The organism is Mycobacterium interjectum (assembly GCF_900078675.2).
In the GTDB taxonomy this organism is placed as follows: domain Bacteria; phylum Actinomycetota; class Actinomycetes; order Mycobacteriales; family Mycobacteriaceae; genus Mycobacterium; species Mycobacterium interjectum.
On sequence record NZ_LT546237.1, the window covers coordinates 688346 to 746016 of the forward strand.

Annotated in this window: 21 protein-coding genes (2 of these 21 running past the window's edge); 11 read left to right on the forward strand and 10 right to left on the reverse strand. The window is 67.4% G+C overall.

Features of this window, described 5'->3' with window-relative positions; all coding sequences use genetic code 11:
* Positions 1-166, forward strand: partial view of a Gfo/Idh/MocA family protein gene (locus BN4348_RS37810; RefSeq protein ID WP_066910966.1) — the final stretch only. The gene continues 833 nt to the left of window position 1, outside the view; the window shows 166 of its 999 coding nt (coding positions 834-999); the start codon falls outside the window, past its left edge; its stop codon occupies positions 164-166.
* A 44-nt stretch (positions 167-210) separates the two neighbouring features.
* On the opposite strand, the gene BN4348_RS37815 is transcribed toward BN4348_RS37810, so the two are convergent.
* Both BN4348_RS37815 and BN4348_RS37820 read right to left on the reverse strand, forming a co-directional pair.
* Positions 211-1851 carry a GMC oxidoreductase gene (locus BN4348_RS37815; protein ID WP_066910969.1) on the reverse strand — a complete coding sequence of 547 codons (1641 nt, stop codon included), beginning with the start codon at positions 1849-1851 and terminating at the stop codon, positions 211-213.
* Between the two features lie 204 nt (positions 1852-2055).
* Positions 2056-4233, reverse strand: a complete 2178-nt coding sequence (locus tag BN4348_RS37820) for an acyltransferase family protein (protein ID WP_066910972.1) — start codon at positions 4231-4233, stop codon at positions 2056-2058.
* A 569-nt stretch (positions 4234-4802) separates the two neighbouring features.
* On the opposite strand from BN4348_RS37820, the gene BN4348_RS37825 reads away from it, so the two are divergent.
* The gene (locus tag BN4348_RS37825; protein ID WP_066910975.1) at positions 4803-6983 is read left to right on the forward strand and encodes an acyltransferase family protein; all 2181 of its coding nucleotides are present in this window, start codon (positions 4803-4805) and stop codon (positions 6981-6983) included.
* A 166-nt stretch (positions 6984-7149) separates the two neighbouring features.
* Here the strand turns inward: BN4348_RS37825 and BN4348_RS37830 are convergent, their stop codons facing one another.
* Complete coding sequence (locus BN4348_RS37830; RefSeq protein WP_084454045.1) at positions 7150-7944, reverse strand: alpha/beta fold hydrolase; 795 nt, start codon at positions 7942-7944, stop codon at positions 7150-7152.
* Between the two features lie 274 nt (positions 7945-8218).
* Here BN4348_RS37830 and BN4348_RS37835 point away from each other — a divergent pair, with 274 nt between their 5' ends.
* From BN4348_RS37835 to BN4348_RS37845, 3 genes are all read left to right on the forward strand, one after another.
* A complete protein-coding gene (locus BN4348_RS37835; RefSeq protein ID WP_066910981.1) occupies positions 8219-9601 on the forward strand; it encodes a nucleotide sugar dehydrogenase in 1383 nt (460 codons plus the stop codon).
* A 37-nt stretch (positions 9602-9638) separates the two neighbouring features.
* Complete coding sequence (locus BN4348_RS37840) at positions 9639-10640, forward strand: NAD-dependent epimerase/dehydratase family protein (protein WP_066910984.1); 1002 nt, start codon at positions 9639-9641, stop codon at positions 10638-10640.
* Positions 10641-10784: 144 nt separating this feature from the next.
* A complete protein-coding gene (locus tag BN4348_RS37845; protein WP_066911061.1) occupies positions 10785-12065 on the forward strand; it encodes a glycosyltransferase in 1281 nt (426 codons plus the stop codon).
* Positions 12066-12071: 6 nt separating this feature from the next.
* Here the strand turns inward: BN4348_RS37845 and BN4348_RS37850 are convergent, their stop codons facing one another.
* The 6 genes from BN4348_RS37850 to BN4348_RS37875 all read right to left on the reverse strand — a co-directional run bounded on the left by BN4348_RS37850 (position 12072) and on the right by BN4348_RS37875 (position 31595).
* The gene (locus BN4348_RS37850; RefSeq protein ID WP_066910987.1) at positions 12072-13169 is read right to left on the reverse strand and encodes an NAD-dependent epimerase/dehydratase family protein; all 1098 of its coding nucleotides are present in this window, start codon (positions 13167-13169) and stop codon (positions 12072-12074) included.
* 124 nt (positions 13170-13293) lie between these two features.
* Positions 13294-15480 (reverse strand): acyltransferase family protein, encoded by a 2187-nt coding sequence (locus tag BN4348_RS37855; protein WP_066910990.1) that lies wholly within the window; start codon positions 15478-15480, stop codon positions 13294-13296.
* A 514-nt stretch (positions 15481-15994) separates the two neighbouring features.
* A complete protein-coding gene (locus BN4348_RS37860; protein WP_276003581.1) occupies positions 15995-18160 on the reverse strand; it encodes an acyltransferase family protein in 2166 nt (721 codons plus the stop codon).
* Between the two features lie 86 nt (positions 18161-18246).
* Positions 18247-20439: an acyltransferase family protein gene (locus tag BN4348_RS37865; RefSeq protein ID WP_066910996.1), complete on the reverse strand. Its 2193-nt coding sequence runs from the start codon at positions 20437-20439 to the stop codon at positions 18247-18249.
* A gap of 133 nt (positions 20440-20572) precedes the next feature.
* Entirely contained in the window at positions 20573-21775 is a 1203-nt protein-coding gene (locus tag BN4348_RS37870; protein WP_066910999.1) for a hypothetical protein, read from the reverse strand.
* Between the two features lie 160 nt (positions 21776-21935).
* A complete protein-coding gene (locus tag BN4348_RS37875) occupies positions 21936-31595 on the reverse strand; it encodes a type I polyketide synthase (RefSeq protein ID WP_066911004.1) in 9660 nt (3219 codons plus the stop codon).
* Between the two features lie 328 nt (positions 31596-31923).
* On the opposite strand from BN4348_RS37875, the gene BN4348_RS37880 reads away from it, so the two are divergent.
* The 3 genes from BN4348_RS37880 to BN4348_RS37890 all read left to right on the forward strand — a co-directional run bounded on the left by BN4348_RS37880 (position 31924) and on the right by BN4348_RS37890 (position 45654).
* Complete coding sequence (locus tag BN4348_RS37880; protein ID WP_066911007.1) at positions 31924-33051, forward strand: class I SAM-dependent methyltransferase; 1128 nt, start codon at positions 31924-31926, stop codon at positions 33049-33051.
* 7 nt (positions 33052-33058) lie between these two features.
* Entirely contained in the window at positions 33059-34327 is a 1269-nt protein-coding gene (locus BN4348_RS37885) for a glycosyltransferase (protein ID WP_066911009.1), read from the forward strand.
* Positions 34328-34620: 293 nt separating this feature from the next.
* On the forward strand, positions 34621-45654 hold the full coding sequence (locus tag BN4348_RS37890) for a type I polyketide synthase (RefSeq protein ID WP_066911012.1): 11034 nt from the start codon (positions 34621-34623) through the stop codon (positions 45652-45654).
* A gap of 152 nt (positions 45655-45806) precedes the next feature.
* Here the strand turns inward: BN4348_RS37890 and BN4348_RS37895 are convergent, their stop codons facing one another.
* Complete coding sequence (locus BN4348_RS37895; protein WP_084454046.1) at positions 45807-46673, reverse strand: class I SAM-dependent methyltransferase; 867 nt, start codon at positions 46671-46673, stop codon at positions 45807-45809.
* 961 nt (positions 46674-47634) lie between these two features.
* Here BN4348_RS37895 and BN4348_RS37900 point away from each other — a divergent pair.
* The 3 genes in view from BN4348_RS37900 to BN4348_RS37905 are tightly spaced (at most 5 nt apart) and all read left to right on the forward strand, a layout consistent with a single transcriptional unit that may run on beyond the window.
* On the forward strand, positions 47635-47865 hold the full coding sequence (locus BN4348_RS37900) for an MbtH family protein (RefSeq protein ID WP_066911018.1): 231 nt from the start codon (positions 47635-47637) through the stop codon (positions 47863-47865).
* A gap of 5 nt (positions 47866-47870) precedes the next feature.
* The gene (locus BN4348_RS59410) at positions 47871-52430 is read left to right on the forward strand and encodes a non-ribosomal peptide synthetase (protein WP_084454047.1); all 4560 of its coding nucleotides are present in this window, start codon (positions 47871-47873) and stop codon (positions 52428-52430) included.
* A protein-coding gene (locus BN4348_RS37905) for a non-ribosomal peptide synthetase (protein WP_142308657.1) crosses the window boundary here: on the forward strand, positions 52417-57671 show its 5' portion. The gene runs 7357 nt beyond the window's last position; only the first 5255 of its 12612 coding nucleotides appear in the window; its start codon is at positions 52417-52419; its stop codon lies beyond the right edge, outside the window. The genes BN4348_RS59410 and BN4348_RS37905 overlap by 14 nt, the downstream gene beginning before the upstream one ends.

Here is a 57671-nt window from a genome sequence, read left to right on the forward strand (position 1 = left end):
AAACTTCGGGACGCGGCCCACCTACGCGTATCAGCTTGATGCTTTCGCCGCGGCCGTGCTGCGCGGAGAACCGGTGAAGACCGGTCCGGAAGACGCGCTCGAGACGATGACCGTCATCGATGCGATCTATCGCGCTGCCGGCCTGCCGCTCCGCAAGCCGGCCTGAACGCTCATCCGCTCGCCCGGTCCCACTTCGGGCCAACACGCGGGTCAGTTGGCGAAATGGGCCTGGTCCAGATGTGCGGCGACGCGCAGGGCGTTGGCCGCGACCGTCAGACTGGGGTTCAAACCGGCGCTGGACGGGAAGAACGAGGTGTCCACGACGTAGAGGTTGTCGACTTCATGGGCCCGGTTGTGGGCGTCCAGCACGCTGGTTTGCGGATCGGTACCGAAGCGGCACGTCCCGCAGACGTGGCCCAGGTTCGCGTTGCCTTCGCCGTTACCCAGGCTGATTTGGCGAAACGGCCGCAACAGCTCCTTGACCTGCGAGAGAAACGCGGCGTGGCGCGCGATCTCGCTGGGGTGTAAGCGGTACTGCATGCGCAGGCGTTGCCGGCCGTCGACGCTGGGCCGGTCGGGCGGCAAGATGCGGTTGTCCAAGTAGGGCAGGTCTTCCATGATCGCGGCCAACACCAGTCCGCCGGTGAAGAACCGCTCGTAGATCTGGCGCACCGCGGGGTTCATCAGACGCAACGCCCTCCCCTGCCAGCCGGGTCGGTTGGTCATCATCTCCATGGGCGGCATCGCGCCGAATGACTGTACTGTGCCGTATTTCTGGCCTTCCCAGAAATAGAAGTCGTTGAGCCCGATCTCCTTATTTGCGGCCGTGATGTTGCAGCCGGGCTGCGGCCAGATCTGGAACGGGTCCATCAGGTGGCGCATCAGGTTGCGGCCCACGTGGTCCGAGCCGTTGGCCAGGCCGCGCGGCCAGTCACCCGAGCGGGAGTTGAGGAGCAGTACCGGGGTGGCCAGCGCGCCGGCGGCCAGCACCACCACCTTGGCTTTGAGGGCCAGCATGTCGGAGTGCTGCTGGGCGATTACTTGGGTGACGTGGGTGCGGTCGGCCTCCAGGCGCAGCACCCGGCATTCGGTCAGTAGGTGGGCGCCGTGCTCGGCCACCGCGGGTTGTACGCCGTTGCGGGCGGCGTCGTTCTTGCACGACTGGGGACAGAGGTAGGTCTGGCAGGTGGCACAGTCGTCGGTGTAGTCGCAGGCCATCGGCAGGTGGTAGGGATGCAGGCCGCGGTCGACGAAATAGTTGACCAGTGGTTGGTTATCGGTCGAGAACGGTGGCGCCGGGGGCAGTTGGACGTGGGCGGCTTCGGGGCGCAGGGGGTCGGGCGCGCCGCGCACCCCGAGCAGTTTTTCGGCCTGGGCGTACCAGGGGCTGAGCTGGTCGTAGGTGATTGGCCAGGACTCGGGCACGGTGGATTCGCCGGGGTCGCGGAAGTTTTGCCGGGGGGTGAAGTCTTGGGCGAAGAACCGTTCGCACACCATGCCGTACAAAGCTGAGGACCCGCCCGTGCCGGCACCGATGAACGGCACAAACCGCTTGGAGAAGCGCCCGCTGATGTCTTTGATCTCGTCGGTAGTGCGCCCGGCGCGGGCCAACACGTCGTAGTAGGTCTTTGCGGAGCGGGCAGCCAGTGGTTCGGCCAGTTCGGGCATGGCCGCGCGGATGGTTCCCGGTGTTCCGGGCAGAGTCGAGCGGCCTTTTTCGACGAACAGCACCCGCCGGCCCGAGCGGGCCAGCGAGTAGCCCAGCATGCCACCGCCCATGCCGGTGCCCACAACGATCACATCCCACACCACGCGTTCGGCCTCGCGCGCAGTCAGTTCGCCGTCAGCCAATCGAGCTCCTCAGCAGATGATGGATTTGGGACAGGACAACTTTCACGTCGCCTTCCGTGAGCGGTTTGAGAGCCGAACGTGTCCGAGGCTCTGGCGCTCGCGGCGACGACGTCATGGTTCGCCAACATACTCAATGTGTTGAACAGGTGTGTGATAACTCCTCGGCATAAACGGAATTTTCGCCGCGCGCCGAGAAAAGTCGTGTCAGCCGTGTGCGAGCGCGCGGTCGGCCAGCGCGCCGATTACCGGTGCCAACTGTCGGGAGTATTCGAGCGTCAGGTGATTCGAATCGAGGTAGACGAGGGTGTTGCCGACGATGACCGGGCAGCGGTCGGTGGTGCAGAACAGTTCGGTGAGGTCGGCGTATTGTGCGTCGGCGGCTTTGGTGGCGGCGGTTTCGGCTGCGATGCCGGTTTGGTTGACCGCGGTCGATCTTGGTGGTGCGCAGGCCTTCGCGTCATCGAGGTGGTCGGACAGGCAGATTGGCACCACCGAGTGCGGGTTCGGGGTCGGCCCGAGCACCAGCACCTGCGCACCGGTGCCGCGCAGTCGCTGTACAAGGCGGGTCAGGCTGTCGTTCCAAGCCGCGCCGTATGACATCAAACCGGTGCCGGCGCCGTAGTCGCGCGCAATGCTGAGCACGACCAGCCGCGGGCGTTCGGCCTGTAGTCGTGCGACGATCTGACCGCGCCACTGCTCGCATTCGGTGTACTCCCGATGCAAGAGTGGGCTGATGATGGGCAGGTCCAGCAATGGGCAGAACCCTTTGTTCAGCATTTCCAGCCGCCAGTGTCGCTGTGGGGCGATCTGCTGGAACGCAGGGTTCCACATCGCGGCGTGTGAGTCTCCGACCACCGCCACCGTCGTGGTCGAGGCGGTGTCGCCCGACGCACACTCAGGTTGCGCGACTTCGAAAAGATTGCGCGCGCAGCTGTCGCGACCCATGGTTTTGCTTTCGGCTGCCGCTTCGGCAAGGGGCGGGTCGAGGTTCGACGGTACCGCCTTCAGCTCGGCGGATACGGCCACCGCGTTCTGCACCTGGGCGAATGCGTGCTGCACCGCCGCGTCGTAAGCATCCATGTTGGAGCCTGCGGGGGGACGTATCGCGGTCACGGTTAGCGCGGCGGCCGGCGCTCCATGGCCGGTTGGGGTGGGCACCCATGCCAGCAGCGCAACTCCCACACAGACCGCAACCGCTGTGGCGGCACCGCCGAGTGCGAGGCTAAGGGTGGCCGACCGACGTACGGACGGGGCGAATCGCAGCGGGTTCTCGATGAAGCGCAGTGTCAGCACGGCCAGCCCTCCCGAGATGACCACTGTCGCCAGCCTGCCGGCCAGCCCCAGCGGGTGCCCCAACAACGGCGTTGCGAGCACCAGTACCGGCCAGTGCCAGAGATACCACGAGTACGACACCCGCCCGACCGCGCGAATCGGCGGTAACGCCAGAACACGCCCGACGCCCTGAGCAGGCGCGGCACAGCCCGCGCCGAGCACCAAGGCCGTCCCGAGCACGGGCAGCAGCGCTGCGGTACCCGGGTAGGGCGTGGTAGTGCCCAACAGGGTGCAGGTCAGCAGGATCACCCCCAGACCTGCCCATCCCGCGACCGCGGCGAGCGGTGCTGGTAGTTGACGCCACCGGCTGGCTGTCAGAGCCACCACACCTCCGGCAGCTAACTGCCAGGCTCTAGTGGGCATGAGGAAGAAGGCAGCGGGGGGCCACACATTGGTGAGTGCCAGGGAGATCGCAAATGACACCGCCGCGACCAGAAACAGGATCACCAGGTACGGCCTCACCGACGACCTCGCGTCGGCGCCGCTGCGCCGACGCACACGCCGGATGAGCCACGCCGTTCCGATGATCATGGGTGGCCAGACCAGGTAGAACTGTTCCTCGACTCCCAATGACCAATAGTGCTGGAACGGCGACGGGGTCTCCGAATGTGAAAAGTAGTCGGCGTTCTGCACAACGAACCACATGTTGCCGACGTACATCGCGCTGGCGATACCGTCATAAATTACGTTCCGGACCTGCAACGGGGATAACAGCACCGCCGAGGCGATGAGCGTGATCACCCCTACCGCGGCCGATGCCGGCAGTAGGCGGCGGGCGCGCGCCCCGTAGAAGCGGCGCAGCCCGACTGTTCCGGAGCTGCTCACCTCGCGCCAGAGCAGCCCCGTGATCAGAAAGCCCGAGATGACGAAGAACACGTCGACCCCAACGAACCCTCCGCCCACCCCGGGCGCCTCTGCGTGAAACAGGACAACGGCCAGCACGGCAACAGCGCGTAAGCCCTCGATGTCCGGGCGAAATTGCGTCTGCACCGAGTGCGCACCCTGCACTCCTGCGGTAGGGCTAACCCGGTCGGCCCGGCGCACGGTCACCTACCTAGTGAGAGGACGCGTTCTTCGATCGAGGCATTATCACACACCTGTTTAATTCCGATGACTGAATGGGCGGTGGTGCGCCGGGTGCTGCACGGGGCCGCTTCTGCGCCGCCTCCCCACAAATTAAAGTCGTTGAGCCCTATTTCGATTGTTGGCGGCGGTGATCTTGGAGTGCTGTTGCGGCCAAGTTTCGCTTCCAGCCGAGCAGCGGTCGCGCTGGGCGCTCCCAACAACGCGGTCAGCCAATTGAGGCCCTGAGCGGAGACCATTCAAGCTGTTGGGCCGGGTTCAGGCGAAAGCGCGTTGTAACAGCTGTTGTGGAGGACAGAATGAGCGAACATGCCCGGGATTCCGCGCATCCGTGGCAGGAAGTCATGAGCGATGTCCAGGTTCCCACATCAAGCAGGACCGTTCGCGCCGCCATTTGTCCGCGATTCGGCAACTCAAGGCGCCTGCAGCTCCCTAGCCGGCGACGATATCGTCATCATTCGTCAACATAGCAAGTGGGTTGAACAGGTGTGTGATAATGCCACGACCCAAAGAAACGCGTTCTCTTTCCAGGTTAGGTGAGCTTGCCTCAGGCCGAGAGTGTTAACTCTACCGAAGAGGCGCAGGGTGAGCGCTTGGCACACACGCGGTTTCGCCCGGACATCGAGGGCTTACGCGCCGTCGCCGTGGTGGCCGTCGTGCTATTTCACGCTGAGATCCCCGGCGTGGGTGGCGGGTTCGTCGGGGTGGACGTGTTCTTCGTTATCTCCGGCTTCCTGATCACGGGGTTGCTCTGGCGCGAGGCGAACACCACTGGCACTGTCCGGCTGGGCTGGTTCTACGGGGCGCGGGCCCGCCGGCTGCTGCCGGCATCGGCCACGGTCAGCGTGTTTACTTTGCTTGGCGCGGCTGTCCTGTTGCCCGTGCTGCAGGCCGAACCGATCATTCGCGACGGAATCGCCAGCGCGTTGTACATCAGCAACTACTGGTTCGCGCTCCAAGGGGTTGACTACCTGGCCGCCACAGCGACGCCGTCGCCGTTTCAGCACTACTGGTCTTTGGGGGTGGAGGAGCAGTTCTATCTGGTGTGGCCGGCAATGATCATCGGTACGGCTTGGCTCGTCCAGCGCATGCATCGGCGCACGGGGGCCGATGCCGCTCCCTCGCAGCGTCCCTATCTGCTGGTCCTTGCACTGGTCGCGGCCGTCTCGTTCACGATGTCGCTGGCACTTACGCGTCTGGTGTCTTCCGTGGCGTTCTTTTCGCTGCCCACGCGGGCCTGGGAGTTGGCGGTGGGCGGCTTGGTGGCCCTCACGGCCGAGAAGTGGCGCCGACTTCCGCCCCTGCCCGCCGCAATCGCGGGGTGGTCAGGGCTCGGCATGGTTCTGCTGGCCTGCATCTGGTTGGGCCCGACCACGCCTTATCCGGGTACCGCGGCGCTGTTGCCCGTGCTGGGTGCGGTGCTGGTGATTGGCGCCGGTTGTGCCACGCCCGCTCAAGGATGCGGCCGCATCCTGCGAATGCGGCCTATGCGAGCCGTCGGCCGGTTGTCGTATTCGTGGTATCTGTGGCACTGGCCGGTACTGATGGTGGCGCTCTGGTCTGTGGCGCCCCTAGTAGGCCATGCCCTGTTGCTCTCGCTGGCGGCGATCTTGGTTTCCTTTGGGCTGGCAGTGCTCACACTGCGCCTCATCGAGAACCCGCTGCGATTCGGCTCGTCCGTACGTCGGTCGGCATTCCGCAGTCTCGCGCTCGGCGGTGGCGCCACCGCGGTGGTCATCTGTGTGGGCGTGGCGTTGCTGCTGTTGCTGCCAACCCCGGTCGGTCGCGGCCCGAACGCTCCAACGCTTTCGGTCACTGTGACGTCTCCGCCTGCTGGCTCTGACCCTGACGTATACGACGCGACGGTGCGGGACGCGTTTTCACAGGTACAGGCCGCGGTCGCGACGTCAGTTGGGCTGAGAGCCGTACCGTCAAATCTGGAGCCACCGCTTGCCAAGGTGCCGAAATTGTCGTTCTTAACCCCCGAACGCTGCCTTCTCAGTTTCTTCGAAGTCAGACAACCCGAGTGTGCGACGGGTGATACCACCTCGACGACCACGCTGGCTCTCGTTGGCGACTCGAACGCTCAGATGTGGCGCCCGGCGCTCCAGCGGGTCGCTGAGTTGCGGCATTGGAGGCTGGAGACCTTGACCAAGGTTGCTTGTCCATTGCTGGACCTGCCTATCCGCAACCCCGTTGTTGGCCGCGAGTACACCGAGTGTGAGCAGTGGGGCGGACAAATCACCTCCCGGTTACGCAACGAGCGTCCGCGGCTGGTCGTGCTCAGCGCGATGCGGCTATACGGTGCCCAATACGGTTTGACACCATACGGCGGTGCCTGGATGGACAGCTTGACCCGCGAAGTGCTGGCGCTGCGCAACACGGGTGCGCAGGTGCTGGTGCTCGGGCCAATCCCGGATCAGCGATTCCAGGCGCCGTTCTGCCTGTCCGACCACCTTGACGATGTAATGGCCTGCTCATCACCAAGATCGACCGCGGTCAACCACACCGGCATTGCAGCCGAGTCGGCCGCCACCAAAGCCGCCGGCGGACACTACGCTGATCTCACGGAACTGTTTTGCACCACTGACCGCTGCCCGGTCATCGTCGGCAACACCCTGGTATATCAAGATCAGAACCACACAACGGCCGAATACGCCCGGCTGCTGGCACCGGTAATCGGGGCCCTGGCCGCCCGCACGCTTGCCCGTGGTTGACGTGCTCCGGATCATTGGCGATGCGCAACGCCGGAAGATTGCGTGTTGGCGTTGCTCAATTTATCTGGGTGAACCGGTCGACTGTTGGCATCGGCCACGTCCACTCCGACCACGACAACCGAACTGAGCCTTGCCAACTGGCAGCGTCTTGATGTAGGAGCAGCCCTCAGCGACGAACCGATTCGGGCGGTGCGATCTCGGGCGGCAGGGCACTGTCGGTGAGCCAGCCGTGGACGGTGCGCGCGAAGAGGTCCGGATAGTGCGTGGGCCAGTCATGGGGCATACCGGTTGCGATCCTGTCGACTCCGTTGGGCATTTGCTGCGCGAGCGCTGCCGCCCAGCGGCGTGCGACCGACAGTTCCTTGCCGCCCGTGACGAACAACGTCCGCGAATCCGATCTGCCGAGTTCCTCGGGGAGCGTGAACCCCGCGGCCGCCATGGTGACGTCGGCGAGCTGCCCGCTGGTGATGAGGCGTACGTCTTCGCGATACTCGGCGATATGGGCCGAGGGAACCTTCACCTGCCAGGCAATGCGGTAGCGGCGCACCATCCAGCGATACATTGAGTTCCGGGCCGGCAGTGCGAGCAGGCGCCGCGTCAACCTCACGCACGGCAGCGTGTTGATGAACGTCCCGCAGAGCACCGCCCGATCAACGGATCTCGGCTCGGTCGCCAGCAACTGCACCCCGACTTGGGCCCCGAGCGACCAGCCCACCACGTGCGCCCGGCCGGTCCCCACCCGGGACCGGATGAGTTCTGCCACCGCAGCGGCGGCGCGGCCCATCTCGAACGGTCCAAGCCCGAAGCTCCTGCCGAACTGGGGCAAATCGGGGACAAGGCAGCGGTATTGCTGCATGCGGTCAACCACCGGTTCCCAGGACCAGCCGCTGGTGTACGCGCCGTGCAAGAAGACAATAGGAGGCGCCCCCACCGCACCAGATTCGCGCACGAAAAGATCCATGCGCTTCTCCTATGTCGAGCCGCTGCCGGTTCGCACCCGGCTTCCTGCGTGAATCATCGACCATTGTGGCGCCGCGACGATCAACTCGCCATCGTCAGCCAGGTCGCTGGTGGAAGAAGTCTTATGTCAATCCGGGCGCATGCCGGAACTTCCGGATTCCAGGGGCTATTGCACGGGTGTTGGATTAGACTGCCGGACGGGTTAGTGGGGGTGGGAGGTCGCCGCTGCCAGTCCATAGAACGACGCACGGGGGACCGAAGGGCTAGGTTCCGCGATGGCTGAAGGCGTGTTCGGACGCAGCGACGCTGAGATCGACCTCCTGGTGCGTGGTATGCGGTCGGGCATCGCGGTGGTGGGCTTCGGTTACATCGGTACCGTGATCGGCGCCGTGCTGGCCGATCGCGGCTGGCCGGTGACGGGGATCGACGTGCGACAGAGCGTCGTCGACGAGATCAACCTGGGCAGGACCACGGTGCCCGAGCCGGGGCTTGGCGAGCTGGTGGCCAACAACGTGGGAGTCGGTCGGCTTCGCGCCACGACCGACTTCGGTGCGCTGGCCGACAACGACTTCGTCATTGTGACCGTGGGAACGCCGCTGGGCCCGGACTTCGAGCCCATCGTCGACGACATCAAGGCAGCGGCGACGGCCGTGGGGGAGCACCTGCGCGCCGGCCACCTCGTCATCCTCAAGAGCACAGTGCCGCCCGACACCACTGAGAATCTGGTCCTGCCGATCCTCGAAGAGACCTCGGGGCTGCGGGCCGGGGTCGACTTCGGGTTGGCGTTCTGTCCCGAGCGCCTCGCCGAAGGGCAAGCCATCCACGAGCTGACATCGATCCCCGTCGTGGTCGGAGCCGTCGATGAGCGCAGCGCGCGCGCCTGTTCCACCCTGTGGCGACACGCCCTGGGAGTGGAATCCATCGTCGTCGACGATCCGCGGACCGCCGAGATGGTCAAGCTCGCCGACAACCTGTGGGTCGACCTCAACGTCGCACTGGCGAACGAGCTGGCCAAGGTGTGCGACCGGCTCGGGATGGACGCCCTTCAGGTCATTGAGGCGGCCAACACGATGCCCAAGGGCGGTCGTGACGCGAACATCTTGCGTCCGAGCATGGGCGTCGGCGGCTACTGCCTGACCAAGGATCCGTGGTTCGTCAACCATCTGGGCGAGTCCGTCGGGCTGGAGCTGGCAATCCCGCGGACGTCGAGGACTGTCAACGACACGATGCCGGCCTACACCTACGGGTTGCTCACCCAGCTGCTTGCCGATCAGGGCAAGGTGGTCGAGACCAGCAAGATCGCGGTGCTGGGTATCGCGTTCAAGAACAACACCGGCGACTGCCGGCTCACGCCCACCAAGTACGTCGTCGCCCTGCTCGAGGAGTCCGGCTGCCAGCTGTCGGTCCACGACCCGTGGGTACCGGAGGAGGAGGCCCACACGGTGACGAAGGTCCCGTTGACCGCGGACATCGAGTCGGCGGTCAAGGATGCCGATGCCCTGGTGGTGCTTGCGGGGCACCGGGAGTTCCACCAGGTTCCGCTGGTCCGGCTTGCCGAGCTGACGGCGGCCGGGTGTGTGTTCCTGGATGGCCGGAATAGCTTTGACCCGGCGGCGGTGCGCGCGGCAGGCTTCGTCTACAAGGGGATCGGCCGATAGGGATCGAAAACCGCTACACGGAAGCGAAAGAGCAAATATGTCGAATGTCGTCGTGACGGGCGGCTACGGTTTTATCGGGTCGCATTTGGTCTCGGCATTGCTGGACCGCGGAGACTCGGTCACGGTGTTCGACTTCGCCAAGAACACCCGTGACACCAGCATCGACTTCGACCGCCATGCCAATTATCGATTCGTCCAAGGCGATGTCAGAGACCTGAGTGCGCTGGAACAAGCCCTGACTCCCGGCGTCGACACGGTCTTTCACCTGGCCGCGGTCGTCGGTGTCAAAAACTATCTCGACGATCCGCTCGGTGTCCTCGACGTCAACGTGATCGGCACGCGCAACGTCCTGGAGCTGAGCCGGCGGCATCGAACGCGGGTGGTGTTCGCTAGCACGTCGGAGGTGTTCGGGAAAAACCCGAACCCGCCCTTCGCCGAGGACGATGATCGTGTCCTGGGTTCGACACGTACCGCGCGGTGGAGCTACAGCACCAGCAAGGCCATGGCCGAGCATCTGGTTTTCGCGATGCACACCGCCTACCAACTTCCGGTTACGGTGGTGCGCTACTTCAATGTGTATGGCCCGCGGCAAAATCCGATCTTCGTGATTTCCCAGAGCATTCACCGGATCCTCAACGGCCGCCAGCCGTTGCTGTACGACTCGGGTGAGCAGACGCGCTGCTTCACCTACGTCGACGACGCGATCGCCGGCACGTTGCTCGCGGCCGACAACGACGCGGCGATCGGCGAGGCCTTCAACATCGGGAGCATGACCGAGACCACCATGCGTGACGCCGTCGCACTAGCGATCAAGGTCGCGAATGTCGACTCGGTATCTGACGTCGAAGCCGTCGACACCGGCGCGCGCTACGGGGGGCGCTACGAGGACATTCCCCGTCGTATCCCCGACTCGACCAAGGCGCAGCGGGAGCTGGGATGGCGCCTCCAGGTCGACGTCGAGGAGGGGATCCGCCGCACCATCGAGTGGGCGCGCGCCAACCCGTGGTATCTCAAAGAGCCCGCGGGCGATAAGGCGTAAGACTGCCGCGTGTCCAAGGCCCCTGGATTCCAGTTCAATCGTGCGGTTAGCGCGATATGCGCGCTGGGCGCTGAGCCGAGGACGCGGCATGCCGCTTCCATTACCCAACACGCGCACGGCAAGTGAAAGGCTATGATCTCGCCGATGAAATTTGTGCTGGCAAACTGGGGAACTCGCGGCGAAGTCGAGCCCTACGTCACGGTCGGCCGCGAGCTGGTGCGCCGCGGGCACGAGGTGCACATGGCCGTAGCGCCCGAAATGGTCAGCTTCGCCGAGGCGGCCGGGCCTACGGCGGTGGCCTACGGACCGGCTTTGAAGGACATTCTGGACCCCCACCGCGATTTCTGGGCTGGCTTGTTCACCACCCCCTGGCGGGTTCGGGAGCTGGGCAGGTTGTCGGCAGAATACGCGGCGCCCCTTGCGCAATGCCGGGCGGAGGTCAGCAAGACGCTCACGTCGCTGGCGGACGGGGCCGACCTGTTGCTCACCGGCATGAATTACGAGAACGACGCGCTCAACGCCGCGGAGCATTGCGGCATTCCGTTCGCCACGCTGCATATCTTCCCGCTGCGAGCCAACGGCCGGCTCCTGCCGTACCTGCCGGCGCCCGCGGCCCGCTCGGCCACGCGGATGCTCGACTGGACGGCCTGGCGCGGAGGAAAGAAGATCGAGGATGCGCAGCGCCGTGAACTCGGTTTGTCCGAGGCGACGCGCCCCTGGCCGCGTCGGATCACCGAACGCGGATCGCTGGAAATTCAGGCCTACGACGAGGTGTGCTACCCCGGGCTGGCGGCCGAATGGGCGAAATGGAATGAGCAGCGGCCCCCCAGAAGGCCGTTTGTCGGCGCGCTGACGATGGAGTTGCCGACGGACAACGATGACGAGGTCGCGTCCTGGATCGCCGCGGGAACACCGCCGATTTGCTTCGGGTTTGGCAGCGTGGGCGTCGAGTCCGCTGCCGAAACGCTCGCCATGATCAGCTCGGCCTGCGCGCAGCTGGGTGAGCGGGCGTTGGTGTGTGCGGCCGGCTCCGACTACAGCGACGTCCCGCACTCCGAGCACGTCAAGGTGGTGGGCGTGATGAACTACGCGGCCGCCCTGCCCGCCTGCCGCGCGTTCGTGCACCACGGCGGCTGTGGCACGACGAACGCGGGTCTGCGCGCGGGACTGCCGACGTTGATCCTTTGGACGTTGCCGGATCAGGGGCTTTGGGGAGCGCGGGTCAAACGACTGAAAGTCGGTACTGGGCGGCGCTTTTCGGCCACAACCGAGAAATCGTTGGTCGCGGACCTGCGCACGGTCCTCACCCCGCAATGCCGCAGCCGGGCCCGCGAGCTCGCCACTCGGATGACCAAAGCCGCTGACAGCGTGACGATCACCGCCGATCTGGTGGAAAATTTCGCCCGCCTCAAGCGGGTCGGCTGAGCGGTCCTACTTCAGCACACCTGTCGTAGGGGTGTGATCGCTCGCTTTGACTGATTCGGGTTGCTCGCCGATCCAGTCGAGCAGTGCACGCAGACCGTCCTCGAGCGCCCACTTCGGGTGCCAGTCGAGCGCCTTCGTTGCGGGCTCGATGTCGCACCTCGCGGCGCGGACGTCCCCGTCGCGGAATTTCGCCACGACCTTCGGTTCGGGGGCGTCGCAGATTGCGGCAATCTGTTGAGCCAGCTCGTGGATGGTGGACGGGACGCCCGACCCGATGTCGAGGCAGCGTGGCTGCGCCGCGGGTTTCTCTATGGCGGCGAACAGCGCCTCGACGACGTCGTCGATGTAGACGAAATCGCGCACGATTTGTCCGTCTTCGTAGACCTCCAGCGTGCGCTGCTCGCGAGCCAATCGCGCGAAAAGGGCGACTATTCCGGTGTAGGAGTTCGTCAGCGACTGACCCGGACCGTAGACGTTCTGCAGCCGCAGCACGCTGAGATGGGTGTCATGGGCGGCCGTCCAGGCGGACAAGATGTGTTCTTGGGCGAGTTTGGTGGCGGCGTAAATGTTGGTGGGCCGCGGCTCGGTTCGACCGGCGCGGCTCGGCAGCGGCACCGCCGGATCGTCGGTGGGTCCCGGGGGATCCCAGATTCCGGCCAGCAGTTGAGCGTGGCTGCGCGGCTGCGGGTAGAAGATCTGTGCGCCGCATTGCCAAGCGCCCTCGCCGTAGACGGCCCGCGACGATGCCACGACGAGCTGGTCGGGCACGTGTGCGGAGCGGCTCAGGGCGTCGAGGAGTTGCGTGGTGCCCACCACGTTCACCGAGCCGTGGCGGGTCGCTTCCGACAGCGACTGCGCGGTTCCCGTCTCGGCCGCCAAATGCACGACTTGGGACGGTCGGCACAACCGCAGCACGGCGTCCCAGTCGGGGGCGTGGGTGACGTCGCCGGTGCACAGCCGCACCGATGGCGGCAGGTCGATCGCCACATGTTCGCCGTGCACCTGCGGGTGCAAGACGTCCATGACGGCGACGTCGTGGCCGGCTTGGACGAGTCGGCGCGCAAGCGCGGACCCGATAAACCCTGCCCCGCCAGTGATCAACACCGATGTCGACAAAATCCGTTGCCTCTCGTTACTTTGCTAAGGAAGCGCGTGACCGGCACGTACTGCTGGACGTGCGGTCCGCGCCGATCATATTGGAGACCACGTCACAACACCGTGCACCATGTCAACCGTTGGCGAGTGCGCGGTCAGCCAGCGCCCCGATCACCGGCGCCAGCAGGCGAGAGTAAACGAGCGTCACGTGACGTTCGTCGGCGTACGCCAAGGTGTTTCCGACGATGACCGGGCAGCGATCGGCGGTGCAGAACAGCTCGGTGAGGTCGGCGTATTGTCCGCCGCCGGCTTTGCTGGCGGCGGTTTCGGCCGCGATACCGGGTTGGTTCACTGCCTTTGACTGGGGCGGCGAGCAGGCGCTCGCGTCACTGAGGTGAACGGACACGCAGTCCGGCACCACTGACTGGGGATCCGGTATCGGACCAAGCACCAGTACCTGGGCGCCCATACCGCGCAGCTGTTGCACCTGGCGGGTCAGGCTGGCGATCCATTCCGGATCGTAGGCCGTGAAACCTGACGCCAGACCGTAGCGGGCGCCGTACGCCCGCATCATGTCGAGCACGACTAGCCGCGGGTGCTCGGCCTGTAACCGGGTAAGGACCTGCTTGCGCCACTGCTCGCACTCGGTGTACTCCCGGCGAAGGACAGGATTAAAGACGGGCAAATCCATAAATGGGCATAAGCCCTTGGCCAGGGTCTCGAGCCGCCAGTGCCGCTGCGCGGCGACCTCCTCAAATGCCTGTTCCCACATCGCGGCATTCGAATCGCCGATCAGGGCCACTGTCATCGACGATGCGGTATCGCCCGTCGCACACTCTGGCTGCCCGCGCTCGACGAAATTGCGCAGGCACCCGCCGAGAGAAAGGGCCTTCAGCTGGGCCGCCGCGTCGGTAAGCGGCGGGTTCAGGTTCGAGGGTACGAGTTTGAGGTCGGTCGAGGCCGCGACCGCGGCCTGCACCTGCGCGACCGCTTGTCGCACCGCTGCGTCATACGCGTCCTTGTCGGAGCCCGCGGGGGGACGCGTTGCCTTAACGGTCAGTGCCGTAGCCGCGGGGCCACGGCCGACCGGAGTAGGCATCAGGACCAGCAGGACCAAGCCGACACAGACCGCTACCGCGGTGGCTGTACCGCCGAGCGCAAGACTGCGGGTGGCCGACCGGCGCACGGGATCGGCGAATCGTAGCGGGTTCTCGATGAAGCGCAGGGTGAGCGCAGCCAGTCCTAGGGAAAATAGGACCGCTGTCAGCGCGCGCCCTAGGGAAGGGCCGGTCGCTGAGGCAGGCGCCACGAGCAGCACCGGCCAGTGCCATAGGTACCACGAGTAGGACACCCGCCCGATCGCCCGCATCGGCCGCACTGCCAGCGCGCGGCCGCATCCCTGCGCAGGGGCGGCGCAGCCCGCACCGATCACCAGCCCCGCACCCAGTACGGGCAACAGCGCGGCGGTACCCGGATAGGGCGTGGCCGGACCCAAATGCGTGCAGGCGAACAGGATGACAACTAGCCCTGCCCATCCGGCAATCGCAGCGATCAGTGGCGGGAGTCGACGCCATTGGCCTGCGGTCAGGGCGACCAGGCCGCCGACGGCCAGCTCCCAGGCCCGGGTGGGCAGCGAGAAGAACGCCACCGGAGGGGCCAGGCGAGTAGCCACCAGCGACAGCGCAAACGACACCGCTGCGACGAGCGCCAGGACCATCAAATACGGCGTCGCCGACTCGCTGGCATGGGTCCGGGTGCGCCGCCCTGCCCGTCGGATCAGCCAGGCCGTCGCGATGATCATGGCCGGCCACACCAGGTAGAACTGCTCCTCGACGCCCAACGACCAATAGTGCTGGAATGGCGACGGCCGCTGGTTGTTGGCGAGATAGTCGATGCCTTGGAGCATGAACCGGTAGTTGCTGACGTACAACGAGCTGGCGATGCCGTCACCGATGACGTGCCGGGACTGCAACGGCGATGACATGACAGCTGCGCCAAGCATGATCATCACCCCGACCGTGGCGGACGCCGGCAGCAGGCGGCGGGCCCGCGCCCCGTAGAAGCGGGCCAGTCGAACGGTGCCGGAGACGCTCGCCTCGCGCCAGAGCAGCCCGGTGATCAGGAAGCCCGAGATGACGAAGAAAACGTCCACGCCGACGAATCCGCCACCTACCCCGGGTATGTCGGCATGAAAGAGGACAACGGCCACCACCGCAACAGCGCGCAGGCCCTCGATATCTGCGCGAAATCCCGTTTCTGCCGAGGATCGACCAGGCACTGCTTCGGTAGGACTAACGCTGTCGGCTGAGTGCAAGGTCACCTACCTTGGAAGAGGACGAGTCCTTAGAGTCGAGGCATTATCACACACCTGACAAATAGGGTGGGCCGATTCCACGATCGGCGGCGCTCAAGGAAAATCCCGGTGTACGAATTGGGCAGCGAGTGGCCCGGCACAGAGGCATTGTTCAGACCGGCTGCATAGATTGATGTCGCGTGCGGCCGCTTAGGCGTGCGGGGTGAGCGGTTCCACTGAGGCACAGCTGTCATTAGGGGATGTGATCGATCGGCTTGACGGGTGGATCAGGTTGCTAGCTGCTCCACTCAGGCAGCGTATGCAGACCGTCCTCGAGCGCCCATTGAGGCGTCAGTCGAGTGCCTTCATCGCCGGCTCGATGTCGCAATTGGCGGCTCATACGTCGCCGTCGCGGAATTTCGCCGCGACGATAGGTCCGGGGGTTACCCGACAGGATGTCGAGTCGGCGTGGTCGGGGATACAGGTTTCCCAATCGCCGCGGACGGTGAAAGAACGTGCCCAGCAGACGCCGCGGACCATGTCAACTACTGGCGAGCGCGCGGTCAACCAGCGCGCCGATGACCGGCGCCAACAGCCGGCTGTATTCGAACGTTATGTGCATCTGATCGCGGTATACCAGGGTGTTGCCGACGATGACAGGGCAGCGGTCGGCGGTGCAGAACAGTTCGGTGAGGTCGGCGTATTGTCCACCGCCGGCTTGGGTCGCGGCGGACTCGGCCGCGATGCCGAGTTTGTTCACCGCCTTCGACGTGGATGGCGAGCAGGCGGTCGCGTCATCGAGGTGGAGCGACAGGCAAATGGGCACCACCGAGTGCGGGTCCGGGATTGCCCCGAGCACCAGGACCTCCGCACCAATGCCGCGCAGCTGCTGCACTTGGCGGGTAACGCTGGCGATCCACGCCGGGTCGTACGACGTGATGCCCGACTCCCGATACCGCCGCATCATGTCAAGCACGACCAGCCGTGGGTGCTCGGCCTGTAACCGGGTAAGGATCTGCTTGCGCCACTGCTCGCACTCGGTGTACTCCCGGTGAAAGAGGGCGCTGACGAAGGGCAGATCTAGCCATGGGCAGTAGCCCTTGGTCAGGGTTTCGAGCCGGAAGTGTCGCTGCGCGGCGACCCTCCCAAATGCCGGTTCCCACATCGCGGCATTCGAATCGCCGATGAGCGCCACCGTCGTCGACGAGGCGGTATCGCCCGTCGCGCACTGGGGATGATCGATTTGGAGAATATCTCGTAAGCAGTCTTTGGAGCCCAGGGGTATGTTCATCGCGTCGGCCAGCGGGGGGGTTAGGTTCGAAGGGACGGCTTTGATGTCGTCCGATGCCGCGACCGCGGCCTGCACCTGCGCGAACGCCTGCCTGCTCGCATTGTCGTATGCGGCGACGTCGGAGCCTGCGGGGGGAGGCGCCGCAGCGATGGTCAGCGTCGGCGCCGCCGGGCCCCGGCCGACCGGGGTGGGCACCACGACCAGCAGCGCCACACCGACACAGACCGCTATCGCGGTGGCGGCACCGCCAACCACGAGACTGCGGGTGGCCGATCGGCGTACGGGATCGGCGAATCGCAGCGGATTCTCGATAAAACGCAGGGTGAGCGCGGCCAGCCCGAGGGAAAACAAGATCATTACAATTGCCAGCCACAGTGGGTGTTTCGACCATGCCGCCGTAGACATCGCCACCAGCAGCACCGGCCAGTGCCACAGGTACCACGAGTAGGACACCCGGCCGACCCCGCGCATCGGCCGCACCGCCAACATACGGCCAACCCCGTGAGCCGGCGCGGCGCAGCCCGCACCGATCACCAGCGCCGCGCCCAGCACGGGCAACAGTGCGGCGGTCCCCGGATAGGGCGTGCTGCGGTCCAACCGGGTGCACGCCAGCAGGATTAATGCCAGACCCGCCCATCCGGCGATCGCGGCAGACAGCGGCGGGAGACGACGCCATTGGCCTGCGGTGAGGGCCACCAGGCCGCCGACCGCCAGCTCCCAGGCCCGAGTGGGCAGCGAAAAGAACGCCACCGGAGGCGCCAGGCGGGTGACCACCAGCGACAGCGCAAACGACACCGTCGCGACCAAGGCCAGGACCAGTAGATACGGGCGTTTCGAGGAGGTCGCCTCGGCCCTGGTCCGCCGTCGCGTAAGCCGGATCAGCCAGGCAGTACCAATGATCAGGGCCGGCCACACCAGGTAGAACTGCTCCTCGACGCCCAATGACCAGTAGTGCTCGAATGGCGATGGCGGCAGGTTGGTGGCGAGGTATTCGACACCTTGGAGCACGAACCGGTAGTTGCTGACGTACAACGCGCTGGCGATGCCGTCGCCGATGATGGGCCGGGACTGCAACGCGGGTAATAAGGCAGCCGACCCAAGCATGATCACGACGCCGACCGTGGCGGACGCCGGCAGCAGTCGGCGGGCCCGCGCCCCGTAAAAGCGGGCCAGCCGGACGGTGCCGGACGTGCTTGCCTCCCGCCAGAGCAGCCCGGTGATCAAGAAGCCCGAGATGACGAAGAAGACGTCCACACCGACGAATCCGCCCCGCACAATGGGTATGTCCGCGTGAAACAGGACAACGGCCACCACCGCGATGGCGCGCAGGCCCTCGATATCGGGGCGAAATCCCGTTTTTTCCGAGCCTCGACTCGGTATCGCTTGGGTAGGGCTAACACTGTCAACCGGCTGCAAAGTCACCTACCTGGGAAGAGGACGAGTCCGTCGAGTCGAGGCATTATCACACACCTGCCAAACAAGGCTGGACTGATTGGACGATGTCAACTGTGGGCGAGGGCGCGATCGGCCAGCGCCCCGATCACCGGGGCCAACGCTTGCGCGTATTCGACTGTCATGTGATTGGCGTCGAAGTACACGAGGGTGTTGCCGACGATGGCCGGGCAGCGGTCGGCGGTGCAGAACAGCTCGGTGAGGTCGGCGTATTGCCCGCCGGCGGCTTGGGTGGCGGCGGACTCGGCGGCGACGCCGGATTGGTTGACCGCCGTCGATCGTGGCGACGAGCAGGCGGTCGCGTCATCGAGGTGCGAGGACAAGCAGATTGGCGCCGCCGCGCGCGGGATTGGGATCGGCCCCAATACCAGCACCTGCGCCCCGGCGCGACGAAGCTGCTGCACCAGGCGGCCGAGGCCGTCGTTCCACATCGGGTCGTAGGAGGTGAAGCCCGGCGTGTAGCTGTGCCCGAAACCATACCCTCGGTACATGCTCACCACGACCAGCCGCGGGTGCTCGGCCTGCAAGCGGGCGAGGATCTGAGCGCGCCACTGCTGGCACACGACGTTGGACACCGCGCGGCGGATGGTGTCGACGATCGGCAAGTCCATCGGTGTGCAGGCGCCCTTTCCCAGGGTCTCCAGCCGCCAGTGCCGCTGTGCGGCGATCTGCTGGAACGCCGGGCTCCACATCGTGGCGTGCGAATCGCCGAGCAGGGCCACCGTCGTCGCTGAGGCGGTGTCGCCGGTTGCGCACTCCGGCTGGCCGGCTTCGAATAGATTGCGCAGGCACCCATTCTGGAACACCGCTTTATATTCGGCCGCCGCGTCGGCGAGCGGTGGATTGAGGTTCGACGGGACGGCTTTGAGGTCAGCCGATGCTGTGACGGTGGCCCGCACCTGCGCGAACGCCTGTCGCACGGCCGCGTCGTAGGCGTTCATGGTGGACCCGGCGGGCGGCGGCGTTGAAGTGATGGACAGCGCCGCGGCCGCCGGGCCGCGTCCGACCGGCACGGGAATCGACGCCAGCAGCGCCACACCCACGGCGACCGCGATCACGGTGGCGGCGCCGCCGAGCGCGAGGCTGGCCAGGGCGGAGCGGCGTATCGGGGCGGCGAACCGCAGCGGGTTCTCGATGAAGCGCAGGGTGAGCACCGCCAGCCCCCCGGAGACGAGGACCGCTGCCAACCTTTCCACCAGCCCGAGGGGGTGGCCCAACAACGGCGCCGCGAGTACCACCACCGGCCAGTGCCACAGATACCACGAGTACGACACCCGGCCGATCGCCCGCATCGGCCGCACTGCCAGCGCGCGGCCGCACCCCTGCGACGGCGCGGCGCAGCCGGCGCCGATCACCAGCGCCGCACCCAGCACGGGCAACAGCGCGGCGAGACCCGGGTACGGCGTGGCCGGGCCCAGCCGAGTGCAGGCCAGCAGGATCAGGACGAGCCCGGCCCATCCGCTCAGCGCGGCAGTCCTCGGGGCCATTCGGCGCCACCGGCCGGCGGTCAGGGCCACCAGGCCCCCGGCGGCCAACTGCCAAGCCCGGGTGGGCAGCGAAAAGAACGCCACGAAAGGCGCCACATAGGTGACCGCCAGCGATAGCGCGAACGACACGGCCGCGACCAGCGCCAGGACCACCAGATACGGGCGTTTCGAGGAAGTCGCCTCGGCCCTGGTCCGCCGCCGCACAAGCCGGATGAGCCAGGCCGTTCCGATGATCATGGCCGGCCAGACCAGATAGAACTGCTCCTCGACGCCCAACGACCAGTAGTGCTGGAACGGGGACCCCGCCCTGGACGCGGCGAAGTAGTCGACCTGTTGCTGGATGAACCAATAGTTGCCGACATAAAGCGCGCAAGCGATGCCGTCCATGATGACCAGCGGGGCCTGCAGCGGGGGCAGCAGCAATACCGAGGCGATCATGGTGATCACGCCAACGGTGGCCGAGGCCGGCAGCAGGCGGCGGGCCCGGGCCCCGTAGAAGCGGCGCAGCCGGACGGTGCCGGTGGTGCTCGCCTCGCGCCAGAGCAGCCCGGTGATCAGAAAGCCCGAGATGACGAAGAACACGTCCACGCCGACGAACCCGCCACTGAGCCCCGGCACGTCCGCGTGGAAGAGGACGACGGCCACGACCGCGACGGCGCGTAACCCCTCGATATCGGGGCGAAATTTCGTCTGTGCCGAGCGTGAACCCGCTACTGCTTCGGTAGGGCTAACACTGTCGGCCGGGTGCAACGTCACCTACCTGAGATGCAGACAAGCTCGTGGAGTCGAGGCATTATCACACACGTGTCGAGCAGGCCGGGTCGATTCCGGCATCGGGAATCGGTCGGGCCCGATAAAGAAACTTCGGTCCGGTCGACATCGATGGCGATCAGGGGCAGATCCCCACCCACATCGGGTCGTCCTCCAGCTGTGAGCATCGGGTTAAAAGTCCCCTCACTGACTGCTCCGTGTTGATCGCAGCGAGGACCTGGGACAGGGCGAAAAAGACGATCGCGACTGCGAAGAAGACCCGGGTGCGTCTCGTGGCCGAGCGGGCGGATTCAGGTTGACGGCTCGCGTAGAGCAGATAAACCACGCCCACGTCGAAGGAGATTGCGATCCACCATCGGGTCCAATCGGCCGAGGTTGCGAAAACCGGAAGCAGTAACAGTGCCGCCAGAGTTAGCCAAGAAAGCCATCCCTGTACAGCTAGGCGAAATCGTCCGAAGGACGCGCCGGAAATACCCCTGATGACAAGCATCGTCAGCGCGAGGATCACAATTCCCGCCACCGTCGACATGATCAAGGGGGCCCAACCAATCTGGTTGGGTCCGATGAAAGGAGTCTTTCTTGTCGTGACGGTGATAAAGCGACAAGTCCAGTCGTGATAGTCCACGTAGGCGTGTTCGCCGGTCGGCGCCGGGCCGGGCGCCCAGCGAACGGCCCCGTGTGGCAACCGGGCACATTGCGACGACACGTCCCGCTGTCGCAGCAGCGCTATCGCCAGCGCGACGACCAAGCCGGGAGCCACGGCGAGTAGCGCGCTGCGCCGCCGGATTTTGGTGGAACTGCGCGCCAGCACCGCAATTGCCAGGATCGCGCCGAGCGCCAGCAGAAAGGGAACCGCCTCGTGGATCAGCGTCAGCACCGCGATCGCGACGCCGTAAATGCCGCTCGCGACTGGCAGCGATCGATCCCTTTTCGCCGAGGCGAGCACCACCGCGAACACGGCCAGCGCCGCCGCGCCAAGAAGGTCGGGCGTTGGCAATACCAGGGCGTGCACAACGCCCAACGGCAGCACCGGGGTGAGCAGCGCCAGCATCAACCGCCGTTCCGAGCGGCCGAATCTGACCGCCACCGTCCACGCCACCGCCGCGATGCCGACTCCGAACACCGTTGGCACCAACCAGCGCAGAACCAACAGGCCGGCGAAGTAGAGGTCGGCCGGGAACAGGTTCAGAATCTCGCCGCCGAGCCCCCGCCTGGCGAAGCCTTGGCTGTAATCGACGGCGTAGTACGGGAAGAACTGCAGATTGGGTTCGTAAACGCTCGCGAAAACAACCCACGACGCCACATAGAGCAGCACGAGCAACCCGACGATCGCGTACCGGAGTCGGCGCCGGGTACTCGGCTGATCCGACGGCGGAGCCGCTGGTGGTTCTTCGGTTACGACCGGACGACCGGCACCGAATTCTGCTTCAGGGCTCATGCCGCAGCCCTTGACAGGGGACCGGCCGCACGAAAGGTCAAGGTCAGCAATCGATTTCTGCAATCAGATCGAATTCGGCGAACGTGCGCGACACCATCTCCCGCAGCTCATCCTGGGTATTTTGCCGGCCGAGAACATACGCGGAGATTCGGAAGAAGATCTTCCCGCGGCTCCGCCCGGAACCCACGAACAGTTGCCCGCCTATGTGCTCGAGCGTGCTTTTCTTGATGTCTGGCTCGAGGTTTCTCAGGTACGCATAGTCGGCGTCGGTGCCGTCGGGCCGATTCACCGCCGGGGGCAGATCACCGACGTTGGAGACGGTAACCGGATGGGTGGCGCCGCCCGCCGCCATCGCCGCCAACCTCCGGTTCAACCGCCTCGGTACCAGCGGCGCGAGTGGGAACGTCGACAAATACTCCTCGTCGGGGTTCTTCATCGCCTCGAGGATTGCCCGCGTGATGTCGGCGTGCATGTCGGCGAGGTCCGTCGCCGCGCGCGTTGGGTCGACTGCGACGTCGACCACTGTGAGTGCGTTGCCACGGGTATCGTTTTCGGTCCGTAGCGTCACCGGAAATCGTAGTGTGACCGTTCCGTCGTCATGGACACGCCCCGCCCGCACCGCGAGTCTGCACGCGACTGCTGCCACCAGCGAGTTGCTGCTTGCGCCAAGGCTTTTCGCGCGGGCATCCCACTCCGCCAGTTCGACGAATGCGGTCAGGGCGGGCACCGCCACCACCTCATCGCTGTCGGCGGTCCTGGGGGGAGGTGGTGCCGCTTTGATCGATGAGGTGAATTGCTTGCGGTCGGGCCAGATCTTTCCGGCCGCGGAGGCGAAGGCCTTCCCTATCTCGGGCAGTTCCTTGACGGTTTGCCGCAAGTCCTCACGCACCGCGCGCCTGCGGGTGCGCGATCCCGCGGGCGGGTAGCCGAAGTCGCGCATCCTGCCCTCGGCGGCGTCGGCTATCGCCTCGCCAAGCCCGATCCCGTCGACCAGCGTGTGCGAAACCACGAGGCTTACCGCTGCCCCGCCATCGTCGAGTCGAAGCACCCCCAGGTGCCAGCCGGGTCCCCACTCGGGGTCAATGGGGAGGCGCGCCCGCTCGTCGAGCCAGGCGTTCACCTCGGCGCGCGGCCGCGGCGTCGCGGCGATATCGATGTCGTCCGCCGCCGGAGCGAGGACCCAGCGATCACGCGCGAACGGCAGGGGAGACCGTTCGATTTTGCGTCCCAGCAACCCCAATCCGAGATTGCGGTGAAAACGCCGCAACGCATCGACATCGACGGCATGGTCGTATAACCAAGTGAACTGAGTCAGCGTGTCGTGCACGGCTCGCATCGCGAGAAATATCGCTTGATCCACGTACGCGAGCCTGTTGTCCACCGGCTCAACGCCATTCGTGCTGACCTGAGTCGCCGGGACGGCGGGCGCGGCGGTGTCGGTGAGTAGGTCTGCCAGGTGGGCGGCGAGCGCGGCGGGCGTGGGGTGGTCGAGGGCTGCGGTCGCCGGCAGGGCCAGGCCGGTGTGTTGGTTGAGGGTGTTGCGTAGTTCCAGGGCGGTCAGCGAGTCGATGCCGAGGTCTTTGAACGGGCGGTCGGGATCGAGGGCGGCCGGGTCGGGGTGGGCCAACACGGTGGCGGTGGTGGTGGTGACCATCGCGGTGAGAGCGTGGAGTTGCTGTTCGGGGGTTTGGGTGGCCAGCTGAGCCCGCAGGCTGCGGGCGCTGGCCGCGCTGGCGCGGGGGCGGCTGGTGGTAAGGGTCGACAAGATCGAGGGCAGGGCGCCGTTGCGTGCTTGGCGGGTCAACGCGGCGACGTTGAAGGGGCTGGCCAGCAGGTTGGGCCGCTGACTGCTGAGCGCGGCGTCGAACAGAGCCAGCCCGTGCTCGTTCGTGATGGGGGTCAGGCCGGTGCGGGCCAGGCGGGTCAGGTCGGCAGTGGTGAGGTGGGCGGTCATCCCTGACGGGGTTTGCCAGTAGCCCCAGGCGACGCTGGTGGCCGCGCGTTGGGTGTGATGGCGGCGGCGGGCCAGCGCGTCCAGGAAGGCGTTGGCCGCAGCGTAATTCGCCTGCCCGGGGCTACCCAAGATGCCCGCGGCCGAGGAGAACAACACGAACGCGGCCAGGTCGCGGTCGGCGGTCAGTCGATCCAGCTGCCAGGCGGCATCGGCCTTCGCGGCCAAGACCGCATCGAGTTGGTCGGCGGTCATGTCGCTCACCGCGGCGTCCTCCAGCAGCCCGGCGGCGTGGACGACGGCGGTCACTGGATGCTGAGGAGGAACACCGTCCAGCGCTGCGCTCAGGTCGGTGGAGTTGGCGGTGTCGCAGGCGGTGATGGTGACGTGAGCGCCCAGCTGGGTCAGGCGCTCCTGAAGTTCCGCCGCACCAGAGGCGGCCGGGCCGCTGCGCGACAGCAGCAGCAGGTGCTTGATGCCGTGGTGGGTGATCAGATGCTCGGCGAACAGCGCGCCCAGCATCCCGGTGCCCCCGGTGATCAGCGCGGTGCCCTCGGGGTCCAGCACCGCCGGCGGGATCAGGACGATCTTCCCGGTATGCATCCCTTGGCTCATGTCGCGGAAGGCTTGGGGCGCGTTGATTAGGCCGTAGCTGGTGGTGGGCAACGGCTGCAGCGCACCGGCGCCGAACAGCGTCAGCAGGGCCGCCCACGCCGGCCGCAGCGATTCCGGTGGGGCACTGGACAAGTCGTAGACCCGGTAGTCGACCCCGGGATGGGCCGCGGCGATGTCGCCGGGCACCCGGATGTCGGTCTTGCCGATTTCGACGAAACCGCCGCCGCGGGGCAGCAATTGCAGCGAGGCGTCGACGAAATCCCCGGCCAGGCTGTTGAGCACGACGTCCATGCCCTGCCCGTCGGTGGCGGCCTTGAAGGTGTCGACGAAATCCAGCGTGCGCGATGACGCGATGTGGGTCGGGTCGACCCCCAGCCCGCGCAGCACATGCTGTTTGTCGGGGTGCGCGGTGGCGAACACCTCGGCACCGAGGTGGCGGGCGATCTGGATGGCGGCCTGCCCCACCCCGCCGGCGCCGGCGTGGATGAGCACCCGCTGCCCGGCCGACAGCCCGGCGATCTCGACCAGGGAGATGTAGGCGGTCAGATACACGATCGGCGCGGAGGCGGCCTGGGTGAACGACCAGCCGGCCGGAACGGGTACCACCATGGCCTCGTCGGTGATCGCGGTGGGCGCGAACGCGTTGTGCGGAAACAGCCCCATCACCGCATCCCCGGGACGCACCGACGTCTCGGGCCCGGCTTCGAGGACCACCCCGGCGGCTTCGCTGCCCATGCCGTCGTCAGCGATGGCGCCCAGCGCCACCACCACGTCACGGAAGTTCAGCCCCGCGGCGCGCACCTGAACCCGAATCTGCCCAGGCGCCAGCGTGTCTGGCGCATCGGTCGCCAGCAACGTCAGGCTGGCCAGATCACCCTTGCGGGTGGTACCCAACTGCCAGTTTGGGACATCCGGCGGCGCCAGGATCGGGGTGCGGGCCAGCCGGGGAATGTGGACGGCACCGTTGCGCAGCGCCAGCTGCGGCTCGCCGGCCGGCCGCGCCGCCGCGACGGCCGACAGCTTGCCCGCGCTGGCGGCGGACTCATCGGTGTCGAGCAACGTGATCCGGTCGGGATGCTCGTTTTGGGCGGTGTGGATCAGCGCCCACGCCGCGGCATGGGCCAGATCGGGCACACCGTCAAAAGCGTTCACGCTGACCGCATGGCGGGTCACGACCACCAGCTGGCTGTGGGCGGCGTCGGACCGAGCCAACCAACCCTGCAACTGAGCCAACACGTCGCGGGTCAGGCCGTGCACCTGCCGCAGCGGATCGGCCGCGGCTTCGGCTTCGGGGGCGTCGGGCAGGAGCCAGATCACCAACTCCGGGCACGGTGCCACGGCCGCCAGGTCGGGGTGGATCGGGCCCTTGTGCAGGCCGGCGGGAAGTCGGTCGGGTGAGTCGGTGACAACCGCCCACTCGGGGGCGGCGGCCGCCGCCGAGGTGTCGTCGAGCAAGGCGGGCCAGCTCAGTTGGAACACGCTGTCACGCAGTCCGACCGCGGCGGTCAGTTGCCCACCGATGTCGGGCAGTTCCCGCAGGGTGATCGTTCGGATGGTGATCACCGGGGCGCCGGTGGGGTCGGTGGCGCGGAGCTCATACGTGTCGTCGGCGGTGCGGCTCAGCCGGACGTGCAGCTGGGTGGCCGCGGTGGCATACAGGGCGATCCCGCTGAACGCGTAGGGAAGCCGCAGCGCCGCCGAGTCGTCCGATACGGAGGCCATCGCGTGCAGGGCGGCGTCCAGCAGGGCCGGGTGGATGCCGTAGCCGGCGACTTCGGTACCGGCGGGCAACGCCACCTCGGCGCAAACCACCTCCGGTTGGGTCGGGTCGCTGCCGACGCCCCGCAGCGACCGGAACGGACCGCTGTAGCCGTAACCCCGCTGGGCCAACGCTTCGTAGAAGTCGTCCTGGTCCACCGCCTCGACACTCGGTGCCGGCAGGAACGGCGGTGTGGTGGGCTGGTGGGAGCTCAGCTCGCCGCTGGCGTGCAGCGTCCACACGCCGGAGTGGCCACCGATGCGCGAGTGCACGGTGAACGCGCGCCGCCCGCCGTCCTCGGCCGACTGCACCGCGAGCTGCAGATCGGTGGGCGCATCGTCCGCCAGCCTCATGGGGCTATGGAGAACCAGTTCGTCGATGACCGGGCAGCCGGTGTATTCACCGGCTTGCAACACCAAATCGATGAACCCGGTCGCGGGGAACAGCACGGTGTCGTTGACCCGGTGGCCGCGCAACCAGCCCTGCGTGGCCGTCGACAACCGGCCGGTCAACACGACCTGGTCCTGGTCGGCAAGGTCGACCACCGCACCCAGCAGCGGATGCTCCGCCCGGTCCTGGCCGAGCCCGGAAGCGTCGCCGACCGACGTGGGGTTCAGCCAGTAGCGGCGGTGTTCGAAGGGGTAGGTGGGCAGCTCGACGGTGCGCGCGCGGGGATACAGCGCCGACCATGACGGGCCGTGGCCGTGGTTGTGCAGGTGGGCCAAGGCGGTGGCCAGGTTGTCTTGGTCGGAATGGTCGCGGTGCAGCGTGGTGATGACCGCGGACTGGGTCCGTCCCGTGGCCTGGGCCAGGGTGTCGGTGATCGCCGGGGCCAACACCGGGTGCGGGGACAGCTCGACGAACGTGTGCTCGCCGGCGGCCAGGCGCTCGAGCACCCGGTCGTGGAACCCGACCGGCTCGCGCAGGTTGCGATACCAGTAGTCGGCGTCCATGGTGGTGGTGTCGAGCGGATCGGCCGAAAGCGCTTCTCCCACCGTGGAATACAGCGGGATGCTGGAGGGCATTGGGGTCAGGTCGGCCAGCTCGTCGAGCAGGCGCTCCCGGAGTGGTTCGACTTGGGCCGAGTGCGAGGCGTAATCGACGGCAATCGACCGCACGTGGACGCCGTCACGCTCGCAGGCCGCGCTGAACTCCTCGATCGCAGCGGGCGCGCCGCTGATGATGGTGTGCGAGGGGCCGTTGACCGTGGCGATGCTCAACGCCGCACCCCAGGGTTGCAGGCGTGGCCGCAGTTGTTCGGCGGCCAGCAGCACCGAGGCCATGCCGCCGGTGCCACCCAAAGCGCTGAGCGCTTGGCTGCGCCGCGCGACCACCTTGGCCGCCTCGGGCAGGGACAGCGCCCCGGCGATGTAGGCCGCGGCGATCTCGCCCTGGGAGTGCCCAATGACGGCGTCGGGAACGATGCCGTAGCGCCTTAACACTTCGGCCAGCGAGACCATCATGGTGAACAGCACCGGCTGCACCACGTCGACGCGGTCCAGCGCCGGCGCCGACGGGTCCTGGCGCAAGACGTCGCGCACCGACCAGTCGGTGAAGGGGCGCAACGCCTCGTCGCAGGCGTCGACGGTGTCGGCGAAGACGGGGTGGTGTTCGTAGAGCTCGCGCCCCATGCCCGGGTACTGGCCGCCTTGGCCGGGCAGCACGAACACGATCTTGCCGCCCAGCTGGGTCAGGTAGTGGTGGCTGACCAGCTGCGGGTGGGGTTGGCCGGCCCGCAGCGCATCCAGGGCATCCAACAGTTCTTTGCGTGGATCAGCGCTGTCCGCCGGCGCGGTGATCACCGCCCGATGCGAGTGATGGGTCCGCGTGGTGGCCAGGCTGTAGGCCACGTCGATCAGATCGAGGTCGGGGTGGGAGACCAGGTGTTGGTGCAGCCGGTCGGCCTGCGCGCTCAGCGCCGCCGGGGTGCGCGCCGACACCGGCCACATCAACAGCCCGAACTCGGCACTGTCGTCGGTCCGCTCGTCCGGTGCGGCGGCCGGGGCCTGTTGCAGGATCACGTGCGCGTTGGTGCCGCTGATCCCGAACGAGGACACCGCCGCGGTGCGGGGATGGTCGGTGTGCGGCCACGCCACCGGCTCGGTGAGCAGGCGCACGGTGCCGGCCGACCAGTCGACGTGCGGGCTGGGCCGATCGACGTTCAGCGTCGGGGGCAAGGTGTCGTGGTTGAGCGCCTCGATCATCTTGATCAGTCCGGCCACCCCGGCGGCGGCCTGGGTGTGGCCGATGTTGGATTTGATCGAGCCCAGCCACAGCGGGTGCTGCGCGTCGCGCGCGGTGCCGTAGGTGGCGATCAGCGCGCCCGCCTCGATCGGGTCACCCAGGGTGGTGCCGGTGCCGTGGGCCTCGACCACGTCGACCTGATCGAGCGCGATGCCGGCGTTGGCCGCGGCCTGGGTGATGACGCGTTGTTGGGCGGGCCCGTTGGGGGCGGTCAAACCGTTGGAGGCGCCGTCCTGGTTGATCGCCGAGCCGGCGATCACGGCCAGCACCGGGTGGTTGTTGCGCTGGGCGTCGCTGAGCCGCTCCAGCACCAGCACCGCGGCCCCCTCACCCCAGCCGGTGCCATCGGCGTTGGCGGAGAACGCCTTACACCGCCCGTCGGCGGCCAGCCCGCGCTGCCGGGCGAACTCGGTGAAGATCGTTGGGGTGGTCATCACCGTCACCCCACCGGCCAGCGCCAGGGCCGACTCGCCCTTGAGCAAAGATTCAGCTGCCCAATGCGTGGCCACCAGCGACGACGAGCAGGCCGTGTCGACGGTGACGGCGGGGCCCTGCAAACCCAACGCATACGCGACGCGACCGGAGACCACGCTGGTGGACGAACCGGTCAGGCCGTATCCCTCCGCGCTGTCCGAACCGCCCGCGCCGTAGGTCTGTGACCACGCCCCGACGAACACCCCGGTCGCCGAACCCACCAATGCGGCCGGATCAATGCGGGCGGTTTCCAACGCCTCCCAGCACACCTCCAGCAGCAACCGCTGCTGCGGGTCCATGGTTTGGGCCTCGCGCGCCGAGATCCCGAAGAAATCGGCGTCAAAGCCGGCCACGTCCGCCACAAAGCCGCCGGCGCGCGTGTAGGTCTTGCCGACCGCGTCGGGGTCGGGATCGAACAACTCCGCCAGATTCCAGCCGCGGTCGGCCGGGAACTCTCCCAGCGCGTCGATACCGCCGGCCACCAGATCCCACAGCGCCGCAGCCGAATTCACCCCGCCCGGGAACCGGCACGCCATGCCCACCACGGCGATGGGCTCGTCCACCCGCGCGTGCGCGCCCGCCGGTGCCGCGGCCGGGGACGACCCGCCCAGCAACTGGCTCAGGTGGGTGGCCAACTCGTCGGGGCTGGGATAGTCGAAGGCCAGCGTGAGGGGCAGTTCCAGTTCGGTGACCGTTTTCAGCCGGTCGAGCAACTCGGTCGCCTTCACCGAGTCGAACCCCAGTTCCTGGAACGTGAGCTCGGGGTCGATGTGTTGAGCGCTGGGGCGACCCAACACCGTTGCCGCCTGCGAGCACACCTCCGCCACCAGCAGGTCATGCTGTTGCCGGCTCAGCGTGCGCAGGCGTTGGGCCAATCCCGAGTCCGCCTCGGCGGCATCGATATTCGGCTGCTTCGGCGCGCGGATCGGCTCGTCCAAGCGGGTGAACGCGTCACGTGAGTACAGCTGTATGCAGTCCCGTCGCCGGACCTTGCCGCTGGTGGTGAGGGGAATCGAACCGGCTTGCACCAGAACGAGATCCGCCACGCTCAGACCGTGCACCTTCGAGATCGCCGCGGTGATATCGCGCCGCACCGCGCCTATCCGCCGCGCCGCAGCCTCTTCGGATTCGTCGCGTTTCTTGACCTCGACGATGGTGACGAGCTGATCAGCGCCGTCACCGTTGGCGACCGCGATGGCCACGCAGCGGCCGTGCGTGATTTCCTGGATGGTCGCCTCGATGTCGTCGGGGGCGTGGTTGCGCCCGTAGACGATCAGAATGTCCTTGATGCGGCCCTTGATGAACAGCTCGCCGTCGGAAAAGAAGCCCAAATCTCCGGTCCTCAGCCACGGCCCTTCGGGCGTGCGGGCCGACGGATTGACAAGCGTTGCGCCGAAGGTGCGTGCGGTCTCGTCGGGTTTCTGCCAGTAGCCGTCGGCGACGTTGTCGCCGTGCACCCAGATCTCGCCGACCGCTCCCGCCGGACACTCGATGCTGGTTTCGGGGTCGACGATGCGCACCGTCGGCGACGGCGGCATGCCGTAACTGACCAGCGGCATACCTTCCCCGGCCGCGCACCGCTTCGCGTGGCCGGCGGTCAGTTCCTCGGATTCGAAACTCACGATTTCTGGTGGATGGCCCGATTCGCGGGTCGCCACGAAGACCACTGTTTCCGCCAGCCCATACGAAGGCCGTAACGCGTCGGGTCGAAGGTTGAAGCGGGCGAACCGCTCAGCGAAGCGCCGCAGCGTCGACGGTTGTACCCGTTCCGCGCCGTTGAGGATGTGGCGCACGTCGCCGAGGTCGAGCCCGGCCAGGTCGTCGTCCGACGTCTTCAGTGCCGCCAACTCGAAAGCGACGTTGGGCCCCGCCGAAAACGCGCGAGTGTTGCTTGCCATCAACTGGATCCACCGCGCCGGTCGCTGCAGGAAGAACATCGGGCTCGTCACCACCGCGCGCAGTCCCGCCAACACCGGCAGGACGATGCCCACGATCAAGCCCATGTCGTGAAAGAACGGCAACCACGACACGACGGTGGCGTCGGGCGGCGGGGGCCCACCGTAGTAGGCGGAAATGATCTGCTCGAAATTGCCCCGAATGTTCTTGTGCGAGATCACGACTCCCGCGGGCGTGCGCGTCGACCCGGAGGTGTATTGCAGATACGCGATGTCTGGGGGGTTTTCGGGCTCGGCGACAGGACCGGGCTCAGCGTCCAGATCCAGCAAATCAAGCTCGACGATTGACGCCCGGGAGTCGGCGGGCTGCGCCGAGATGTAGTCGGCGATGCTTCCCGCGAGGGCGGACGTGGTGAGAATGACCGAGGGCGAGGCGTCGGCCAGGACCGCGCTCACCCGTTCATCGGTGGCACCGCCCAGCGGTTCCGACAGCGGCACGGCGATCTGACCGGCTTGCAATGCGCCGAGAAACGCGGCGACGTACTCGAGTCCCTGGGGCGCCGATATCACCACGCGGTCACCCGTTGACCCGCGAGATCTGAGCTCCCGCGCGACGTTGAGCGATCGCCGATACAGCTGCGACCACGTCAGGCTTTCCGCAACACCGGCCCAGTCCTGCTGGTAGTCAACAAATGTGTAGGCCGTCTCATGCGGCCGCAGACTGGCGTGCTCCCGCAGCACCGCCGGGATGGAGGACTCAATCACCGCGGGAGGCCACCCTGAGCCGACCCCGCAGCCATTCAATCGGGCAAACGCTGTCGGTGTGCTGCAAGATCATCAACCTTAAGAGAAGAGGACGCTTCCTCGAGTCGGGGAATTATTACACACCCGTCCAATGCATTGGGTATGTTGGCGAATCATCACGTCATCGTCGTCGGCTCGGGAGCCCCTGGCTGTCCGGGCTGCCCAAGAGCCGGCGGAAGGCGGTCCCGTGTGACGGTGAAAACCCGGACATCGCCCGTGGCCTTTCTGCCAACGCGGAGGTTCGCGAGATCGCGGGGCCGCGTCAGTCCGAGCACCCGGAGGTGAACCGGTGAGCGTAGTCGACAGTCCGACCGTCGATAGTCCGGCAGTAGCGGATCGGACGACTCTCCACCAGCTGTGGAAAGCGATTCTCGTTGTCATCGCGGCCGTTGTGGCCGGGGCGTGTTACTTCGCGCCGGTGTTACTCGTCGTGCTCGGGGCGCTTGTGCTGTTGCTCTTCTGTGCGCGCTTGGTTTATCGGGACCGCGACCGCTACATTCCGAACTTATATTCGCGGGACACCAAGGTATATGACGACGCATATCGCTCGTTTATCGGCCGCTCGCTTTCGAGTATGCGTAAGTGCAAGATTCGTGGCCACACGCTGTTGTGGGAGGCGTCGCGCCTGCCGAGGCCGAGCCGTCAGGATTCCGACGAACTCCTGCTCGATCTGGGCGTCTGGCTCGGCTGGTCGACGAGGCTGATTGCGGACGCTTCCGGCCGGCAGGTGTATGGCTTCGACACGTTTGAGGGCCTTGTCGAAGACTGGCAAGTCGACGATCAGATTCTCATCAAGAGCGGAAGCTTTTCGCTGTCGGAACCGCTCGCGCAACGTTCCATGCGCGATACCGGTGTGAGCCTGCACGACGGGGTGCCCGCGGCGCTCGGCCGCAAGGTCCAGTTCATCAAGGGAAGCACCTACGAGACGCTGGCCCCTTTCCTGGCCGACCGACCGGACGCCCCGATCCGGCTTTTCCACATGGATCTGGACACCTATGAGAGTTGCCTGCATGCGCTTCAGACGTGCAAGGACCGCTTTGTCGAAGGGTCCATTCTCGTCTTTGACGAATACCTCGTCACCAATGCCGAAATGCGGGCGTTTTTCGAGTTTCAGAACCAGTACGGGCTCGAATGGCGATACCGGGCCTGGGGCCTGGAAGTCATGGAGATGAACCTCGAGATGGTCATCTCGCGGTGGAAGCGCGTGGCGTACTACCTGCTCTGGATCGCGGCGTATTGGTTGGCGGGCGACGGCAGCTATGTCTGGAAGGTCTTCGGCAAGCGGTTTTGGCGATTTTGGCTCGGCGCACCGATCGGCGACATCTTTTTCATGCTTGGCGCGGCCGGGCAACGGAAGTCGGTCAGCCTCGAAATTACCGGTCTGGGCACGTTGGACCGGAGCCGTTCGCGCGACTAGGGCCCCGATGAAATTTGTCCTGGCGAGCTGGGGTAGTCGCGGCGACGTCGAGCCCAACCTCGCCGTCGGTCGCGAGCTGGTGCGCCGCGGGCACGACGTGCGCATGGCCGTCCCGCCCGATCTGGTCGGCTTCACGGAGGCGGCCGGGGTGGCCGCCGTCGGATTCGGGCCGGAAGCGCGGTCCATCCTGGACGCGCACCGCGAGTTCTGGACGTGCTTCTTCAACCACCCCTGGCGGCTGCGGGATCTGGTCCGGTCGCGCCTCGAAATTTCCGGGCCCCTGCTGCGCGCTTGGCAGGAGATGAGCACGACGCTGGTGGCGCTGGCCGACGGGGCCGACCTCATCTTTACCGGCATCAACTTCGAGGACGCCGCCGCCAACGTGGCGGAGTATTACGACATTCCGTTGGCCACGTTGCATTACTTCCCTTTGCGGCCGAACGGCCAGACCATGGCACTCCTGCCGGCGCCACTGGCGCGGGCGGCGGTGACGGCGTTTTGGTGGGTGTCCTGGCGTGCGACGAAGAAGGTCGAGGAGGCCCAACGCCGCGAACTGGGCCTACCCAGGGCAAAGGGATCGGCGCCGCGGCGGATCACCGACCGAGGATCGCTGGAAATCCAGGGCTATGACCAGGCGCTCTTTCCCGGGCTGGTCGACGAGTGGGCGGCATACGAGCGTCAACGTCCGTTTGTCGGCGCGCTGACGCTGGGGTTGGCGACGGACGCCGATGAGGAGGTCGCGTCCTGGATCGCGGCGGGAACACCCCCGATTTACTTCGGGTTCGGCAGCACCCCGGTCGAATCTCCGGCCGACACGATCGCCATGATCGGCGCGGCCTGCGCGCGGCTGGGGGAGCGGGCGTTGGTGGGCGCCGCCGGAACCGACTTCAGCAGCGTCCCCCATTCTGACCACGTCAAGGTGGTGGGAGCGGTGAATTTCTCGACCGTCTTTCCCGCCTGCCGCGCCGTCGTGCACCACGGGGGGACGGGCACCACGGCCACGGGCCTGCGCGCAGCGGTCCCCACGTTGATCCTTCCGACGGACATCGATCAGATGCTCTCGGGGTCTCGGGTCAAACGCCTGAAGGTGGGTACCGCTCGGCGCTTCTCGACGACGACCGAGGAATCGCTGGTAGCGGACCTGCGAACGATTCTCGCCCCGGACTACGTGGCCCGGGCCCGCGAGCTCTCAGCGCGGATGACCGACCCCGCCAAAAGCGTCGCCGCCGCGGCCGACCTGCTGGAAGACTTCGCCCGCTCCAAACGCGTCGGCTGATCGGACAAACGATCTTGTCGCCGACCGCGCGCACTCGTGGCGCCTACCACTTATTTATTGCAGATCACCTCGTCGTCGAACCGAACCGGCTGCAATCGGCGTGACGGGCGCCTCAGTTACCTATTCGCGTGACAGGCGTCTCACCCAGCAAGTATGGTCTAGAACTTGTTATACCCATGTCGAGTAGATGGTCTGGAGACGCGGTTGAGCATCAATCCCTTCGATGATGGCAGGGGCTGCTTTTTCGTCTTGGCTAACGACGAGAAGCAACAGCAGATGATCGGCGGTCGGAAATGACCGATCTGCAGAACAGTCTCGAGACACCACAGCCGGCGCGTGGATCGCAGGGGACGGGCGACAGCTTCGCAATCGTCGGGTACGCGGTGCGCCTCCCGGGCGCCGCCGACGCCGACGCGTTCTGGGAAGTTTTGTGCGAAGGCCGGGACGCGCTCTCGGAGGTGCCCCCGGACCGCTGGGACGTCGAGGAATTCTATGACCCCGATCCCGATGCGCCCGGAAAGATCGTCAGCCGGCGGGCCGGGTTCATCGAGGACGTAACCGGGTTCGACGCGCCGTTCTTCGGGCTGTCGAACCGGGAAACCATGCTGATCGACCCGCAGCACCGGATCTTGCTGGAGACGGCGTGGCAGGCGGTGGAGCATTCGGGAACCGCCCCGTCGGATCTGGCGAACACCAAGACCGGCGTGTTCATGGGTCTGGGCACCCACGACTACCTGGGATTGATCTCCGAACAGCTGAGCTACGAGGAGATCGAGGCCTACGTCGCGATCGGAACCTCGTCCGCCGCGGGAGCGGGACGGATCAGCTACGGGCTGGGGCTGCAGGGCCCGGCGGTGTCCGTCGACACCGCGTGCAGCTCGTCGCTGGTGGCAGTCCATCAGGCGTGCCAGTCCTTGCGCTTCGGGGAGTGCGACCTCGCGCTGGCCGGCGGCGTCAACGTCCTGCTCAGCGCCAAGACCGCGATGACGTTCTCCCACGCGCACATGCTGGCCCCGGACGGCCGGTGCAAGACCTTCGACGCGGCTGCGGACGGGTATGTGCGCGGCGAGGGCTGCGGTGTCGTCGTCGTGAAGCGCCTCGAGGACGCGATCCGCGACGGTGACCGGATCCGGGCCGTGATCCGGGGCAGCGCGGTCAACCAGGACGGCGCGTCCGGCGGATTGACGGTACCCAACGGCGTCGCGCAGCAGCGCGTCATCGCCGAGGCGCTGCAGTGCGCGGGTGTCGCGCCCGGCGAGGTGGGATACCTGGAGGCGCACGGGACCGGCACCTCGCTCGGTGACCCGATCGAAGTCCAGGCCGCCGGTGCGGCACTGGGCAAGGGCCGCGACGCCGACCGGCCGCTGCTGATCGGGTCGGTGAAGACGAACATCGGGCACCTGGAAGCGGCCGCGGGCATCGCGGGTCTGGTCAAGGTGATCCTGTCGCTCGAGCACGAGGTGTTGCCGAAGCACCTGAACTTCAGCAAACCGTCGCCGCACATTCCGTGGGACCGGCTGCCGGTGCGGGTGGTGGACGAGGCCCTGCCCTGGAAGCGGGACGGACGGCCCCGCATCGCCGGGATCAGTTCGTTCGGGTTCTCCGGGACCAACGCGCACGTCATCCTCGAGGAAGCCCCCGAGGTAGCGCCGGTCGCCGTGGCGCCGGAGGCCCCGTCCGACGACCGGCGGTTCAGCCTGTTGCCGCTCTCGGCGCGCAACCCGGCGGCCCTGGCGGAGCTCGCCAAGACGTACAGCAGCTGGCTGGCCGACCACCCGGACGCGTCGTTGGCCGACGTCTGCTTCACCGCCGGGGCCGGCCGATCACACTTCGAGCACCGGGCCGCCTTGGTGGTGAATTCGACGGATTCCGCGCGCGAGCAACTGGCCGCGCTGGCCGACGACCGCCCGGCACCGGGCCTGCTGCGCGGTGACTGCGCCGACCGGCCGAAGACCGCGTGGTTGTTCACGGGCCAGGGCAGCCAGTACGCCGGCATGGCACGGGAGCTGTTCGAGACCGAACCGGTGTTTGCCGAGACGATGACCCGGTGCGCGGCGGCGGTCGCCGATGTGCTCGAAAAGCCGCTGCTGGACGTGATTTTCGACCCGGATGGCGACGACGCCTTGCGGCAGACCAGTTACGCCCAGCCCGCCCTGTTCGCGGTGGAGATGGGGCTGGCCCGCCTCTGGCAGTCGTGGGGCTTCGAAGCGGACGTGTTGATCGGCCACAGCGTCGGCCAGTACACGGCGGCCTGCGTCGCCGGCGTGTACAGCCTCGAGGACGGCATGCTGCTGATGGCCGAGCGCGGCCGCCTGTTTGGCAGCCTGCCCGAGGGCGGCCGGATGGTCGCGGTCTTCGCCGCCGCCGAGCGCGTGGAAAGCAAGACCGACGAGTTCCCGAGCCTGTCCGTGGCCGCCTACAACGGCGCCAACACCGTGCTGTCGGGTCCCGTCCAGGACCTCGACCAGGCGGTGGCAGGCTTGGAAGCCGAGGGTGTGCGCTGTGACTGGCTGGACACCAGCCACGCCTTCCACTCGGCGCTGCTGGATCCGGTCCTCGACGAGTTCGAGTCGTATGCGAACCGCTTCGAGTTCGCCGCGCCGCAAAAGACATTGGTGTGCAACCGCACCGGCGCGGCCCTGGGCAGGAGCGCGAAACTCGACGGCGCCTACTGGCGCCGCCACGCGCGGCAGCCGGTCGAGTTCGCCAAGAGTGTGCGCACCCTGGCCGAACTGCACTGCGCGATGCTGCTGGAAATCGGCCCCCAACCGATCCTGACCGCCGCGGCCATGCGGGCGTGGCCGGACCCGGCCACCGCGCCCCGGGCGATCGCGTCCATGCGGAAGAACATCGCCGATCATCGTCAGATCACCGAAGCCCTGGCCAACGCCTACATCGTCGGGCACCGGCCCGACTTCGGCGCTCTGGCGCCGGTGACGGCGCGCAAGCTCGACCTGCCCACCTATCCGTTCCAGCACCGCCAGTACTGGTTCCGTGAGCAGCGGGCCGCGGCCAGCACCCATGCTTCCAGCCAGGCCTCGGCCGCGCGGACCCAGGCCGTCGGGCTCCTGGAGGACGGCCGGATCGAGGAGCTCGCGGCGCTGCTGGGCGGCGGGAACGCCAATCAACAGACCGTCGATGTGCTGAAACAGCTTGCGGCAGAACACAACCAACAGCGCAACGCGCAGTCCATCGCGGACTCCCGCTACGAGATCCGCTGGGAGAAATCCGCCGCTCAAGCCTCGGGCGCGCCGGCCGGCGAGGGCACCGCGTGGCTCCTCGTCAGCGACGACGCCGAGGCGGTGCAGCCGTTGGTCGACGCGCTGACCGCACGTGGGCACCGGCACCGCATCGTGGGTCTGCCGGTATCCGACGCCGATGCGGATCGCCTCAAGGAAACGTTGCGCGCCGCGCTGGCAGACGAACCGACGTTGCGCGTCCTGCATCTCGCGGCCGTCGGATCGGACACGGCACCGTCGACGCAATCGCTGTTGCGGATGCAACACCAAGTCCTGAGCGGGACGCGGCGACTCTTCTGTGCCGCGGCCGCCGCCGAACTGCGTACCCCCATCTGGCTGATAACCCGTGGCGCACAACGGGTCACCGACACGGACACCGTGTCACCGGCGCAGTCCTGCCTGTGGGGCTTCGGTCGCGCCGCCGCGCTGGAGCACCCCCGACTGTGGGGCGGGCTGGCGGATATGGCCGCGGGCGGTGCCCTGGACGGCGTGGTGTGGTCCCGGCTGATCGACCAGCTGGCGGCGGCACCGGCCGGTGAAGACCAATTCGCGCTTCGCGACCAAGCGGTCTACGTGCCCCGGCTGACCCGACGCGCGGGGCAGCCGGCCGGGACACCGCTGGCGCTTCGTGACGACGTGACATATCTGGTGACCGGCGGGCTGGGCGCGATCGGACTCGAAGTCGCGGCATACCTTGCCGCGCACGGTGCCCGGCACCTGGTGCTGACCAGCCGGCGCGCCCCCAGCGAGGCCGCGCAGCAACGCATCGATGCGATCGGCGAACAGAGCGGCGCCGAACTGCGGGTCATCACGGCCGACGTCTCCAACCCGCACGACGTCGCGCACGTCCTGGCCACCGTGCGGGCCGAACTGCCACCGTTGGCCGGGGTCGTGCATGCCGCGGGCGAGATCAGCACCACCCCGCTGCAAGCCTTGGACGACGCCGAAGTGGATCGGGTGTTCGCCGGGAAGGTCTGGGGCGCTTGGAATCTGAGCGAGGCCACCGCGGACCTGAAGCTGGACTTCTTCCTCAGCACCTCCTCGATTGCCGGGGTGTGGGGCGCCGGGGGCCAGACCGCGTACAGCGCGGCCAACGCCTTCCTCGACGGGTTGGCCTGGCGGCTGCGTGAGCAGGGCGTCCCCGGGATCAGCGTCAACTTCGGCCCGTGGGCGAACGCGGGCATGGCCGACGAGGCCGCTCGCGCGGAACTGGACAAGCGCGGGGTGCGGCCATTGTCGCCGGCCGATGCGTTGGCGGGGATGGCCGAAATCATGGCGTCGTCGGGCAAGGGCACCTCGCACGGGGTCGTGGCCCGGATCGACTGGGCCAGCTTCCTGCCGCTCTACCAGATGGCGGGCAAGCGATCGTTCTTCACGCAGTTGCAGCGCGAGGTGCCCGAATCGGAACAGGCACCGTCGGAGTCCGGGACCACGCAATTGGTCGACCGGCTCACCGCGGCCCCCGTGCAGCAGCGGAAGAAACTCATCGTGGACTACCTGCGCGACGCCGTCGCGGACGTGACCCGCATCGACCCCGCGGAAGTCCGCGAGGAGGCCGGGCTGTTCGACCTCGGCATGGATTCGCTGATGGCCGTCGAACTGCGGCGCCGGCTCGAGCGGGCGGTGGGCGCGGAGCTGCCGTCGACCCTGGCAATGGACTACCCGCGTATCACCGACGTCGCGAATTTCCTCCTCAACGACGTGCTCAGCCTCAATGCACCCGCGGCGGCGAGTGCGGCGGCGCAGCCGGCGCCGGTCGCGACCGCGGTGACGACGCGCACGGACGAGCCGATCGCGATCGTCGCGGTCGCATGCCGCTTTCCGGGTGCGCCCGATCCCGAGGCGTACTGGGACCTGCTCTCCGGCGGTGTCGATGCGATCCGGGAGATCCCGGATGACCGCTTCGACGTCGACGAGTACTACGACCCCGATCCCGAGGCGGCGGGCAAGATCTACACCCGGTACGGCGGATACCTCGAGAGCATCGACGGGTTCGATCCGGAGTTCTTCGGTATTTCCCCGCGCGAAGCCGTGTGGATGGATCCGCAGCAGCGGTTGATGCTGGAGATCGCGTGGGAAGGCCTGGAACGTGCCGGGTATGCGCCCGCGGCGTTGCGCGGCAGTCGCACCGGCGTGTTCGTGGGCGTGGCGGCCAACGAGTATTCACAGCTGCTGAACGCCAACTCGGTCGAGACCATCGAGGCCCACTTCATCACCGGCAACGCTCTCAATGTCATCGCGGGCCGGGTGGCGTTCGCGCTCGGGCTGGAGGGGCCGGCGATGGCGGTGGACACCGCGTGCAGCGCCTCGCTGGTGGCCGTCCATCAGGCCTGCCAGGCCTTGCATTCCGGTGACTGCGACATGGCGCTGGCCGGTGGGGTGAATGTCTTGGTGAGCCCGGCATCCATCGTCGCCACCGCGCGCGCCAGGATGCTGGCCGCCGACGGCCGATGCAAGACCTTCGACGCCGCCGCGAACGGCTACGCGCGCAGTGAAGGCTGCGGGATCCTGGTGCTCAAGCGGCTCAGCGATGCGGAGCGCGACGGCGATCAGATTCGCGCGGTCATCCGGGGCAGTGCGGTCAACCAGGACGGCGCTTCCAGTGGTCTGACGGTGCCGAACGGCGGTGCGCAGCAACGGCTTATCGCCGCGGCGCTGGCTCGCGCCGGTCTCGTCGGCGGGGACGTCGATTACCTCGAGGCGCACGGCACGGGCACCTCGCTGGGTGACCCGATCGAGGTCCAGGCCGCCGCGGCCGCCTACGGCGTCGGCCGTGACCCGAACCGGCCGCTGCTGATCGGATCGGCCAAGACCAACATCGGGCACCTCGAGTCGGCCGCAGGGATCGCCGGCCTGATCAAGGTCGTGTTGTCTTTGCAGCACGAGGTCCTGCCACAGAACCTGCACTTTGAGAACCCGTCACCGAACATCCCGTGGGACTCCCTGCCGGTCCGGGTGGTGGACCAGCCGATTCCGTGGCACGCCGACGGCAGGCCGCGCCGCGCCGGAACGAGCTCGTTCGGGTTCTCCGGCACGAACGCGCACGTGCTGATCGAGGAAGCGCCGTCGGTTGCCGAGATCACCGTGGCGCCGGAGCCCGCCGCCGAAGACGAACCGGTCGGCGTGTTGCCGCTCTCGGCGCGATCACCGGAGGCGCTGGTGGCGCTGGCGCAGCGGTATGAATCCTGGTTGGCGGAGCACCCAGAGGCCGATATCGCTGATGTGTGCTACACCGCCGGCGCCGGACGTTCGCATTTCGAACACCGCGCCGCGTTGGTCGTGGATTCGGTCGGGGGAGCCCGCGAGCTACTGGCCGGATTGTCCGAGAACCGGCTGGGACCGGGTGCGGTGCGTGGCGTGTGCGGTGACCCGCCGAAGACGGCGTGGTTGTTCACCGGGCAGGGCAGCCAGTACCCGGGAATGGCGCGTGAACTGTTCGACACCGAGCCGGTATTCGCCGAGACGGTGCGGCGCTGCGCCGAAGCGGTCGATCCGATGTTGCCGCGTCCGTTGCTCGAGGTGCTGTTCGACACCGACAGCGACACCGGAGAAACCCTGCGGCACACCTCTTTTGCGCAGCCGGCGCTCTTTGCCGTCGAGATGGGCCTGGCGCGGCTCTGGCAGTCTTGGGGTATCGAGCCGGATGTGGTGCTGGGGCACAGCGTGGGCCAGTACGCCGCGGCGTGCGTGGCCGGAGTGTTCAGCATCGAGGACGGGGCACGCCTGATCGCCGAACGCGGCCGGCTGTTCGGCAGTCTGCCCGAGGGTGGGCGGATGGTCGCGGTATTCGCCGACGCGCAGCAAGTGGACAGCGTCGCCGAGGAATTCCCGCACATTTCGGTGGCCGCCTACAACGGCCCCAACACGGTGCTGTCGGGTCCCGGCGCGGACCTGGAGCAGGTCGTCGCCAAGCTGACCGGTGACGGAGTGCGCTGCACGTGGCTGGACACCAGCCATGCCTTCCATTCCGAGCTGCTGGACCCGGTGCTTGACGAATTCGAATCGTACGCAAGCAAATTCGAATTCGCCGTCCCCACCCTGCCCCTGGTGTGCAACCGGACCGGCGCGCTGCTCACCGCGGATACCCCGCTCGACGCCCCGTATTGGCGGCGGCACTCCCGCCAGCCGGTGCAGTTCGCCGAAAGCGTGCGCACCGTGGCGGCGCTGGGCTGCTCGGTGTTGATGGAGATCGGTCCGCTACCGGTGCTGACCAACGCCGCCATGCAGGCCTGGCCGGACTCCTCGGCCGCTCCGCGTGCGATCGTGTCACTGCGCAAGGACGCCGATGCCCGGCGTCAGATGGCGGAAGCGCTGGCCGCGGCTTACGTCAGCGGCCATCGCCCCGTATTCGCTGCGCTGCACCATCGGCCGCGCCGCAAACTCGAACTGCCCACCTACGCTTTCCAGCGCCGGCGCTTCTGGCCGAAGAATGCCGACATCCGCGGCATCGACGGACATGGCGCCACCGGATCCGGAATCCTGGGGAACGCAAAAGACCTTGCCTCCGGCGATTCCGTCTACACCAGTCGGTGGTCCGTCAACACGCAGCCATGGCTGGCACATCACGTCATCTACGGCTCCGTTGTCGTTCCGGGCGCGACGTACGCGGCGATGGCCCTTGCCACGGTCGGGGCACCGGCGCAGGTGCGCGATGTCTTCTTCTACGAACCGATCATCCTGGGCGACAAAACTTCCCGGGAGGTTCAGCTGACGGTGCATCCGGATGACGGCGGCTGGACCTTCCAGGTGCACAGCCGCCCGTTCGGTGACCGTGACGCCGAGTGGTCGTTGAACGCCGACGGCCGGATCGTCGGCGGTGCCGACGACGAGCCCGCACTGGAGCCGACGGAATCCATCGACGCGGCCTGCGAGCGGCTGGGCCGCACGCGTCCGCAGCAGCTGTTCGACACCTTCGCCGACATGGAGCTGACCTGGGGTCCCACCTGGTCCACGTCCCTCAAATCGCTGTGGGCCGGTGACGGCGAGGCGGTCGCCGACATCGCCATCGGCGACGAGCTCGCCGAACAGCTCGGCGGCGAGCCGATCCACCCGGTGCTACTCGATCTGTGCACCGGAATTGCCTTCCCGGCCTTGGAGGCGGCGCTCGCGGCGACCGAGGACGGCGGCGGTTTGGCCGATCTGTTCTTGCCGCTGCGGTACGGGCGGGTGGTGCTGCATGACGAGATGCCCCGGCGGTTCTACTGCCGCGCGCGGTGGCAGAGTGGCGGTCTCGACAGCGAAACGCAGGTGTTCGACCTCGATTTCGTGGATCGCGACGGTCGCCAGCTGGGCGAAATTCGCGACTTCACGGTCAAACGCGCACCCCGGGAGGCGTTGCTGCGCGGACTCGGCGGCGACGCCACCCGCAACATGTACACCCTCGGCTGGGAGGAAGTGCCGGCGCCGGCATCGGGCGACGATGTTGCTGCCGCCGGGGGCGGCCAGGGCACCTGGCTGATCGCCGGGTTCGACGAGCTGGCGGCCGACGTGCCGGGTTGTGTCCCCTTGGACCGTGCCTCGGTGGATCCGGAGCGCTGGAAGCGGGCGTTCGCCGAGGCTCAGGAGCGTGGTGCCCCCGTGTCCGGCGTCGTCTGGCGCAGCCCCGGGCGGCCCGACGCGGAAGAGTCGGGCGCCGAATTCGCCGCGCGGCTGGAGACCGAGATCGACGAGCTGCTCACGGTCGTGCGCACGCTGTTGGCCCAGCAAGACCTGAAACTCGCCGGCGGGCTGTGGATCGTCACCGAGCGGGCGGTCGCGACCGAGCCCGGCGAGCCGGTGGACCCGGCACAGTCGGCGCTGTGGGGCTTCGGACGGACCATCATCACCGAGCAGCCGAGCCTGCGCTGCAGGCTGGTCGACTGCGACGGAGCCGACGACGCCGTGCGCTCGTTGGCCGGCCTGCTCGGCGCACCCGCAGACGAGCCCGAAGTCGCACTACGACAAGGAAAGTACTTGGTGCCGCGGCTGCTGCCGTGGGCGCGCAGCGGCCAGCTGCCGGTACCCCGCGCGACCGATTACAACCTGGAGCCGACCGAACGCGGCGCCATCGACAACCTTCATCTGGTCGAGACGCATGTGCCGCCGCCGAGCGCGGGCGAGGTGCAGATCCGGGTGGAGGCCGCGGGCCTCAACTTCCGGGATGTGCTGAACGTGCTCGGCCTTTATCCGGGCGACCCGGGGCGGGTCGGCGGCGGCGACCTCGCCGGCGTCGTTACGGAGTTGGGCGCCGGCGTGACCGGATTCGAGGTCGGCCAGCGCGTCTTCGGCTTCATGCCGGGCGGGTTCCCCACCCGGGTCAACGTGCCGGCCCACTTCCTGGCGCCGGTGCCGAACGGGGTGAGCGCGGTAGGAGCGGCGACCATACCCGCCGGGGCGCTGACGACCCGACTCGCTTTCGACTGGGCGAAGGTGGGACCCGGTGACCGGGTTCTCATTCACGCCGCCAGTGGTGGCGTCGGCCTGGCCGCGATCCAGATAGCCCAACAGCGCGGCGCGACCGTCTTCGCCACCGCCAGCACCTACAAGCGGGCGGCGCTGCGCAAAATGGGCGTAGAACACATCTACGACTCGCGCAGTACGGATTTCGCGGACCAGATCCTGGCCGACACCGACGGCGCCGGCGTCGACGTCGTGCTGAACAGCCTCACCAATGAAGGGTTCATCGCGGCGACCGTGCGGGCGACCGCACAGGGCGGCCGGTTCGCCGAAATCGCCAAGCGCGACATCTGGACTCGGGAGCAGATGGCCGCGGCCCGTCCCGATATCGACTACGAGATCATCGCGCTGGACGCATGCATCGAGCACGAACCCGAGCGGACGGGGAAGTTGCTGGCCGAGGTGGCGGACAGCATGGCCAAGGGCGAGTTGAAGCCGATCGCCGCCGAGGTCTACCCGGTGACGGAGGCGAAGACCGCGTTCCGCCGGATGCAGCAGGCTCGACACATCGGAAAGATCGTGCTGCAGATGCCGAAACCGCTGCAGCCGCGCGGCGATCGGAGCTACCTGATCACCGGCGGCCTCGGTGCGCTCGGCCTGCACACGGCGGCCCACTTGGCCCAGCTCGGGGCCGGTGACATCGTCCTGACCAGCCGGCGCTTGCCCGATGCCGACGCCCAACGGGCGATCGACGACATCATGGAGCGCTGCCGAACCCGCATCCACGTCTTCGCGGCCGACGTCGGCGACGAAGCGCAGATCGCGGCGGTGCTGGAACGGATCCGGGCGGAGTTGCCGCCCCTCGCGGGGGTCGCGCACCTGGCGGGCGTGCTCGACGACGCGCTGCTGCCGCAGCAGAGCTCCGAAGGCTTCCGGAAGGCGTTGGCGCCCAAGGCCTTCGGCGGCTGCCACCTGCATCGACTCACCAGGGACGATGATCTCGATTTCTTCATCGTCTACTCGTCGGCCTCCAGCGTGATCGGTTCGCCCGGCCAGGCCAACTACGCGACCGCCAATGCGCTGCTCGACGGGCTCGTTGCCGAGCGCAGGGCCCAGGGCCTGCCCGCGACCGCAATCAACTGGGGTCCGTGGGCAAAGGGCGGCATGGCCACGTCGCACGCCGCGCGCGCCAATCTCAGTGCGCAGGGCCTCATCCCACTGGAACCGTCGGCCGCCCTCAACGCGCTCGACGAGATCGTCGCCCACGGCACCGCGCAGGCGACTGTCATCAAAGCCAATTGGCAGCGCGCCGCGAAGGGGCTGGGTGCCTCTCGCCCGGCGATGCTCGACCATGTGCTGCCGAGCGCTGTCACGGCGGCCCGCGGCGACAGCGAGTTGTTGCGGCAACTGCATGAGGTGCCCGAGTCGGAGCGCGGCAGCTTCCTCACGGAGTACCTCCGGTACGAAGTCCAGAATTTCCTGAGGCTCGCGCAGCCGCCGGCGGCGACCAGCCGGTTCCTGGAGCTGGGCACCGATTCACTGATGGCGGTCGAATTCAGCAACCGGTTGCTTCCGCAGTTCGGTGGCGCGTTCACGATCAGCGCGACCGCGGTATTCGACTATCCGACCATCGGGTCGCTGGCCGAGTACCTGGCCGGTCAGGTGCCGGAGCCGGATAAGGCGGATTCGGTCGGTTTGGCCGAGCCCACGTAATCAACCCCGCCAAATCGCCGTACCAGGTCGGCCTTGGCGCGCGTTTCAAAACGGCACGGTGAATGTCGCAAACTGAAGAGTCGGCTCGGCGACCGCGAAATTCTCGCAATCGAAGGCGGCCAAGTGACGCGCCGTCGCCGCCGGGGACGGCGCTAGGCGGCTTCGGTGCGCAGTTGAGATCTCAGTATCCGGTACTCCAACAGGCCGGCCCGCATCTGCTCGTAGATCGCGGACCCCGGCAGGGCGAGGAAGTTCGCGACCCGGGCATTTCGGTCGCCATAAACCTCGGCCCAGGTATCACTCGCTTGATCGCGCGAGGCCAGCACGTTAGCGGTAATATCCCGGTCGCTTTCGGTGACGAAGCCCGATCGCTTCAACCGCATCCTGACCTGGTCCCAGTCCTCGGGGCTCAAAAAGTCGGTGTGTAAGAACCATCCCGCGGGTCGGCAAATCCTGCGAACTTCGCTCAGGAACTTCGGCAGATTGCCGTAGGAATGCGAGGACTCCACGTTGATGATGGCATCGCACGCCGCATCGGGCAGCGGAATATTCAACGCATCGCCGACGCGGAAGTCTATCGGACGCTTGACGTGCGTTTTACTGCAGAAAGCGATCGCTTCCGAGGACATGTCGATGCCGATCACCTGCGCGCTGAACTTCTCGGCGACAAGTGCGGCGTTGCCGCCGCGGCCACACCCTATTTCGACGACCGTTCGGTCGTTGAGGTCAACGGATCCGATGACCTCGAACACCAGCCGGACCGAGTTGGCGTTGAAAGTTCCCGGGCGAATGGTGAACGCAGATTCGTCGTTGAAACCCAGTGGGGCGTAGCCATAGTTGAGGAAAAACGATGAATCGGCGACCCCGGCGTCCTCAAGCCGGCGGCTGAGCAAATTATAAAAGCTTTTCCAGCCGCCGGCGGTCGTGGAAAGTAGGTCGTCAGCGAGGTGCTCCGACATTGCAACTGTTGAATTATCCTTCGATTCAACCTGCGCCGAAGGTTCGCTGTGCTTGTCCATTTATTTCGCCCCAACCAGATCTGCTTTGACCCATGATCGGTCACATGGTGTCCCTATTGTGGATATATTGATTCGGAATACACCGGTGCAACGTGCCGCCCAATCACGTTGCATGCTACACGACCGGCTCGCGTCGGGTAGCGGCTCAACCTTCGCGTTAGGCGTCATAAATTCATCTGGTCCAGATGCCTCCAATTCACTTCGAGCGGCTCCGCCGGCTCATCGGCCACGACGCCTCACTAAATATGTCGGCCATCGCAAAGATCGCCGCTTTACCGCCTTGTCGAGTCGTGTCGTGAAGCGGCCGTCGTTACGCGGTGGCGCCGGGCACCGTCGAACCTGCGTGCGCCACCGCGAGCATCCCCGCCGGCGCTCCGGCGCTGAGTCACGAACGGAGGAATTGGCCGGGCACCCGTCATCGAGCCGACCGCAGTTTGCCGGGAGGCGGGGGCGCCTCGCGCCCATCGATGCGCAAAGATCTGGTGTCCCGGCGAGAGCGGGTCGACCCGGAGACTGCGAGCGCCACCCCGGGCGCAGTGCGGCAATCGCGCTCACCCACCACGTACCGGCACGGAGCACCGGGGCCTGCCGGCGTAGGACCACAGCGGCGGATCGGTGACATTGTCGGCGAACCCAAGAGTCGACGATCGGCGCCACCGGGTCGGCGTCGTCGCGCTGCGGATTCCCGAGGCGCCTGGGACCGCGAACACTCCAAACGGCGTCTCGGGAGTCGCCGCCGGTTACTTCGGGCCCTAGTCGGCAGACGCTGCTCCGCAAACCGCAGGTAGAGGAACCGCGGGAAAACCATACCTATTGTTCGCCTAGGTAACGTCGCCGATGCGGTGGTGTGGGCGGATCGGAGCGCTACCAGAAATTCCACGAAGGCTTAGACAAGCTCTGTGGGGCTCCAGTATGGTTTAGAACTTGTTATACCCATGTCCAGTAGACGTCTGGAGACGCGGTGAGCATCAATCCGTTCGACGATGACGACGGCACCTTTTTCGTCTTGGTCAACGACGAGGAACAACACAGTCTGTGGCCGGCCTTCGCCGATGTTCCAGCCGGCTGGCGGGTGGTGTACGGCGAGGCGGACCGCGCCGCGTGCCTGGACTACATCGATCAGAACTGGACCGATATACGGCCGAAAACTCTGCGCGAAAGATTAGCGGCGGGACAGGGGTTTGATAGGTAATCCGGATGGAAGTTGATGACCTGGCTTTCCCGCTGACGCGGGGGCAGCTGGACATTTGGCTCGCGCAGGAAACGGGCCACTCCGGTACGGAGTGGCAGCTTGGTGTGCTTGTCCGATTCGACGGCACCGTAGACCGCGAGTTGCTTCAGCGCGCGATCCGTCACGTGATGCGGGAGGCCGAACCGGCCAGGGCCGCCGTCTTCGAGGTGGATGGCCAGGTGTTCCAGAGGGCGATCGATTACCCGGACTTCGAGCTAGCCTTCCACGACCTGAGCGACACGCGCCATCCGGTGCAGGAAGCCCGTCGTTTGGCGTTATCGATTCAACACACGCCAATGGCTCCGACCGGCCCGCTATTCAATTTTACTTTATTCCAAACATGGTCCGACGAATTCTACTTGTTCGGGTGCTTCCATCACATGATCGTGGACGGCTCCGGAATTACACTTATCGCAAATCGGATTGCCACCGTGTACGCCGCATTTGTTGCGAACGCACCCATTCCTCCTGCGTTCTTCGGCTCGCTGCAGGACCTGGTTCGCTGCGAGTCAGAATACGAAGCGTCCACCGATTATCTGGAAGATGAGGCCTATTGGGCCAGGAATCTTCCACCGGAAAGCGGGCCGCACAACGGGTTTCTCCCGGCCGCGGACGAGGGGGACGGGTCTGCGCCTTCTGCGCCGGTCCGACTGGACGCTGTCGTCCTTCGGCGAGTACAAGAATTGTCCGACGCGTGGAATATGCCTCGGTCGTCGGTCATCACCGCGGCGTGTGCCCTTTTAGTGCGTGGGTGGTCCGCCGCAGGCTCAGAGGTGGTGCTCGACTTCCCGGTCAGCAGGCGCGTGCGCCCGGAGTCAAAGACGCTTCCGGGGATGGTTTCCGGGGTGGTGCCGCTCGTGTTGAGCGTTTCGCCGGAATCCACTGTCGCGGGTTTTTGTGAGTATGTCGACGCGCGAATTCGGCAGGCGCTGGACCATCAGCGGTTCCCGGTGCACGCCCTGGAACGCAAGGCCGACCCGCGCGGCGCGGGACAGCGATCCGATCGGGTGAGCGTCAATTTCATGCCGTCGAAGATGACGATGGACTTCGCCGGCGTCGCGGCCTCTGCGTCATTCACCAATCCCGTTCAGGTGGGCGCGTTTGCGTTGATCTTCTCCGGCGGCGGCGACCAGCTTTTCCTCAGCACGGCGGGCGCCGGGGGCCCGTTGGCGAATCTCGACGTCTCGGAATTGGCGGGACGGTTGGGCCGCGCGCTGGTGGCGATGACCGCCGATCCGGGGCGGCGGCTCTCGTCGCTGGATCTTCACGATGCCGCCGAGATTGACGGGCTGGACGGGTGGGGTAACCGTGCGGTGTTGAGCCGGCCGGCACCCGCTTCGCAGTCGATTCCGGCGATGTTCGCCGCGCAGGCCGCCCGCGCCCAGGAGGCGGTGGCGATTACTTTCGGGGAATCGTCGTGGACCTACGGCGAGGTTGACGAGACCGCCAACCGGTTGGCGCGGCTGCTGGCCGGCCACGGGGTGGGTCCGGGACAGCGGGTGGCGCTGCTGCTGGAGCGTTCGGCCGAGGCGATCGTGGCGATTCTGGCGGTGCTCAAAACCGGGGCGGCGTATGTGCCGATCGACCCGGCGGTGCCGGCGGCCCGCATCGAGTTCATGCTCGATGACGCCGCGCCGATCGCGGCGATCACCGCCGCCGGCTTGGCCGACCGGCTGGCCGGGCGCGATCTGCTGATCGTCGACGTCGCTGAGGCCGCCGACCCCGCCGCCGGCGGCCAATCCGGCCCGGCGCTGCCCGTGCCGGAGCCGGACAATATCGCTTACCTCATCTACACCTCGGGGACAACCGGTGTCCCCAAGGGGGTGGCCATCACCCACCACAACGTGACCCGGCTGCTCGAGTCCCTGGACGTCGAGCTGTCGCCGGGGCAGGTGTGGTCGCAGTGGCATTCGTTGGCCTTCGACGTCTCGGTGTGCGAGATCTGGGGCGCGCTGCTCTCTGGCGGACGCCTCGTGGTGGTGCCCGAGTCGGTGGCCCGCTCGCCCGAAGATTTCCACGCGTTGTTGGTCAAAGAGCGGGTCGAAGTCTTAAGCCAGACCCCGTCGGCGTTTTATGCGCTGCAGACCGCGGACGCGCTCTCACCCGAGCTTGGCCGTCAACTCCGGCTTCAGGCGGTGATCTTCGCCGGTGAAGCACTGGAACCGCAGCGGTTGCGGACGTGGCTGGACAATCATCCGGAATCTCCCCGGTTGCTCAACCTGTACGGCACGACCGAGACGACGGTGCACGCCTCGTTCCGGGAGATCTTCCCGCAAGACCTCGACAGCCCTGCCAGCCCCATCGGGGTGCCGCTGGCCAAGTACGCCTTCTTCGTGCTCGACGCGTGGATGCAACCGGTGCCGCCGGGTGTCGTGGGGGAGTTGTATGTGGCCGGCGGGGGTGCGGGCCTCGGGTATTGGCAGCGGCCTGGTTTGAGCTCGACGCGATTCGTGGCGTGCCCCTTCGGCCAGCCCGGGGAACGCATGTATCGCACCGGGGACCTGGCATGGTGGGGCGCCGACGGCCAGCTGCGTTATGTGGGGCGTGCGGACGAGCAGGTCAAGATCCGCGGATTCCGCATCGAACTCGGCGAAGTGCAGGCGGCGCTGGCCGAAGTGGACGGGGTCGGGCAGGCGGTGGTGATCGCGCGCGAGGACCGCCCCGGCGACAAACGCCTGGTGGGATATGTGACGGGGACCGCCGACCCGGCGGCCGCACGCGCCGCCCTGGCCGAGCGGTTGCCGGCGTACATGGTGCCGGCCGCGGTGGTGGTCATCGACGCGGTGCCCCTGACGGTCAACGGCAAACTCGACAAGCGAGCCCTGCCGGCGCCCGAGTACCAGGACGTCGATCGCTATCGGGCCCCGGGCAACGCGGTCGAGGAGATCCTGGCCGACATCTACGCGCAGGTGCTCGGGCTGCAACGCGTCGGGGTGGACGAGTCGTTCTTCGAGCTCGGCGGGGACAGCATCTTGTCGATGCAGGTGGTGGCGCGCGCGCGGACCGCCGGGGTGGTGTGCCGGCCGCGAGACATTTTCGTCGAGCAAACCGTGGCCCAGCTGGCCCGGGTGGCCGAAGTGGCCACCGGCGACGCCGACGTGAGCGACGAGGGCATCGGCCCGGTGGTCGCGACACCGATCATGTGCTGGCTGCGCGGCGTCGAGGGGCCGGTCGATCAGTTCAACCAGACGGTGGCGGTGCAGGCCCCGGCCGGGGTGACGGAGGCCGACGTGGTCGCGGTGTTGCAGGCGGTGCTGGATAGACACGCCACGTTGCGGCTGCGGGTCACCGATGACGGCGCGGGGGGCTGGTCGTTGACCGTGCCCGAGGCCGGCTCGGTGGACGCCCGCGCGTGCCTGCGCGCGGTGCCGGAGCTGTCCGACGCGGCGGTGATCGAGGCGCGGTCGCGGTTGGACCCGGCGGCCGGGTCGATGCTGAGCGCGCTGTGGGTGGCCGACACCGGGCAGCTGGTGTTGATCGTTCACCACCTCGCCGTCGACGGGGTGTCGTGGCGGATTCTGCTCGAGGACCTCAACATTGCCTGGGCCCAGCATCGCGGCGGGCAGCGGTTGGTGTTGCCGGCGCCCGGGACCTCTTTCGCCCGGTGGGCGTCGCTGTTGGCCGAGCACGCGCACCGCCCGGAAATCGTGGCGCAGGCCGACGCCTGGCGGCAGATCGCGTCCGCGCCCGCGGCGCTGCCGGCCGTGCGTCCCGACGTGGATACCTATCTGAGCGCGGGCAACCTGTCGGCGCAGCTGGATGCCGAGACCACCCGGGCGCTGCTGGATGAGGTGCCCGCCGCGTTTCATGCCGGGGTGCACGAGATCCTGTTGATCGCGTTCGCCTTGGCGGTCGCGGAATTCGCCGGCGGCGGCGCGCCGATCGTCATCGACGTGGAGGGTCACGGGCGTCAGGAGGAACTGGCCCCCCATGTCGACCTGTCGCGCACGGTCGGGTGGTTCACGACGAAATACCCGGTCTCGCTGGCGGTCGGAGGGCTTGACTGGGCGCGGGTGGTGGCCGGTGACGCGCGGCTGGGCGCGGTGGTCAAGGACGCCAAAGAGCAACTTCGCGCGCTGCCGGACGGCTTGACCTATGGCGCGTTGCGTTATCTGAACGGCGATGTCGATCTGGCACCGACCGACCCCCCGATCGGGTTCAACTATCTGGGCAGGCTCGGTGGGGCGGCCGAGGTGTCCGGTGACGTGTGGCGGCTCAGCCAGGACGGCTGGTCGGTCACCGACGTTGCCGCGGCCATCCCGATGCCGCTGATGCACACCGTGGAGCTCAACGCCAGCACGGTCGACACCGACACCGGCCCGCAGCTGCACGCGCGCTGGACCTGGGCGCCCTCGGTCCTGGATCAGGCGCTGGCCGGCCGGCTGAACCGGTTGTGGTTCGACGCGTTGACCGGCATTTGCGCGCACGTGCGCGGCGGCGGGGGCGGGTTGACGCCGTCGGACATTGCTGCCGGTCTCAGCCAGCAACAAATCGACGACCTGCAGCGGCAATATGCGGATAGCTGACGTATTGCCACTGACCCCCTTGCAGCAGGGGCTGTGGTTCCATGCCATCACCGCTTCGGGCGGTGACGACGTCTATGCCGTGCAGCTGGAGATCGCGTTGAGCGGTCCGGTCGATCAGGACCGCCTGCGCAACGCGGTGCACGCGGTGGTCACCCGCCACCCCAACCTGGCGGCCCGATTCTCCGACAAGTTCGACCAGCCCGTGCAGATCATCCCGGCCGACCCCGTGGTGCCGTGGCGCTACGTCGACCTTCGCCAGGCCGGCCCGGACCTCGACGAGCAGATCCGGCAGGTGTGCGCAGCCGAACGCGCCGCGGTCTGCGATCTCGTCAACCAGCCCGCCTTCCGGGCCGCGCTCATCGGCACCGCCGACGATCAGCACCGGTTGGTGCTCACCAATCACCACATCGTGCTGGATGGCTGGTCGCTGCCGATCCTGCTGGGGGAAATATTCGCCGGCTATCACGGGCGGTGGCTGCCGGCGGCGGCGAAGTACCGCAGCTTCGTGACCTGGCTGACGAGCCGCGACCTTGATGCCGCGCGCGACGCCTGGCGTGCGGCGCTGGCCGGATTCGACACCCCCACATTGCTGGCCCCGCCGGGCCGGCTGGGTCTGGGGCCGCGAGGCGTCGCATCCTTCCGGGTGCCCGAGCAGATCACACGGGCGCTCGGCGAGCTGGCGCGCTCGCACCACACCACCGTCAGCACCGTGGTGCAGGCCGCCTGGGCGCGACTGCTGGTGGGGCTGACCGGCCGGCCGGACGTCGCCTTCGGCACGACGGTCTCGGGCAGGCCGCCCGAGCTGCCCGGCGCGGACTCGATGGTGGGCCTGTTCATCAACACGGTGCCGGTGCGGGCGAGCATCGCGGCCACGACCACCACCACAGATCTGCTCGATCAACTGCAGAACGCCTACAACCACACGCTCGACCACCAGCACCTGGCGCTCAGCGAGCTGCACCGCGTCACCGGCCTGGACCAGTTGTTCGACACCTTCTTCGTGTACGAGAACTACCCGCTGGACGCGGCCGCGCTGTCGGGCGGCCAAGGTGACCAAGGGTTGGCCGTCACCGATTTCACCCACCGCGAATACAACCACTACCCGCTTGCGGTCCAGGCCATGCCGGGCACGGAAATGGGTCTTCGCGTCGAGTTCGACACCGAGGTGTTCGACGCGGCCGACATCGACACGCTGATCGAGCGGTTCCAGCGGGTGCTGGCGGCGATGACCGCCGATCCGGGGCGGCGGCTGTCGTCGCTGGATGTGCTCGACGCCGCCGAGCACGCCCTGCTCGAGAGGTGGGGCAACCGCACGGGGCTGGCCCAGCCGGTCGGGGTGCCGGTGTCCATTCCGGTGCTGTTCGGCGCCCAGGTGGCGCGCACGCCGGACGCGGTGGCGATCAGCGCGGGGGAGCGGTCGTGGACCTACCGCGAGGTCAAGCAGGCGGCCAACCGGTTGGCGCACCTGTTGACCGAGCGGGGTGTGGGTCCGGGGCGGCGCGTGGCGCTGCTGTTGCCGCGGTCGGCCGACGCGGTCGTGGCGATGTTGGCGGTGCTGAAAACCGGGGCGGCGTACGTGCCGATCGACCCGACGGTGCCGGTGGCCCGGATGGGGTTCGTGCTCGATGATGCCGCGCCGATCGCGGTGATCACGACCGCCGGCCTGGCGGATCGGCTGGGCGGGCGCGACGTCGCGGTCATCGATGTCCACGACCCCGCCATCGACCGCCAGCCCAGCACCGCGTTGCCGGCGCCGGCGCCCGATGACATCGCCTACCTCATCTACACGTCGGGGACTACCGGAACCCCCAAGGGCGTGGCGATCCCGCACCGCAACGTGACCCGGCTGCTGGAGACGCTGGACGCCGATCTGGAGCTGGCGGGGCAGGTCTGGTCGCAGTGTCATTCGTTGGCCTTCGACTTTTCGGTGTGGGAGATCTGGGGCGCACTGCTTTACGGCGGCCGGCTGGTGATCGTGCCCGATTCGGTGGTCCGCTCGCCGCAAGACCTGCACGCGTTGTTGGTGGCCGAACAGGTCACCGTGTTGAGCCAGACCCCGTCGGCGTTTTATGCGTTGCAGACCGCCGACGCGGCACAGCCCGAGCCGGAGCCTCGTCTGAAGCTCGAGGCCGTGGTGTTCGGCGGCGAGGCGCTGGAGCCGCAGCGGCTGCGGACCTGGCTGGACAACCATCCGGGTTTGCCGCGGCTGATCAACATGTATGGCATCACCGAGACGACGGTGCACGCGTCGTTCCGGGAGATCGTCGTCGGCGACGTCGACAGCGTCGCCAGCCCCATCGGCGTGCCGCTGGCCCATCTGGAGTTTTTCGTGCTCGACGGGTGGCTGCGGCCGGTCCCGCCGGGCGTGGTGGGGGAGTTGTACGTGGCCGGTGCCGGAGTGGCGGACGGCTATGTGGGTCGGGCGGCGCTGAGCGCAACGCGGTTTGTGGCCTGCCCGTTCGTCGGCGCGGGAGCGCCCGGGCAGCGGATGTATCGCACCGGGGACCTGGTGTGGTGGGGCGCGGACGGGCAGCTGCGGTACGTCGGACGCGCCGACAAGCAGGTCAAGATCCGCGGCTACCGCATCGAACTCGGCGAAATCCAGGCCGCGCTCAGCGCGCTGGACGGCGTCAAGCATGCGGCGGTGATCGCCCGCGAGGACCGCCCCGGGGACAAGCGCCTGGTGGGCTACGTCACCGGAGTCGAGGATCCGGCCTCCTTCGGAGCGTCGGCGCGTGCGGCGCTGGCCGAGCGGCTCCCGGCCTACATGGTGCCGGCCGCGGTGGTGGCGATCGACGCGCTGCCGTTGACGGTCAACGGCAAACTCGACACCCGGGCCCTGCCGGCGCCCGAATACCAGGATGGCGACCACTACCGCGCCCCCACCAGCGCGGTCGAGGAGCTGCTGGCCGGGATCTACGCGCAGGTTCTGGGTGTGGAGCCGCCGCGGCTGGTCGGGGTGGATGAGTCGTTCTTCGACCTCGGTGGGGATTCGCTGTCCGCCGTGCGGCTGATCGCCGCCGTCAACAGCGGCCTGGACGCCGGTCTGTCGGTGCGCACGTTGTTCGAGGCGCCCACGGTCGCCCAGCTGGCGACGCGCATCGGTGGGGACGAAGCTCGGTTGGAGCCGCTGGCGCCTTTCGCGGCCGCCCCGCGGCCCGAGGTGATTCCGCTGTCGTTCGCCCAGAGCCGGTTGTGGTTCATCGACCAGTTCCAGGGCCCCTCGACGATCTACAACATGGCGGTCGCGCTGCGGTTGCGCGGGCGGATGGATGGCTTCGAAGAAGAAGCGTTGGGCGCGGCGCTGGCCGACGTGGTGGCCCGGCAGGAAAGCCTGCGCACGCTGTTTACCGCGCACGACGGCATACCTTGCCAGCTGATCGTGCCTCCCGAGCGGGCCGACTTCGGCTGGTCCATCGTCGACGCGACCGGCTGGTCGGAGAGCCGGCTGTACGAGGCATTCGACACCGTGGCGCGTCACCAGTTCGATTTGGCGGCCGAGATCCCCATGCGGGCAAGGCTTTTCCGGGTTGCCGACGACGAGCACGTGCTGGTGGCCGTGGTGCACCACATCGCCGCGGACGGCGCGTCGATCGCCCCGCTGGTGCGGGATCTCGGGGTGGCCTACGCCAACCGCAGCCTGGGACGAGCCCCCGACTGGCCCGAGCTGCCGGTGCAGTACGCCGACTACACGCTGTGGCAGCGCGCGCAGCTCGGGGATCTCAGCGATGGCGGCAGCCGCATCGCGGCGCAGCTGGCCTACTGGCAAGAGGCCCTCGCCGGAATGCCGGAGCACCTGCAGCTGCCCACCGATCGGCCCTACCCGCCGGTCGCGGACTACCGCGGCGCGAGCGTGTCGGTGGACTGGCCGGCCGAGCTGCAGGCGCAGGTCACCCGGGTGGCCCGCGAACACAACGCCACCAGCTTCATGGTGATGCAGGCCGCCATGGCGGTGCTGCTGGCCAAGCTCAGCGCGAGTTCCGATGTGTCCGTGGGGTTTCCGATCGCCGGGCGCGGGGACCCCGCGCTGGACGAGCTGGTGGGCTTCTTCGTCAACACCCTGGTGTTGCGGGTCGATCTGGCCGGTGATCCCAGCGTCGCCGAACTGCTCGCCCAGGTGCGGGCGCGCAGCCTGGCCGCCTACGAGCACCAGGACGTGCCCTTCGAGGTACTGGTGGAAAGGCTCAACCCGACCCGAAGCCTGACCCATCACCCGCTGGTCCAGGTGATGTTGGCCTGGCAGAGCGGGCAGGGCCAGGGCAGCACCGGCCCGGCGGCCGGGTTGGCGTTGGGTGGCTTGCACGTCACGCCGTTGCCGCTCGACACCCGGACGGCCCGCACCGATCTGGCGTTCTCCCTGGGCGAGATGTGGACCGACGCCGGCGAGCCCGCCGGAATCGCCGGGGGGGTGGAATTCCGGACCGACGTGTTCGACGCCGCCAGCATCGAAACGCTGATCGAGCGGCTCAAGCGGGTGCTGGTCGCCATGACGGCAGATCCGGGCCGGCGGCTGTCGTCGGTGGACCTGCTCGACGAGGCCGAGCACGCCCGCCTCGACGAGGCGGGCAACCGCGCGGTGCTGGCGGAGCCCGCACCGGTCGACCTGTCGATACCGGAGCTGTTCGCCGCCCAGGTGGCCCGCGACCCCGAGGCGCACGCGGTGACCTTCGGGGGCCGGTCGATGACCTACCGGGAACTCGATGAGGCCGCTAACCGGTTCGCGCACTTGCTGTCTGGCCACGGTGTCGGGCCCGGTGCGTGTGTGGCGTTGCTGTTGGAGCGGTCGGCTCAGGCCGTCGTGGCCATGCTGGCGGTGCTGAAGACCGGGGCGGCCTACCTGGCGATCGACCCGGCGCTGCCGGCGGCCCGGGTCGGGTTCATGCTGGACGATGCCGCGCCTATCGCCGCGGTCACCACCGCGGCGTTGGCCGACCGGCTGGACGGGCGGGACCTGACGGTCATCGACGTCGACGACCCCGCCGTCGCGGACCAACCCGCCACCGCGCCCCCGGCGCCGGCAGCCGACGACATCGCGTACCTGATCTACACCTCCGGGACCACCGGAACGCCCAAGGGCGTGGCGATCGCCCACCGCAACCTGGCCCACTTGGCGCAGTCAACGCCCACACCGTTGCCGACGACACAGGTGTGGACGCAATGCCACTCGTATGCTTTCGACTTCTCGGTGTGGGAGATCTGGGCCGCGCTGCTCGGCGGTGGGCGGCTGGTGGTGGTGCCCCC

Excerpts from the sequence above, each read along its gene's own strand:
- BN4348_RS37895 (WP_084454046.1), bottom strand. The coding sequence starts at position 46,673 with ATGGACAAGCACAGCGAACCTTCGGCGCAGGTTGAATCGAAGGATAAT.
- BN4348_RS37845 (WP_066911061.1), top strand. The coding sequence starts at position 10,785 with ATGAAATTTGTGCTGGCAAACTGGGGAACTCGCGGCGAAGTCGAGCCC.
- BN4348_RS37835 (WP_066910981.1), top strand. The coding sequence starts at position 8,219 with ATGGCTGAAGGCGTGTTCGGACGCAGCGACGCTGAGATCGACCTCCTG.
- BN4348_RS37890 (WP_066911012.1), top strand. The coding sequence starts at position 34,621 with ATGACCGATCTGCAGAACAGTCTCGAGACACCACAGCCGGCGCGTGGA.
- BN4348_RS37840 (WP_066910984.1), top strand. The coding sequence starts at position 9,639 with ATGTCGAATGTCGTCGTGACGGGCGGCTACGGTTTTATCGGGTCGCAT.
- BN4348_RS37885 (WP_066911009.1), top strand. The coding sequence starts at position 33,059 with ATGAAATTTGTCCTGGCGAGCTGGGGTAGTCGCGGCGACGTCGAGCCC.
- BN4348_RS59410 (WP_084454047.1), top strand. The coding sequence starts at position 47,871 with ATGGAAGTTGATGACCTGGCTTTCCCGCTGACGCGGGGGCAGCTGGAC.
- BN4348_RS37830 (WP_084454045.1), bottom strand. The coding sequence starts at position 7,944 with ATGGATCTTTTCGTGCGCGAATCTGGTGCGGTGGGGGCGCCTCCTATT.